Origin of the sequence: Aeromonas sanarellii (assembly GCF_000820085.1) — a bacterium.
In the GTDB taxonomy this organism is placed as follows: Bacteria; Pseudomonadota; Gammaproteobacteria; order Enterobacterales; family Aeromonadaceae; genus Aeromonas; species Aeromonas sanarellii.
Genome location: NZ_CDBN01000073.1, coordinates 1 through 56,364 on the forward strand (window position 1 = coordinate 1; position 56,364 = coordinate 56,364).

Genomic DNA, 56,364 nt, shown 5'->3' on the forward strand with positions numbered 1-56,364 from the left:
TTTGCCTGGCGGCAATAGCGCAGTGGAACCACCTGACCCCATGCCGAACTCAGAAGTGAAACGCTGTAGCGCCGATGGTAGTGTGGCATTCGCCATGCGAGAGTAGGACACTGCCAGGCTCCCAACACGAAGAACCCCGCTCATTTGAGCGGGGTTTTTTATTGTTTCAGAATCAGCCAGATTGGCTGGTCTTGGCCCTTCGCACTCCCCATCACTCTTGCTGCGTACCATCTGCGATCCAACAACCTACCTGGTTTTCTGTTCGATATTTATCCATCGGCGCCGTGTGCTGGATATAAAAAGCACAGAATGTGATACCCCTACCTTTCTTGCCGGTCCCGCTCTGCTTTAATTCGTCTGCCCACATTCGATTGGGCCAAGGAATCACAATAATTTGAGGAATGGACACATGTTCAAAAGAACAGTAACGATGATGCTGGCGGCGGGAACCCTGGTATTAGGCGGTTGCGCATCCAATGGTGGTGCAGAGCAGGCAGCGGCGGACAACAGCGACTTCGGCGGCAAGTCCATCTACCTTCGTGGTGAGATGAACGACTGGATGGCGACCGATGAGAGCAAGGTGGTCAAGGTGGCTGACAAGCTCTACATGGCCAAGGGCACACTCAAGAAAGAGTGGGCTCCTTACAAGTTCAAGTTTGCCGACTCCGGCTGGAGCTGCGGCACCAACTTCGGTTACAAGAGCCCGAGCGATGGCGTTGCCGTGCTCGGCGGGGAACCTGTACCGGTCAACCCGTGCTCCAAGTATGAGGACATGAAGTTCTCACCGGATGCGGATGGCGTCTACGAGTTCTATCTGAATATGGCTGGAGAGACACCGAGCGTATACGTCAAGAAACCCTGAGAAAGCCCTTCGCGTTAAATCTCTCGGGAATTGAACCGGTTGAATGCCCTGGCCCAGAAATCTGCTGGCCGGGGCATTTTTTTAGGATAGAATCTGCACCCTTATCACGACAGAATTACTATATATTGTGTTTGTGGTGTAAACATTCACTATTAGTAGTGTTTTTGACATCGAGATGCTGCTGCATTCATATGAGGTTGATTGAACATGGCCAAATCCATCCCTGTGCTGGAGGGTGTCACCGCCGCCCGCCAGATCCCCCTGCAGGAGACGTCCCTCGAGATCTGGGACAGCAAGTATCGCCTCAAGAGCAAAGACGGTACGCCCATCGACGGCTCCATCGACGAGACCTACCAGCGGGTCGCCCGTGCCTTGGCGGCGCAAGAGCGTGAACCTGACGCCTGGTATGAGCCCTTTCTCTGGGCCCTGCGCAACGGCGCCATCCCGGCGGGCCGCATCACCTCCAACGCCGGCGCCTTCGAGCACAAGCCGGCGACCTCCACCATCAACTGCACCGTGTCCGGCACCATTGAAGATTCGATGGACGATATCCTCGGCAAGGTGCACGAGGCGGGGCTGACCCTGAAGGCGGGTTGCGGCATCGGTTACGACTTCTCGACCCTGCGACCGCGCGGAGCCTTCGTCTCGGGAGCGGGGGCCTATACCTCGGGGCCGCTCTCCTTCATGGATATCTACGACAAGATGTGTTTCACCGTCTCCTCTGCCGGTGGTCGTCGTGGCGCCCAGATGGGCACCATGGATATCCGTCATCCCGACGTGGTCGAATTCATCCAGGCCAAGCGGGAGGATGGTCGCCTGCGCCAGTTCAACCTCTCCCTGCTCATCACCGAAGAGTTCGTGAACGCGGTGAAGGCTGATGCCCCCTGGCAACTGATCTTCCCCTACACCGCCAAGGAGGTGGAGCAGGACGGCATCGCGCTGGATGACCCCGCGAGGGTGATCTGGGCGGACTGGCCCAACAAGGAGGGGGTGGTCATCAACGAGCTGGGCCAGGTGGCCTGCAAGGTCTACAAGACCCTGCCTGCGCGCAAGCTCTGGAACGTCATCATGACCTCCACCTACGACTATGCGGAGCCCGGCTTCATCCTGATCGACAAGGTCAACGAGATGAACAACAACTGGTTCTGCGAGGAGATCCGCGCCACCAACCCCTGCGGCGAACAGCCCCTGCCGCCCTATGGCGCCTGCCTGCTCGGCTCGGTCAATCTGACCACCTTCGTGCGTGACCCCTTTACCGAACAGGCAGCCTTCGACTGGCCCGCGTTTCGCAAGGTGGTGGCCATCTTCACCCGCATGCTCGACAACGTGGTGGAGATCAACCAGCTGCCCTTGCCTCAGCAACGCGAGGAGATCCTCAGCAAGCGCCGCCATGGCATGGGCTTCCTCGGCCTGGGCTCGACCCTCACCATGCTGCGGCTCACATACGGCTCCGCGGCTTCCATCGCCTTCACCGAGCAGGTCTCCCAGGAGCTGGCCATGACCGGCTGGCAGGAGTCTCTGCGTCTGGCGAAGGAGAAGGGCCCGGCGCCCATCATGGAGCAGGAGTTCGAGGTGACCGGCAAGATGCTGCGCCTGCGCCCCGAGATGGCGGCGGACGGCATCAAGCTCGGCGACAAGGTGAAGGGCAAGGTGCTGCACGCCCGCTACAGCCGCTACATGCAGCAGGTGGCCGAGGTGGATCCCGCCCTGGTGGCCGAGCTGGCCGAGGTGGGCGGGCGTTTCACCCACCACAGCAGCATAGCGCCGACCGGAACCATTTCCCTGTCGCTGGCCAACAACGCCAGCAACGGCATAGAGCCGAGCTTCGCCCACCACTACAGCCGCAACGTCATCAAGCCGGGCAAGAAGAGCAAGGAGAGTGTGGACGTCTACTCCTTTGAGCTGCTCGCCTATCGCGAGCTGGTGAACCCGGGGGCCATGCCCTATGGGGAGGATGAGGGGAGCCGGTTGCCGGATTACTTCATCACCGCCGACGACATCAGCCCGACCGGGCACGTGGACATCCAGGCCGCCGCCCAGCGCTGGATTGACTCCTCCATCTCCAAGACCGCCAACGTGCCGACCGATTTCCCGTTCGAGCAGTTCAAGGATATCTATCTCTATGCCTCGGACTCCGGCCTCAAGGGCTGCACCACCTTCCGCTTCAACCCCGAGGCCTTCCAGGGGGTGCTGGTGAAGGAGCAGGATCTGGAGAACACTCAGTACGAGTTCACCCTGGAGGATGGCTCCGTCATCACGGCGAAAGGGAACGAAGAGATCGAATACGATGGCGAGCTACACACCGCCGCCAACCTCTACGACGCCTTGAAAGAAGGCTATTACGGCAAATTCTGAGAACAGATCATGGTCAAGAAGATCGACAGGAAAATCGTCGCCTACAAGGTGAAAACCCGGGATGAGCCGCAAGAAGCGCCGGCCCCCGAGGATGACGTGGTGCATATGCACGAAACGGTGCTGCGCCCTGAGCGGCTGATGGGCACCACCTACAAGCTGAAGACGCCGGAGCATGTCTCCGAGCACTCGCTGTTTATCACCATCAACGACATCATTCTCAACGAGGGCACTGTGCACGAGACGCGCCGCCCGTTCGAGATCTTCATCAACTCCAAGAGCCTGGAACACTACCAGTGGATAGTGGCGCTGACCCGCATCATCTCGGCTGTGTTTCGCAAAGGAGGGGATGTCACCTTCCTGGTGGAGGAGCTGAGGTCCGTGTTCGATCCCAAGGGGGGCTACTGGAACAAGGGCAAGTACGTGCCGTCGCTGATTGCCGAGATTGGCAACGTGATCGAAACCCACCTCACCGAGATCGGCATGCTCAAGGTGCCCGGGCTGGACGAGCACCAGCAGGCGTTTCTCGCCGAAAAACAGGCTGAGTTGAAAGCCCAGCAACAGGCCGACGAGCAGCAGGCGGGGAGCGGTTTTCCGCCCGGTGCGGCGCTCTGCTACAAGTGCCACACCAAGGCGCTGGTGCTGAAGGATGGTTGCATGACCTGCCTCAACTGCGGCGATTCCAAGTGCGGTTGAGCCGCTGACAGCGAGAGAAGGCCGGCGCAATGCCGGCCTTTTCATTGCCGCTTTTATGTTCGAACGACGCCTATGGCGGCAGCGATTTGTTGCGTGCTGGTAAATTCGGGCGTAGCGTTGGGGGTAATAAAACTGTCACGGCCGTGTGGTTTCAATGACATCTGAGATTCACACACGTGGCACCTTCAGTGCCAAGGAGGATGCTTATGGACAACACGGACCGAAAGCTGTTTATCCTGGATACCAACGTTCTGCTTCACGAACCCCTCGCCATCTACTCCTTCAAAGAGCACGACGTGCTCATCCCCATGACGGTGCTGGAAGAGCTCGACAACATCAAGGATCGCCACAAGGACGTCAGCCGCGATGCCCGCATCGCCATCCGCGCCCTGGAGGACGTATTCCGTGACGCGACCCCCGAGCAGATAGTGCAAGGGGTGGCGCTGGCCGGTGAGGCGAGCGGCCATATCTCCATCTTCAGCGATCACCATCTGCCCCAGGATGCCGAGGTGTTCACCGACAAGGAGGCGGACAACCGCATCATCAACGCCGCCCTCTACCTGCAAAAACACGAGATGAAGCGCCAGGTGGTGCTGGTCACCAAAGACATCAACATGCGCCTCAAGGCCAAGGGGGCTGGACTTGCCCACGTGGAGGATTATCGCAGCGACCAGCTGATCGATGACATCCGTCTGCTGGCCAAAGGCTTCCAGGTGGTGCCCGGCAGCTTCTGGGAGCGGGTCGGCGAGTGCGACAGCGAGACCCATGGTCGCGATACGGTCCACGTCATCGACGCCAATCTGCTGGAGGGCGTGCACGTCAACCAGTACCTGCTGGACGAGGAGAACTTCTTTGCAGCCAGGGTGCTGAGCCACGACGGCAACAAGATCCGCCTGAAAGATCTTGGTCGCGAGCGGTTGATGTCCCGCAAGGCCTGGGGGGTGCACCCCAAGAACGTCTATCAGGGCATGGCACTGGATGCCCTGCTGGATCCACACATTGACCTGGTGATCCTGACCGGCCCGGCGGGCTGTGGCAAGACCCTGCTCGCCATGGCGGCCGCGCTGGAGCTGGTGATCGAGAAGGGGATCTACGAGAAGGTGATCGTCACCCGAAATACCCCGGAGATCGCCGAGAGTATCGGCTTCCTGCCCGGCACCGAGGAGGAGAAGATGATGCCCTGGCTGGCGGCGGTGACCGACACCCTGGAAGTGCTGCACAAGCAGGACGAGAACATGAGCGGGTCCTTGAGTTACATCATGGAGAAGGCCAATATCCAGTTCAAATCCGTCAACTTCATGCGCGGGCGCAGCATCCAGAACACCTTCGTGCTGCTGGACGAGTGCCAGAACCTGACCGCCTCCCAGATCAAGACCATCATCACCCGCTGCGGCGAGGGGACCAAGATCGTCTGCTCCGGCAACCTGGCCCAGATCGACTCCAACTACCTGAGCCCGGTGACCTCGGGTCTCACCTACATAGTCGAGCGTTTCAAGGACTTCGACGGCAGTGCCAACATCTTCCTGAACGGGGTGGTGCGCAGCCGGCTCGCCTCCTTCGCCGAGGAAAATCTCTGATTTAACGTAATCTCTGCATGAGAAAGGGGAAGCCGTCCGGCTTCCCCTTTTTTGATCCCCTTGGCCTCGTTATCCCTGCGCGCGACCCAGGTAGCGCAGCAGCCCCGGGTGATCGCTGTTTTGCAGTATGTCTGGAGTCCCCTGCAAGGCGATGCGCCCCTCGTCCACGAACAGCACCTGATCGGCAATCAGCTGGGCATCCTCAGGGTTGTGGGACACCATCAGCACCGTGATGCCCTGCTCGCAGGCGAGACGGGCGACTTCCGCCAGCATCTCCCGGCGCAGAGCGGGATCTAGCGCCGAGAAGGGCTCGTCCAGCAGCAGCAGGGGCTTGCCCCGCACCAGGGCGCGGGCAAGCCCAACCCGCTGCTGCTGGCCGCCGGAGAGCTGCTCAGGCAGGCGGCTCAGCATCTCGCCAAGACCGACCCGTCCGGCCGCATCGATCACCTGTGCCCGCTGGGGGGCACTCAGCCGCAGGCCGGGGTGCAGGCCGATAGCGATATTGTCGAATACCGACAGGTGCAGGAAGAGGTTGTGATCCTGGAACAGGGTGGTGACCGGGCGCTCGGCGGGGCCGAGCGGCAGCAGATCCTGACCGTCGAAGGCGAGGGTGCCGGATTCCACCGGGACGAAGCCCGCTATCATGCCGAGCAGGGTGGACTTGCCGGCGCCGCTCGGACCGATGAGGGCAGTGATCTCTCCCCTGGGCAGGGTGGCGGTAAAGCTGACCCGCCAATCCGGGTAGCTGGTGATCAGCTCGTCAATGATCAGCATGCTTTCCTCCCGTCTTTCGTTCCACCAGCCAGAACGTAAGACATGGGAACAAGGGACTGGGTATCAATGATCGACATTTCTTCCTCCTAGCCCCCGCTCCACCAGCCAGAACAGGGAGAAGCAGAGGGTGAGCAGCAGCAGGGCGGTGGCGGCCGCCTCGGTCAGCCGGTAGCTGCCGAGCTGCTGGTAGAGCAGCCAGGGCAGGGTGGTGAGGGTCTGGCTGCCGAACATGGCGATGGCGCCTAGATCCCCGAGGGACAGTATCATCGAGAGGGCCATGGCGAGCGCCAGCGGACGGCGCAGCAGGGGCCACTCTACCAGACGCAGGCGATGCAGGCCGCGCACCCCCAGGCTGTCCGCCAGCCGATCGTACTGGCGCACCACCAGCTGCATGGGGGCGCTGAGGGTGCGCAGTACATAGGGCAGCGCCATCAGGGCGTTGACCAGCACCACCAGCCAGGGCCCCAGGGCGAAGACATCGGCGAACGGCATAAACAGGATAAAGAGGCCCGTGGAGAGCACCACCGCCGGGATCATCAGGATCATGGAGCCGCTGGCCTCCCACAGGGCGGCGGCCCGCCGCTTGCGATCCCGCACCCTCAGGTGACGGCTGGTGAGCAGCAGGCCGGCGCCGAGCAGGGTCGCCAGGGAGCCGGCGGCGAGGGCGATCACGAGCGACTGGCCCCCCGCCTGCCACAGCTGGTGTGACCCCAGCGCCGTCAGCAGGCCGGGATTGAACCCGGCGACGACGATGGCCAGCAGCGGCGGCAGGAAGATGGCGAGGCCGAGGCCGAGCGCGGCCAGATCCACCCAGAGGGTGCCCGCCTGGCGGCGATCCGGCCTCAGACAGGGGCGGCGACTCTCGATCCGGCTGGCCGGTGTGGTCTGCAACTTGTGCTGCAGCAGGAGCAGGACCAGGGTCAGCAGCAGCTGCACCAGGGCGAGTCCGCCGGCGGTGGCGAGGTCGAAGTCAAAGCGCAGGGCCTGGTAGACGGCCACCTCTAGGGTGGTGGACTTGGGGCCGCCGCCGAGGGCCAGCACTGTGGTGAAGCTGGTGAAACAGAGCATGAAGATGAGGCTGGCCAGCCCCGGCAGTATGGCGCGGATGAGCGGCCACTCCAGCAGGCGGAAGATATGTGAGGAGCGCATGCCGAGCTGGCTGGCGAGGCGCCAGGAGGACTCGGGGATGCTCTCTATGCTCTGGAGGATGAGACGTGCGGCCAGCGGCATGTTGAAGAAGACGTGGGCCAGCAGTATGCCGAACAGGCCGTACAGATAGTTGCCGGGGTCCAGGCCCAGGCCGTGCAGCAGTTGCGGCAGCCACCCCTGGCGGCCGTGTACCGCCACCATGCCGAAGATGGCGATGATGACGGGCAGTACCAGGGAGAGGCCGAACAATTTCAGCAGCAGGCGGCGGCCGCGAAAACGGCGCCGCGCCAGGGCTCGCGCCACCGGGATGGCGATAGCTAAGCTCAGCAGGGTGGAGAGCAGGGCCTGCCAGAGGCTGAAGCCCAGCACGTGGCGCAGGTAGGGATCGGCCATCAGGGTGCGGGGCGACAGGGTGCCGGCCTGCCACAACAGGGCCACGAGCGGCCCCAGGGACAACAGCAGGATCAGGCTGGTGGCCGCACTGCCGGGCAGCCACCAGAGCGGGCGAGCGTGAGGTCTCACTGGGTGACGGCTTGCAGCCATTCGCGGATCCACCCCTTGCGGTTGGCGGCCACCTCATCGGCAGTGAAGGCGAGCGGCCTGGTGACGGTGATCATCTGCTCGAAACCCTTGGGCAGCGCCACGTCTGTCACCGGATACATCCAGTTGCCGGAGGGGATCTCGTTCTGGAAGGCGGGGCTGACCATGAACTGCAGGAACTGGTCCGCCAGCTTGTCCTGTTTGGTGCCCTTGAGCTTGGCGGCTACCTCCACCTGGCGATAGTGCCCCTCCTCGAACGCGGCAGCCCGGTACTGGGGCTTGTTCTCGGCGATCAGGTGATAGGCGGGGGAGGTGGTGTAGGAGAGCACCATGTCCGCCTCGCCATCGAGGAACATGCCGTAGGCCTCGGACCACCCCTTGGTGACGGTGACTGTCTTCTTGGCCAGCTGCGCCCAGGCGGCGGGTGCCTGGGCGCCATAGACGGACTTCATCCACAGCATCAGCCCCTGACCCGGGGTGGAGGTGCGGGGATCCTGGTAGATCACCTTGAGATCGGGGCGCTCCACCAGCTCCTTCAGGCTCTTGGGAGGCTGCTTGAGCTTGCCGCCGTCGTAGACGAAGGCGAAGTAGCCGTAGTCATAGGGGACGAAGGTGTCGTCCTGCCAGCCACCGGGCACCTTGAGGGTGGCGAGTTCGGTCTTGTGGGGGGCAAACAGGCCGCTCTGCTTGGCTTCGCTGATGAGGGCATCGTCCAGCCCCAGCACCAGGTCGGCCTTGCTGTGCTGCCCTTCCAGCCGCAGCCGGTTGAGGATGGCGACGCCGTCTTCCAGCGCCACCAGGTTGAGGGTACAGCCGCACTCCTTCTCGAACGCTGGCTTGATCTTGGGACCCGGCCCCCATTCGGCGGCGAAGGAGCCGTAGGTGTAGACGGTGAGGGTGTCGGCGGCAAACGCCTGGGCAGAGAGCAGGCCGGTGGCGAGCAACAGCAGGGTCTTCATCAATGGCACTCCTGTGGGTCCTGAGGTGCCATGGGCAGCGGGCTGCTCATCGATGGCACGTCTCGTGTGGTGAGGGCCAGCGGATGAGGGCGCAAAAACGCGCGCCATGCCTCAAATTCCTCCGCCAGCATTATCTGGATCAGGTTCACGGGTATAATCTCAGCGGTAAACCGCACCCCGTTTGAGCAACGCTCCGCATTGTATTGGCGTTCCTGGGGGGAGGCCAGCACTATGTTTCACGGGCCGCATCGTGCGCGCCACCACCGAGGAGGAAGCCCCAAGTGATTACCAGCACCAAGGAAAGACGAGCCTTCCAGCGCATGGTCATCAATGCCCCCGTCACCCTGTTCCAGCATGAACAGGTGCTGGAGGGGATCTGCCGGGATCTCAGCGCCAACGGCATGGGCGTCGAGGTGAATGAACACGGGTTCGATCCGGAGCAGCCCATCCGGGTGAGCCTGGCCACCAGCAGCAACCTGCTGCCCCCCTTCGAGGCCCAGGCCCGCATCGTGCGGGTGCTGGAGGAGGAGGATGGCCTCCTGCTGGCCCTGGAGTTCCAATCCCTGGCCTGAGGCGCCTGCCTCATTCAGCCCCCGTCATCGGCCAACCCCGTGCTGGCCGGTTTCCCCTGTTAACGTCAATGCCCGCGGGCAGATGCCTCACTGGCTGGCCAGCACCGGCTGTACACTCAGCTGCCTGCTGTCGACCAGAACCCGGCTGGCGGGGGCGAGCTGGCCCATGGGGAGCTGGGCCGGGCCGGTCGGCTCCATCAGCAGATAGGTTTCACCCTCGTGGCTCAGGGTAGCATCCCCGGGCCCGGCCGGCAGGGCCACCCCCAGCAGGGCATGACCCGGCACGAACACCATGGCCTGCTTCAGTTCGGGGAAGAGCTGGGCCAGCAGGGCGGCCATCAGGGTCACCTTGCTGTCGCAATCCCCCCGGTTCTGCTCCAGCACCTGGCGCGGGCTTAAAAAGCCCTTGCCCGAGCGCCCCGACTGGCTGTCGAGCAGCTGATAGGGAATGGCCTGGATGAAGTCGAGGATGTACACCACCGTCTTCTGGCGCGCCTCGGTCTCCGTGGTGCCCTGCTGCTTGAGCTGCTCGGCGAGCGGCGCCAGCTCGGACCGGCTCTCCAGGGCGATGCGCACATGATCCTGCTTGATGGCGGGGGCGCCGTCGGGAGTGGTGAACGGCTGGAAATAGTGTTGCTTGAGCCACTCCTGCTCCAGCCTGGCCTGCTCCGGCTTGACCCATTGGGAGGCTTCCCTCGCCTTGTCGGCGTTGCGGCTCTTGAGGCTCAGGGTCATGCCGGGGCGGACGAGGGAGAACTGCACCTCGGGAAACTCGGTGGCGGCCTGTTGCAGCAGGCGCTGCAACACCTCCTCCTGCATGCGGGCCGGGCGATAGGCGATGAGGGGTGGCAGCTTGCCCGGCTCCAGCCGGTAACCGAGCTGCTGCGCCTGGCCCTCCCTGTCCTGCCAGTCGACGCTGAGCAGGCCCCCATTGTTGCCAAAATGGGTCTGTCCTGCACTGGCCGGCAGGGCAAGCAGCAGGCTGAGCAGCAGGGGGAGGGGGCGGGTCGTCTTCATCATCCTTTCCTGTCGGTGAGCCCACTGTGCCTGGGCGGGACTGAGAATAAAACAGGGAGCCTGGGCTCCCTGTGGATGCTACTCGTTGTGGCGACTTGCGCCTAGATCCAGCTCGGCTGCTTCGCCTCGAAGGCACTGATGGCAGTCTCGTGCTGCAGGGTCAGACCGATGGCATCCAACCCGTTGAGCAGGCAGTAGCGGCGGAACTCGTCGATTTCGAAGCCGAACGTGAGCGCACCGGCCCGCACCTGGTTGGCCTCCAGATCCACTTCGATCTCGATGCCCGGCTGGGCGGCGACCAGCTGGAACAGGGCGTCGATCTCCTCCTCCTTCAGACGAACCGGCACCATGCCGTTGTTGATGGCGTTGCCATAGAAGATGTCGGCAAAGCTCGGGGCGATCATGGTCTTGAAGCCGTAGTCCGCCAGCGCCCAGGGGGCGTGCTCGCGACTCGAGCCGCAGCCGAAGTTCTCGCGGGCCAGCAGGATGCTGGCACCGGCGAATTGCGGCTGGTTCAGCACGAACTCGGGGTTGGGCTGCTCCCCTGCATCGTCCAGGAAGCGCCAGTCGTGGAACAGGTGCTTGCCAAAGCCGATGCGGTTCACCTTCTGCAGGAACTGCTTGGGAATGATGGCGTCGGTGTCGACGTTGGCGCTGTCGAGGGGGACGACGATCCCTTTATGCTGTTTGAAACCTGTCATGTACGTTCCCTCTTACAGTGCACGAATGTCGGCGAAGATGATGTCGGTGACGGCGAAGGGCCGTCCGTGTTGTTTGAATGCTTTCATCCTCAACCCCTCTTACAGCGCGCGAATGTCGGCGAAACGGCCGGTGACGGCGGCGGCGGCAGCCATGGCCGGGCTCACCAGGTGGGTGCGGCCGGCGCGGCCCTGGCGCCCTTCGAAGTTGCGGTTGCTGGTGGAGGCGCAGCGCTCCCCCGGTTGCAGCCGGTCGTTGTTCATGGCCAGACACATGGAGCAGCCGGGCAAACGCCACTCAAAGCCTGCCTCGATGAAGATCTTGTCCAGCCCCTCGGCTTCGGCCTGGGCCTTTACCTGCTCGGAGCCCGGCACCACCAGGGCCTGTACCCCGGCGGCGACCTTGCGGCCACGGGCGATGGCGGCGGCAGCGCGCAGATCCTCGATGCGACTGTTGGTGCACGAACCGATGAACACCTTGTCGATGGCGACGTCGGAGAGCTTCTGGCCCGGTTGCAGGTCCATGTAGGCGAGGGCCTTGCGGGCGGACTGCTGCTCCACCGGGTCGGTGAAGGATTCCGGCGCCGGGATGGGCTCATTGACGGCGATGACCTGGCCCGGGTTGGTGCCCCAGGTGACCTGAGGGGCGATGTCGGCGGCGTCCAGCACCACTTCGGCATCGAACTTGGCATCGGCATCGCTCTTGAGGGTTTGCCAGTAGGCGATGGCCTGCTCAAGCGCCTCGCCCTTGGGAGCGAACTCCTTGCCGCGGATGTAGTCGATGGTGGTCTGGTCGGGGGCGATCATCCCGGCCTTGGCGCCGAGCTCGATGGCCATGTTGCACACCGTCATCCGCCCTTCCATGGTGAGCCCTTCGATGGCCTCACCGGCGAACTCCACCACATAGCCGGTGCCGCCGGCGTGGCCGACCCGGCCTATGATGGCCAGCACCACGTCCTTGGCGCTGATGCCCTCGCTCAGTTTGCCATTGACCGAGATCCGCATGGTCCTGGCGCGGCCCTGCTTAAGGGTCTGGGTGGCCATCACGTGCTCCACTTCGGAGGTGCCGATGCCGAACGCGAGCGACCCGAAGGCGCCGTGGGTGGCGGTGTGGGAGTCACCGCAGACGATGGTGGTGCCGGGCAATGTGATGCCGAGCTCGGGACCCATCACGTGGACTATGCCCTGGTACTTGTGGTTGAGATCGTAGAGGCGGACCCCGAACTCCTTGCAGTTGGCGGCCAAGGTCTCCATCTGGATGCGGGCCATCTCGCCGGAGGCGGCGATGTCCTTGGTGGTGGTGGAGACGTTGTGATCCATGGTGGCCCAGGTCAGATCCGGGCGACGCAACTGGCGGTTCATGGCCCGCAGGCCGTCGAACGCCTGGGGGCTGGTCACTTCATGCACCAGGTGGCGGTCGATGTAGATGAGGGGGGTTTCCCCTTCCACTTCCCGCACCACGTGGGCGTCGAACACTTTCTGATAGAGGGTCTTGGACATTGCTCTCTTCCTTGTTATCTGGTGGCGTCAGATGCGTGCGGCGATCTGGCTGCCCATGTCGGCGGTGCTCTGTACCGGGTGCTTGGCGCTGGCCTGGTGCAGGTCGGCGGTGAAGTAACCTTCTGCCAGCGTCTGGGCCACGGCCTGCTCGATGGCCTGGGCGGCGGCTTCCTGGCCGAGGCTGTAGCGCAGCATCAGGGCGGCGGAGAGGATCTGGGCGATGGGGTTTGCGATCCCCTTGCCGGCGATGTCCGGGGCGGAGCCGCCGGCCGGCTCGAACAGGCCGAAGCCGGATTCGTTCAGGCTGGCGGAGGGGAGCAGGCCCATGGAGCCGGTGATCATGGCGCACTCGTCGGAGAGGATGTCACCGAACAGGTTGGAGCAGAGCAGCACGTCGAACTGGGACGGATCCTTGATGAGCTGCATGGTGGCGTTGTCGATATACATATGGTTCAGTTCGACGTCGGGATAACCCTTGGCGACCTCGTTTACCACCTCGCGCCACAGGATGGAGGAGGCGAGCACGTTGGCCTTGTCGATGGAGGTGACCCTGGCCTTGCGCACCCGGGCCGACTCGAACGCTATCTTGGCGATGCGCTCGATCTCGAAGCGGTGGTACACCTCGGTGTCGAAGGCTTTCTCGGTGGCGCCTTCACCCTCGCGCCCCTTGGGCTGGCCGAAGTAGATGCCGCCGGTCAGCTCGCGCACGCAGGCGATGTCGAAGCCGCGATCCGAGATGTCGGCACGCAGGGGAGAGAACTGCTCCAGACCGGTGTAGATGCGGGCCGGACGCAGGTTGCAGAACAGTTTGAAGTGGGCGCGCAGGGGCAGCAGGGCGCCGCGCTCCGGCTGATCGTTGGGCGGCAGGTGTTCCCACTTGGGGCCACCGACCGAGCCGAACAGCACCGCATCGGCCGCTTCGCAGCCTTTGATCGTGCTCTGGGGCAGCGGTGTGCCGTGATTGTCGATGGCGATGCCACCCACGTCGTGACGGTCATAGTCGAGATTGAAGCCGAACTTGGCCTGCACCTTTTCCAGCACCTTGATGGCCTCGGCCATCACTTCCGGGCCAATGCCGTCACCCGGCAATACCGCGATCCGATAACTGCTCATACTCTCTCCGTCTTGATAGTGTTATTCCGTTTTATCCGGGAGGTAGGTCCGTGCCTTCGCCCTGACCCTTGCCCCCGATGTTGTGCTGTCATCTCGTCCGGCGGCGGGCTCAGACGGTTTCCGATCTGATGGTGTGGTTGCGTTCCATCTGCTCGGCCACCTGATCCGCGCGCCAGATGCTGTTGATCACGTGGACCAAGGCCTGGGCCGAGGATTCGATGATGTCGGTGGCCAGCCCCATGCCGTGGAACTTGCGCCCCTTGTATTCGGCGACTATGTCCACCTGGCCGAGGGCGTTCTTGCCCTCGCCCTTGCCCTTGAGTTCGTATTTGTCGATGCGGATCTCGTAGCCGGTGATGCGATTGATGCACTGGTAGACCGCATCCACCGGGCCGTTGCCGGTGGCGGCTTCGCACACCAGATCCTGGCCTACCTTCAGCTTCACCGAGGCGGTGGCGAGCACTGAACTGCCGCTCTGCACGCCGAGGTACTCCAGCTTGAAGTGCTCCGGCTCCTCGTGGATCTGGCTGAAGAAGGCGAGGGCCTCCAGGTCGTAGTCGAATACCTGCCCCTTCTTGTCCGCCAGGACCAGGAACTTGGCGTAGAGATCGTCGAGGTCGTAGCTGCTCTCGGCGTAGCCCATGGACTCCATGCGGTGCTTGATCACGTGGCGACCGGAGCGGGAGGTCATGTTGAGGTTGTTCTGGGTGAGGCCGATGCTCTCGGGGGTGATGATTTCGTAGGTGTTCTTTGCCTTGAGCACCCCATCCTGATGGATGCCGGAGCTGTGGGAGAAGGCGTTGGCCCCGACGATCGCCTTGTTGGGCTGCACCGGCATGTTGCAGAGCTGGCTGACGAGGGTGCTGGTGCGGTGGATCTCGTGGTGGCGGATGTTGGTGTGCACCCCGAGCAGGTCGGCGCGGGTTTTCAGGATCATCGCCACCTCTTCCAGGGAGCAGTTGCCCGCCCGCTCGCCGATGCCGTTGATGGTGCACTCGATCTGGCGGGCCCCCATCTGCACGGCGCCGATGGAGTTCGCCACCGAGAGGCCCAGATCGTCGTGGCAGTGCACCGAGATGATGGCCTTGTCGATGTTCGGCACCCGGTTGAACAGGGTGTGGATGATGCCGGAAAATTCGGTCGGCACCGTGTAGCCCACGGTGTCCGGAATGTTGATGGTGCGGGCGCCGGCCTTGATGGCGGCCTCCACCATGCGGCAGAGGTTGTCAATCGGTGTACGACCCGCATCCTCGCAGGAGAACTCCACGTCGTCGGTGTAGCGCAGGGCGTGCTTGATGGCGCCGACCCCCATCTCCAGCACGTCTTCGAAGCTCTTCTTCAGCTTGCTCTCCACATGAATCGATGAGGTGGAGATAAAGGTGTGGATGCGAAACGCCTCGGCCACTTTCAAGGCCTCGCCGGCGGCGTCGATGTCTTTTTGCAGGGCGCGAGCCAGGGCACAGACCCGGCTGTTCTTGATGTGGCGGGCTATGGTCTGCACCGATTGAAAATCGCCGGGGGAGGAGACGGGGAAACCCACTTCCATGATGTCGACACCGAGCCGTTCCAGCGCCTGGGCAATCTGCAGCTTCTCCTTGACCGTCAAGCTGGCCGACAGCGCCTGCTCGCCATCACGCAAGGTGGTATCGAATATGATGACTCGATCTGACATGTGACTTCCCTCTTCCTAAGTTCGGTGCGTGCATCCTGCATGGCATAAAAAAACCCGTGCGGGGTGCACGGGTTTCTGTAAATTCCGGCTATGCCTTAGCCCGGCTACAAGGATCCCGCGCGAGGAGTCGCGATTAGGGAGAGCAGTAGTAGCGGGGCGGCAATACGCATGATGATTCAATCCTTCCAGTCGATAACGCTACTACCAATATCGAGATTTTTATGCTGTGTCAACCTGAACGGACAGGTTCAATTCACTGGGTTATTTAATCGGATTGTAAAGGAGTGCAAATTCTCTTGTCCCATATTCGGTTCATGCCTGATTATCTGGTCATTCCTGCTGTACTCGATCACCCGCACAATCAGATCGACTTATCAGCCCTTGCTGAATTATCTGAGGTATTCCATGGAAAAACGCAGACCTGGCCGTCCGGTCGGACGTTCCGACATTCGTGACAAGCTGCTTGCCGCCGCACGCGAACGTTTTCTCAACACCCCCTACAGCAAGGTGACGACCCGCGAGATTGCCGAGTTGGCCGGTTCCAATCTGGCGATGATCCACTACTACTTCGGCAGCAAGGAAGGTCTCTACAAGGCGGTGCTGGGGGATGTGGCCGAGCCGCTGGATCAGGCCTGGCACGACGAGAGCAGCAATCGCAGCCTGACCGATCTGCTCAACACCTATTACCAGGTGATGGCGCCGAACAGCGAGCTGACCTCCGCCATCTCCAGCGCATTGTCGACCGAGAAGAGCCCGGGGCGGGATTTTGTGCTGAACCGTCTACTGGAACGCCAGCTTCCCCAGTTCGATGCCCTGCTCGATACCATGCGTTCCAACGGCCAGCTGGCGGACAACCTGGATCCCGAGATGCTGAAAATCTCCTTCCTCAGCATGATGTGGCAGCCGTTCGTGATGAAGGATCTCTACGAGCAGGTGTTCGGTCTGACAGTGGACGAGAGCTTCATGAGCCGCTTGGCGGCCCACAACTGCCAGTTGATGGAGAACGGTCTGCGCGGTTCCCTGAACTGAGGTGTGCCGGAAATCGATGAAAACAGGGCCGCAGGGCCCTTTTTTCATCGATCTGTTATTTGAACGTCAACGAAGTGTCACGCCGCTCCCCTAGTCTGCATCCAAGACTCAAGGGAAGGGGGCGTGATGAACAAGATCCAGCAATGGGACCTGCGGGTGTGCCGTGTCTGCCTGCTCCATCCCTACAACCGGCCGCAGGCCAGTATCAGCCGGTTCGTCTCCCGTACCGGCGACGGTCCCCTCTATGGGGTACTGGCGGCCCTGCTCTGGTGGCAGGGAGAGAGCGGGCGAGCCGTGGTGCAGACGGCGCTGTGGGCCTTTGCCCTCGAGCTGCCGCTCTACCTGCTGCTCAAGAATGCCCTGAGGCGCCAGCGCCCGGCGGGCCTGCCTGTCTTCATCACTCCCTCCGATCGCTACAGCCTGCCATCCGGTCACACGGCGGCGGCCTTCCTGATGGCGACCGTGCTGGCCGCGGGCTTCCCAGGCTGGGCTCCATGGCTGTTCGTCTGGGCGACGCTGGTGGGCGCCTCCCGCCTGCTGCTCGGGGTGCATTATCTCAGCGATCTGGTGGCCGGCGCCCTGCTCGGCGGCGGTTGCGCCCTCTGGGCGCTCGGCTGGAGCCAGGGATGAGAATACTGTTCGGGGTGCAGGGGACCGGCAACGGCCACATCAGTCGCAGCCGTACGCTGGCCAGGGCGCTGAAAGCCAGGGGGATCGAGGTCGACTACCTGTTCAGCGGCCGTGCCGCCGACGGCTACTTCGAGATGGGGGAATTCGGGGACTATCGCACCTTTCCCGGTATTACCTTCGCCAGCCATCAGGGGCGCATCTCGGGCTGGCGTACCCTCAAGGGTCTCTCGCCCCTGCGTTTCTGGCAGGATCTGCACGCCCTCGACTGCCGCGACTACGATCTCGTCATCAGCGACTTCGAGCCGATCACGGCCCATGCCGCCCGGCGTTGGGGCAAGCCCAGCCTCACCATCAGCCATCAGGCCAGCTTCGACTGGCCCATTCCGCGTTGGGGAGAGAGCCGCTTCAATCACCAGCTGATGCGTCATTTCGCACCGGTGAGCCGGTCACTTGGCCTGCACTGGTTTCACTTCGGCCAGCCCCTGCTGCCGCCCATCATAGATCCTCTGGCGCCGACCCCAGACAACCAGCAGATCCTGGTCTATCTGCCGTTCGAGCAGACCGAGGCCATCGCGGCCCTGCTGTCGCGTTTCAGCCAGCAGCGCTTCGTCTGCTTTCATCCGGCCATTCGCAGTGCCAGCCAGTGGCGCAACATCCGCTTCGAGCCCCAGGCGAGGGAGGGGTTCAAACAGGCGCTGGCGGGTTGCCGCGGCGTCATCAGCAATGCGGGGTTCGAGCTGGCGTCCGAAGCCTTGTCGCTGGGCAAGAAACTGCTGGTCAAACCCCTGGTCGGCCAGTTCGAGCAGTTGACCAACGGCAGGACCCTGGAACTGATGGGGCTGGCCCAGCTGATGGAGGCGCTGGATGCCAATGGGGTGAGAGCCTGGCTGGATGCGCCAGCCCCCGGCAGGGTGTGCTACCCCGATGTGGCGGGTGAGCTGGCGGACTGGCTGGCCGCAGGGGCGGTGGAAGAAACCGAGTCACTTTCCCGCCGGTTGTGGGCCCGCACTCTCTTCCCGGAGGAGGTGTGCGATCGGCTCAGCGAATTGGCGGGCAACCCCCTGGCGCGACCCTGGTTATCCCAACTCAGCGCCTTTGACTAAACTGAGTTGATCCCATCACGGAGAGGACGGACAACATGCGCTTTACCAATGAAAACGGCGACACCATGACCCTGGCGGACAATCTGACGCTGCACGAGCTGATCGACATGGGGGTCAGCATCTCGGTCTGCGAAGAGACGGACCCGGATCAGCAGATCTGGCTGGCGGAGCCCGAAGACGAGCAGTGAAACTGGCCTGTCTTTGACGGCCCACCCCCTGGGGGTGGGCCGTTTATTTTGGTCTCTTCGCAGATTGGTAGCATGATCCTCTGGTTTGTTCCCCATACACCCCTCTTTGTTGCAGGTCGTCTGACCAAGTCACTGAATGTTAATGGCTGTTTGAAATTTCTGACTGTTCTCGCCAGACAAAGCCGTGGACAAGCGTTCACGGGCGGGTTAAGTTGGTTTTTCACCCGCTTTTTGGGTGAATGATGGAAAACCCCTACTTTTCTACTATCGACGGCTCCGAACTCGCCAGATCTGCCTGCAGACAACAACAAGACTCGGATCGGCGCTGCCGGGAAGCAGCGGACTGTCGATAGCTTTCGCTTAACGGAGCAAAGCCTGGAGGGCTTTATCATGGAGATGTTATCAGGCGCCCAGATGGTGGTTAGAGCGCTGGAAGATCAGGGAGTTGAGCACGTATTCGGCTACCCTGGTGGCTCAGTGCTCGACATCTATGACGCTCTCTTCGAAAACGGCAAGATGGAGCACGTCCTGGTGCGGCACGAGCAGGCCGCGGTACACATGGCGGACGGTTACGCCCGCTCCACCGGCAAGGTGGGCACTGTGCTGGTGACCTCGGGTCCCGGCGCCACCAACTGCATCACGGGCATCGCGACCGCCTACATGGACTCCATTCCCCTGGTGATCCTGTCCGGCCAGGTGCCGACCAGCATGATCGGGGAGGATGCGTTCCAGGAGACCGACATGATCGGGATCTCCCGCCCGGTGGTGAAGCACAGCTTCCTGTGCAAGAAAGCCAGCGACATTCCCGAGGCCATCAAGAAGGCCTACTACATCGCCGCCAGTGGCCGCCCGGGGCCCGTGGTGGTGGATCTGCCCAAAGACGTGCAGAATCCGAAAGAGAAGTTCCCCTATCAGTATCCCGAGTCCGTTTCCCTGCGCTCCTACAACCCGACCAAGGCCGGACACAAGGGCCAGATCAAGCGTGCCGCCAAGCTGCTGACCGAGGCGAGCCGTCCGGTGATGTACGTGGGCGGCGGCGCCATCAACGCCAATGCGGATCACCTGGTGACCAAGCTGGCGGAGCAGCTGAACCTGCCGGTGACCACCACCCTGATGGGGCTTGGCGCCTTCCCCGGCACCCACCCGCAGTTCATCGGCATGCTCGGCATGCACGGCACCTTCGAAGCGAACAAGAGCATGCACAACGCAGACCTCATCTTCGCCGTGGGAGCCCGCTTCGACGACCGCGTTACCAACAACGTGGCCAAGTTCTGCCCCAATGCCACCGTGGTGCACATCGACATCGATCCCACCTCCATCTCCAAGACGGTGCAGGCCCACGTGCCCATCGTCGGCTCGGTGGATACCGTGCTGGAGCAGATGCTGGAAGTGATCCGCGAGTGCGGCTTCGACAACGACAAGCAGGTGCTGGCGGACTGGTGGAGCCAGATCGATCAGTGGCGTTCCCGCCATTGCCTGGCCTACGAGACCCATCCCACCCTGATCAAGCCGCAGCAGGTCATCGAGGCGCTCTACAAGGTGACCAAGGGGGAGGCCTTCGTCGCCTCCGACGTGGGGCAGCACCAGATGTTCGCCGCCCTCTACTACCCGTTTGCCAAGCCGCGCCAGTGGATCAACTCAGGCGGTCTCGGCACCATGGGCTTCGGCATCCCGGCCGCCATGGGCGCCCAGTTTGCCAATCCGGATGCGGTGGTCTGCTGCGTTACCGGCGACGGCTCGGTGCAGATGAACATCCAGGAGCTCTCCACCTGCATGCAGTACGGGGTGCCCATCAAGATCATCTCCATCAACAACCGTGCGCTGGGCATGGTCAAGCAGTGGCAGAAGATGTTCTACGGCGGCCGTCACAGCCACTCCTACATGGAATCCCTGCCGGACTTCGTCAAGCTGGCGGAAGCCTATGGTCACGTCGGCATGGCGGTGAGCGATCCCGCCGAGCTGGAGAGCGCCATGGAGAAGGCCTTCGCCATGAAGGACAGGCTGGTGTTCATGGATATCTCGGTTGACCCGGACGAGCACGTCTATCCAATGCAGATAAAGTTCGGCGCCATGGACGAGATGTGGCTGAGCAAGACGGAGAGAACCTGATGAGACACATCATTTCAGTACTGCTGGAGAACGAATCCGGCGCCCTGAGCCGCGTGGTGGGCCTCTTCTCCCAGCGCGGCTACAACATCGAGACCCTGACGGTGGCCCCCACCGAGGATCCCACCCTGTCTCGCATGACCATCGTCACCATGGGGGACGAGCGGGTGCTGGAGCAGATCCAGAAGCAGTTGCACAAGCTGGTGGACGTGCTCAAGGTGTGCGATTTGAGCGAAGGGGAGCACATCGAGCGGGAGATCGCCCTGGTGAAAGCCCGCGCCGCCGGCGGGGCCCGTGATGAGCTGAAACGGCTGGCGGATATCTTCCGCGGCCAGATCGTGGACGTCACCCCCGAGCTCTACACGGTGCAGCTCGTCGGAACCAGCGAGAAGCTGGACGCCTTCATCAAGACCGCCGCCCAGACCAACGAGATCATCGAAGTGGTGCGTTCCGGCGTCTGCGGCATCTCCCGGGCGGACAAGTCACTGCGCCCCTGATCGGGAATCCGGTCCGATAGTATTCCAAAGGGCTCCTCGGAGCCCTTTGTCATGTCTGCCCCGGGCGTATCCTTCGGCCTGGCGAGTCCTCCCTGTTGCCCGAGAGGGGCATGCCTCGGCGTCATGCCCAAGAGGGGGCTGAGCGAATCTGTCATTTTCTTTCAAATGATCGGTAAACTATCCACAAAAGCTGTGGAAAACTCTGTAGATTAGCGGTGTTTCTGGCGTTAGTAGCTTGATCTTAAAGAGGTATTTCAAGTTGATCCCGGCTGGATCGCATTTGCGCAATCCTCTGGCGAGGGTGTGAGTGTTTGCTTATCGTCCGCGCCTTGCGGCAGGGGCTATGGGGATCCGCCCTTGGATCCCGGCGGGATCCTGTCCTGATCTTGCCGATCAACAGATCTTCCACCAGACATAAAAAAACCCGCCTCTCGGCGGGTTTTTCACGGGACAGGCAGAAAAGGCGATTACTCGGCCTGGGCTGCCTGGATACCGGTCAGGGCGATGGTGTAGACGATGTCGTCCACCAGGGCGCCGCGGGAGAGGTCGTTGACCGGCTTGCGCATGCCTTGCAGCATGGGGCCGATGGAGACCAGCTCGGCGGAGCGCTGTACCGCCTTGTAGGTGGTGTTGCCGGTGTTCAGGTCCGGGAACACGAACACGGTGGCCTTGCCGGCAACCGGGGAGTTCGGGGCCTTGGACTTGGCCACGTTCTCCATGATGGCCGCATCGTACTGCAGCGGACCGTCGATGATGAGGTCGGGACGCTTGGCCTTGGCCAGCTCGGTCGCTTCACGCACCTTTTCCACGTCCGCGCCGGCGCCGGAGGTGCCGGTGGAGTAGGAGATCATGGCCACGCGCGGCTCGATGCCGAAGGCGGCAGCGGAGTCGGCGGACTGGATGGCGATCTCGGCCAGCTGCTCGGCAGTGGGATCCGGGTTGATGGCGCAGTCACCGTAGACCAGCACCTGATCCGGCAGCAGCATGAAGAAGATCGAGGAGATCAGGGAAGAACCCGGAGCGGTCTTGATGATCTGCATCGGCGGACGGATGGTGTTGGCGGTGGTGTGTACCGCGCCGGAGACCAGGCCGTCGACCTCGTTGCGCTCCAGCATCATGGTGCCCAGCACCACGTTGTCTTCCAGCTGCTCGCGGGCAACCACTTCGGTCATGCCCTTGTTCTTGCGCAGCTCGACCAGGCGGGCCACATAGCGTTCGCGCACGGCCACCGGATCGATGATCTCGACGCGGTCGGTCAGCACCACGCCCTGCTGTTCGGCGACGCGACGGATCTCTTCCGGGTTGCCCAGCAGCACCGGACGGGCGATGCCGCGCTCGGCACAGATGGCGGCGGCCTTGATGGTGCGCGGCTCTTCCCCTTCCGGCAGCACGACGCGCTTGTTGGCCTGGCGGGCCAGTTCGGTCAGCTGGTAACGGAAGGCCGGCGGGCTCAGGCGACGGGAGCGGGTGGACTTGGCAGTCAGGGACTCGATCCAGTGCTTGTCGATGTGGCCGGCCACGTAGTCCTGCACCAGCTCGATACGCTCGCGGTCATCTTCCGGGATATCGACGTTGAAGTTCTGCAGGCTGACGGCGGTCTGCCAGGTGTTGGTGCCGGTGATCATGATCGGCAGGCCGGTGGCCATGGCCTGCTGGCACAGGGCCATCACCTGGGGTTCCGGATGATAGTTGCCGGTCAGCAGCAGGGCTCCCAGCTTGACGCCGTTCATGGCGGACAGGCAGGCGGAGACGATGACGTCGGAACGGTCGCCGGAGGTGACCAGCAGGCTGCCCGGACGGAAGTGCTCGATCATGTTGTGGATGGAGCGGGCGCAGAAGGTCACGGTCTGCAGGCGGCGGCTGTCCAGCTCGCCCTTGTTGATGATCTTGGCGGCCAGGTGCTTGGCGAGATCCTTGGCGCGGGGGGCGATCAGCTGGGTGTTCCAGGGGATGCAGCCCAGGATGCGCAGCGGGCTCTTGCCGAACACCTGCAACACTTCCAGGTTGTGGCCGGTGTCGGCGCCGTGGTGGTGCGCCTCGAACATCTCGGTCAGATCGGGACGGGTCACGCCGTGCTCGTCAACCGGGGCACCCACCTTGTTGATGACGCAGCCCACGATGCGCGGGTTGCTGACGCCACCGAAGTTGGAGCAGGCCAGCTCGATGCGCTCTTTGAGCTTCTGGCTGGAGTCGTTGCCCGGATGAGTCACGAACACCATGTCGGCGTCCAGCGCCTTGGCGACGTCGTAGTTCAGCTTGTTGGCAAAGGGCTGCTTGTCGGTCGGCACCAGGCCCTCGATCACCACCACTTCGGCACCGCTGCTCTTCACGTGCTCTTCGAAGCGGGCCACGATCTCTTCCAGCAGGATGTCGGTGTTGCTGGAGGTGATCATGTTCTCGGCGTAGGAGAGGGCGAACGGCTCGGGCGGGTTGATGTTGGCGGCGGCGCGGATCACGGCGGTGGAGCGCTCGGTACCGGTTTCACCCGGACGCGGCTGGGCGACCGGTTTGAAGAAGCTGACATTGACACCGTGACGTTCCATGGCGCGAACGACGCCAAGACTCACGGAAGTTACGCCGACACCAGTGCCGACCGGGATGAGCATAATAGTGCGTGCCACTTATTACCCCTTGTTCATTTTTTGGGATCAGGAAAAGGCCGCCCTGGGGCGGCCTTGCTCTACAGCTAATTTATGCGCCGACCAGTTCCAGCGCGTCGTGGGCGATGACCCACTCTTCGTTGGTCGGGATAACCAGGGCCTTGGTGGAACCAGCCTTGGTGATCTCGCCGCCCTTGCCGAAGCGTGCCTTCAGGTTGGCGTCGTGGTCGACGTCAAAGCCCAGCAGGCCCAGCTTGCCCAGGGTGATCTCGCGGATCGGGGCGGAGTTCTCGCCGATGCCACCGGTGAAGACCACGGCATCCAGACGACCGTCCATGGCGGCGGCGTAGGCACCGATGTACTTGGCCAGACGGTAGCAGTACACGTCCATGGCGCGCTTGGCTTCTTCCTTGCTGTCGTAGTTGTCTTCAACGAAACGGCAGTCTGAGGTGACTTCGGTCAGACCCTGCAGGCCGGATTCCTTGGTCAGCATGGTGTTGATCTCGGCGACGCTCATGCCCAGTTTGTCGTGCAGGAAGAAGATGATGGCCGGATCGATGTCACCGGAACGGGTCCCCATCACCAGGCCTTCCAGCGGGGTCAGGCCCATGGAGGTGTCGACGGACTGGCCATTCTTGATGGCGCAGACAGAGCCGCCGTTGCCCAGGTGGCAGTTGATGATGTTCAGCTCGGAAACCGGCTTGTTCAGCTGCTTGGCCGCTTCCAGGCTGATGTAGTAGTGGCTGGTGCCGTGGGCGCCGTAGCGACGGATGCCGTTCTCCTTGTAGAGCTTGTACGGCAGGGCGTACAGGAAGGCTTCTTCCGGCATGGTCTGGTGGAAGGCGGTGTCGAACACGGCCACGTTCTTCTCGGCCAGCTCCGGGAAGACCTTCAGGGCGGCACGGATGCCGATCAGGTGAGCCGGGTTGTGCAGCGGTGCGTAGGGGATGGCGGCTTCAATGCCGGCTATCACGTCGTCGCAGATCCGCACGGAGGAGGTGAAGCGCTCGCCGCCGTGTACCACGCGGTGACCGATGGCGATCAGGTTCTTGGACAATTCAGGGTTGAGCGGCAGGATCTTGTGGACGATGAAGTCCAGCGCTTCCTGGTGAGCGGCACCGGCACCCAGATCGGCGTTGCCTTTCTCACCGTTCAGCTTCCACTTGATGCGGGCATCGTCGAGGTTGAAGCATTCGGCCAGGCCGGACAGCAGATCATCACCGGTGGTTGCGTCAATGACAGCAAACTTCAGGGACGAGCTGCCACAGTTAAGAACAAGAACCAGCTTACTCATGAATAAATCCTATCGCAGATTGGGTTGGGTTGGAGGATGCGCCGGACGCGGTGCGTCCAAAAACAATCAACTTATCCTTATGAGGGTTGGCAATCTGTTGCTTGCCCCTTGTATAGTGATACAAGACCCGAAACTCAGACGTCCCTGACTGGCCGGCGGCGATGCGCCAGCGTAAAAATGGGCGTACAAAGGATAACCTGATTGTTGAAAAATAACAAAGTCATCCTCAACCTTTGTTATTGCTTCTCAAATATTGTCGAGGTTTTGCCGTTAATGCGTTCGAAAAGAGCTCGGAGGTAGCATGAGCATGAACATTTTTGGAACTAAATTACAGCAAGGCCGTCATTATATGACTCTTTGGCCGCGCCGTCCCGAGCTTAATTCCATGTTCCCGGAAAACCGGGTGATCAGGGCGACCGAGTTCGCCCTCAAGGTGATCCCGGCCCTGGCCGTGCTCAGCGTCATGGTGCAGTTCCAGTTCGGCGAACTGCATTACTGGCCCTCCGTCATGGCGTCCGTCCTCTTCCTGCTCAGCCTGCCGCTGCAGGGCTATTACTGGCTCGGCCAGCGCGCCGACACCCGGTTGCCCCCTTCCCTCGCAAACTGGTACCGGGAGATCAACGGCAAGATGAACGAGCAGGGTGGCCAGCGTCAGCTGGTGGCTCGTCCCCGTTACGAGGAGCTGGCCGATACCCTCAACGCCGCCTTCAAGCAGCTGGACAAATCCTTCCTCTACGAGTGACCCTGGTTGCTCATTCGACAAAGGCGCCCCGGGGCGCCTTTTTCATGGTCAGGCCGCCAGCACCTTGCTGATCTCCTGGATGGAGAGCTTGTACTGACGGGGGCACTGGCGCCAGATCGCCAGCATGCGCTGGTACTTGTCGCGCATGGCGATGTCGCTGGAGAGCTCGTCGCAGGGGCAGGGCAGTTCGGGGAAACGCTTGTCCACCTCCAGCAGGAAGCAGACATAGTCCGCTAGCTCCCGCTCCTGACTGCGGCTGTAGCCGTTGAAGGCCAGACGGCTTTCATTCACCTCGGCCCGGGCGCCGGCGTCCAGATTGCCCCAGGAGATGGCCAGCGCGTGGTGCATCTCCAGGGTGTCTATCACCTCCTGGCAGGTGGCGAGATCCAGGTGGCCGAAGCTCTTCTCCAGCTCGAGGATCTGCAGGCAGTAGCCGCGCTCGACTATGGTGCTGGCCCGCTGGTAAAACGCCGCCTTTTCCGGATTGAGTTTGGCCAGGATCTCGTACTGGTTGCTCAGGATCAGGCGTTCGGTGTGGCTCATGTTCATGGGCTTTCTCACTGGAAAATGAAACTGGGGTCACGTTAACCCATATCCAGGATGAATTTTTTGATCTGGCAGGGGAGGTTGGCGAGAAAATGGAGGGGAGACATGCTGGCAAGCCGTCCTGGATGGCCACCCGATGCCGCGCCGAGACGGGCAGGGCCCGCGATGGCGGGCCCTGCTGCAGCGTCGAGGTGACGGCGTTACCCCTTGACGAGGTCGAGCACCACCTGATGGTGATCGCTGGTCTTGAACTTGTCGAAGCGATGGGCCACCTTGCCCTCCTCGTCGATAAGGAAGCTCAGGCGGTGGATGCCGTCATACTCCTTGCCCATGAACTTCTTCGGGCCCCAGACGCCGAACGCATCGGCCACCGCGTGATCCTCATCGGCCAGCAGGCGGAAGTTGAGGCTGTCGCGCTCCTCGAACTTTTTCAGGCGCTTGGCGCTGTCCGGGCTGATGCCGAGCACCACAACGTTCAGAGCCGCCAGTTCGGCGTTGACATCGCGCAGGCCGCAGGCCTGGGTGGTGCAGCCCGGGGTCATCGCCTTGGGGTAGAAGTAGACTAGCACCTTCTTGCCGCGCAAATCGGCGAGGCGCACCTGGTTGCCATCCTGGTCGGAGAGGGAAAAATCTGGGGCCTGGGTACCAGCTTCTAGTGGTGACATGGGGTCTCCAAACGCCATCAGGCGTACTTGTGATTGACGATGAATTCGAAGGACTCTGCGCCCAGCTCGCGACAGAAGCCGGCGAAGGCGGCCTTGGAGCCACTCTCTTCTCCCTGCTTGGAAAGATTCAACTGGAAGTTTGCCTTGAGCAGGTTGAACGGCTGTTGTTCCAGGGTCATGGTCTGCATGGCCTGGATGTCCCAGCCGTGATCGCTGAAGAACTGGGTACACTGGCTTACGATGCCGGGCTGATCCCGGATCAGCACCTCTGCGCTGGCGCTGATGTCATATTGCAGCGACTGGTGGCGCTCGGTGCGCTTCATCATGGTGATGAGATCCCACTCCTGACTGCGCAGGGGGAGGCTGATTTCAAGCTGCATCAGGCTGTTCCAGTCACCGGACAGCAGCATGATGAAGGTGAATTCGTTGCCGAAAATGCCAAGACGGCTGTCGACAATGTTGCAACCGCAGCCACTGACGTGACGGGTCACCTCATTGACGATGCCAGGCCTGTCCGTGCCGATGGCCGTTACGACCAGGTAGTGAGTCATAAATCGTCTCTCGTCCATTATTGCGAATGCGGTGACAGCGGGCGCCGCTGACGGGCATGGCGCCCTGCTTCGGGCCCTGTCCTGCCCTGGTGCATCCATACGTTTTGTGGCGGATGGTAACACGGCTTGTCCCTTGCCTCCCTTGTTTTTCAAAAGGGGCAGCTTTACCATTACGCCCCTGAAAATCGGGAGAATTATCCATGTTACGCGGTAGTATTGTTGCGCTCGTTACCCCCATGCTGGCCTCGGGTGACATCGATTGGAGCAGTCTGGCTGAGCTGGTCGAGTATCATGTGGATGCCGGCACCAGCGCCATCGTCGCGGTGGGCACCACGGGGGAGTCGGTCACCCTGAGCGAGCAGGAACATATCGCCGTCGTCGAAAAAACGGTGGAATATGCCGCAGGGCGCATCCCGGTCATCGCGGGGTGCGGCTCCAACAACACGGCGCATGCCATCGCCCTCTCCAGGCGTCTCGCCAGCACCGGCGTGGTGGCGGGTCTCTCGGTCACCCCCTATTACAACAAACCCACCCAGGAAGGCCTCTATCGTCACTATTGTGCGATCGCCGAGGCTAGTGGTCTGCCTCAAATTCTCTATAATGTGCCCGGTCGCACCTGCTGTGACCTCAAACCGGAGACGGTGGCCCGTCTGGCCAAGGTGCCCGGCATTATCGGTTTGAAAGAGGCAACCGGCGATCTCGGCCGCACCCCGCTGCTGCGCGAGCTGTGCGGGCCGGATTTTGCGCTTTATAGTGGCGATGACGCCAGCGGATGTGATTTCATGCTGCAAGGGGGTGATGGTGTCATTTCGGTCACCACCAATATTGCGGCGCCCCAGATGGCCGACATGTGTCGTGCTGCGCTGGCCGGAGATGCCGGACGGGCGCATGACATCAACAATCGATTGATGCCGTTGCATCAGACTCTGTTCTGTGAACCGAGTCCCATCCCGGTGAAGTGGGCCTGTGCCCGGCTGGGACTGATGGCGACGGCGACCTTGCGCCTGCCCCTGACCGACCTCACCCCAGAGGGAGAGCAGGCGATGGCGCGAGCACTGACGACTGCGGAGTTGATGGCGAGTGTTTAAAGCAAATGGAAAGGGAAATGCAGGGCGCCTGGTGCTGAGTGTCGCGACGGTTGCCGTGCTGGCAGCCTGCAGCTCACCCCAGGACCGCAAGATGGCCAACCGTGGCTTCGAGTATGAAGAGAGCCGCCTCGAAGGCCGTGCCTTCCTTGTGCCCGCCGGGTTGAGTACCCCCGCCTTTAACAACGGTTTCGACATTCCGGCCCTGCCAGAGAGCAGCCGTGAGGGCGCCATCGGCGCCAAGGTGGATGTGCGTCCGCCCGCCCAGCTGCTGACCGTGGTCCCGGGCAGCCAGGTGGTGGCCAACGCCGAGGAGCCGACCATCGCCTTCTATGCCCTGAGCACCAGCCAGAGCGTGGAGCGCGACACCTGGGCCTTCCTGATGAACTTCCTGGCCGAGCACAAGGTGACCACAGAGAAGCTGGATCAGCAGGCCGGGGTATTGCAGACCGGCTGGTTTGACAACACCGCAGTGCTCGATGGCTGGGCGGAAGAAGACGATGACTTCAAGATCCGTCAGCGTTACCAGTTCGTCTTGAAGAATGATGTGCAGCGCCACGCCACCATGATGTCGGTCCGGGTGCTGGAGCACGAAGAGACCATCGACGGCGAGACCAGCACGGCGCTGACGCCGGCCGATGCCCAGCGCTACGCGACCCGTGCCCTGAACCAGTTCTCCCTCTATTACGACAAGCAGCTCAAGGCCCGCGAGCAGCACAAGTCCAGCGATGGCATGGGGCTGGAACTGGGGCTGGACAACAACGAGCTGAGCGCCTGGATTGCCGAGGGGTCGTTTGACCAGGTCTGGCGCCGCCTCAACCAGGTGCTGCCGGCCTATGGCTTCACCATCAAGGACACCCAGCAGTCCCTGGGCTGGATCGACGTGGAGTACGACGAGCCGGATGCCGAATTCTGGAAGGCCAAGGGGGCCGAGCCGTTCAAGCTGGAGGAAGAGCAGTACCGCTTCCAGCTCGGCGAGATGGCGGGAGGCAAGACCTCCATCACCCTGTTTGACAAGGACAAAAAGCCTGTCTCATCCGGCGTCATCTCCCAGATGTACATCAGTCTGTCCGAGGCATTCGCCAAGGGTCTGGCTGACCAAGCTGCAAAAACAGAATAGAAACAGGGGCCTCGTGCCCCTGTTTTGTTATGCCCGACCTGCTGCTGCCCCTGTCGGCCCGGCAGCACGGGTGTCTGGCGAGCTGAATCCCCACAGACAGGGGCCTGTGCGCCTGTCCAACTAGTCCACAACAGGAAGTGTTATTAGCCATGAGTCTTGCAGATCAAGTATTGGCGGTGAACGACGATTTGCCGATCCGTACCGATAAACCTGTCCATTCCGGCAAAGTGCGCAGCGTCTACTGGTTGACCCCGGCAGACAGTGCCCGGCTCATCAGAGAGAAAGGCTATGATGTGCCGGCCGACACGCCGCTCGCCCTCATGGTGATCAGTGATCGCATCTCGGCCTTCGACTGCATCTGGCAAGGGGTGGACGGCCTGAACGGCGTCCCCGGCAAGGGGGCGGCGCTCAACGCCATCTCCAGCCACTGGTTCAAGTTGTTCAAGGAGAAGGGGCTGGCGGACAGCCACATCCTGGACATCCCGCACCCCTTCGTCTGGATAGTGCAAAAAGCCCGTCCCGTGATGATCGAGGCCATCGCCCGTCAATACATCACCGGCTCCATGTGGCGTGCCTACAAGGACGGCGAGCGCGAGTTCTGCGGCATCACCTTGCCGGAAGGGCTGAAGAAGGATCAGAAGCTGCCCGAGATCCTCATCACCCCGTCCACCAAGGGGATCCTCAAGGGGCTGGACGGCGTGCCGGAGGCGGATGACGTCAATGTCTCCCGCGCCGACATCGCGCGCCACCATCAGGCCTTCGGCTTCCGCTCCGCGGCGGACATCGACCGCTACGAGACGCTGCTCAAGGAAGGCTTCAACGTCATCAGCGAGGCGCTGGCCGCGCTGGATCAGGTCTTCGTCGACACCAAGTTCGAGTTCGGTTACGTGACCGATGCCGCCGGCCGCGAGAAGCTCATCTACATGGATGAGGTCGGCACCCCCGACAGCTCCCGCATCTGGGACGGTGCCGCCCTGCGCCGTGGCGAGATCGTCGAGAAGTCCAAAGAGGGCTTCCGCCAGTGGCTGCTGAACCACTTCCCGGATCCGGACATCCTGCTCAACAAGAACCGCATGCCGGAACGTTTCGCCCTGGCCCGGGACAACAAGCTGCCCACCGAGGTGATGATGGACATCTCCCACACCTATGTGGGGATCGCCGAGAAGATCATCGGCCAGCCGCTGGTACGCAGCGCCAACCCGAAGCAGGAGATCATCGAGGTGCTGCGCGAGCAGTACGGCCTGATCGACTGAGGCTGACCGCCTTTTTTTGCCGCCCAGGAACAAACGTTTGCCGGCGGTGAAAACCGCAGACCGACAAAGACGCGGGCCCCATGACGGGGCCCGCTTTTTATTGCTCTGTCTGCCGGGCTCAGCCGTTGACCCTGAATACCTGGCCGGTCTGCACCCCCAGCACCGACTTCCTGTAGGCCTGCGCCACCCGGGCGGCGGGTACCGGCACGAAGCCCGGGAAGAAGTCGGCGTACTTGTCCATGGACTCTGTCAGCACGGTGGGGCTCACCACGTTGATGCGAAGTCCTCTGGGCAGCTCGCAGGCGGCCGCCTTCACGAAGTGCTCGATGGCGCCGTTGATGGTGCTGGCGCTCACTCCCCAGTTGATGGGCTCCTCGCTCAGGATGCCGCTGATGAGGGTGATGGAACCCCGATCGCTCAGGTGGGGGATGGCGGCCCGGGTCAGGTTGATCTGGCCCATCAGCTTGCTCTGGAGCCCCAGCTGCCACTGCTCGTCGCTCATCTCGGTCAGGGCGTTGAAGGCGACGCTGCCGCTGGCGACCACCAGGGCGTCGAAGGGCCCGATCTGGGCGAACAGCGCCTCGATGGAGGCCTTGTCCCGCATGTCGACCCTGGCGTCCCCCCGGCTATGGCCGACCCGGATCACCTGGTGGTCCTGGGCGAGCAGGTCGCTGACGGCGGAACCTATGGTGCCGGAGGCACCCACGATCACGATTTTCATCTTGGTCACTCCTGTTTGGGATATTGATGATTCTAGTCGTCTCCGAGAGGAGAAAAAGCGCTTATGATGAACCCATTGTTTCCGTTTTGGAGCTAATGAATGGACATCGCCCATCTGGCCAGTTTCTACGAGGTGGTGCTGCGGGGCAGTTTCTCCGCCGCCGCCGATGCCCTGGGGGTGAGCAAGGGGATGCTGAGCCGCCACGTCGGCGCCCTGGAGTCGTCCCTCAACGCCCAGCTGCTGCAGCGCACGACCCGCCGCCTCAGCTTGACCGAGGCGGGCAAGACCCTCTATCAGCAGGCGGGGGAGATCTTCGCCCTGGCCCGTCAGGCGGAGCAGGACATCCAGGCCCTGACCGAGGAGGACAGCGGCCGGCTGAGGTTCACCTGCCCGGTCAGCACGGGGGACCGCATGGTGAGCGAGCTGATCGCCCGCTTTGCCGAGCTCTGTCCCGGTGTCCAGGTGGAGCTCAACTTCACCAATGCCACGATCGACATGAGCCAGGGGGAGCACGACATCGCCCTGCGGGCCATGAGCCAGATCCCCGACAACCTGGTGGCGCTGCCCCTCGGGCGATTGAAGGACGTGGTGGTGGCCAGCCCAACCCTGCTGGCCCGGGAGGGGAGCCCCGCCACCCCCTATGAGCTGGGGGGGCGCCCCTGCCTGCTGCAGGGCCACAACCCGGCCTGGGAACAGTGGCACTTTCGCAGGGGAGAGGAGGAGGCGCACATCCTGGTGCAGGGCAGGGTGCGGGCCAATCACTACAGCACAGTGCTGCAGCTGGCCCGGGCTGGCATGGGCTTTGCCAAGTGCCCGCTGATGCTGGTGGAGGCCAGCCTGGCCAGGGGAGAGCTGGTGGCCGTGCTGGACGAGTGGCAAACGGGGCTGCATCCGCTGCACGTGCTGCACGCCCAGCAGCGGCGGGTGCCGCGCAAGATCCGGCTGTTCAAGCAGGTGCTGGCCCAGTGGTTCGCCGAGCGGCCCCATTATCTGCTGCGGTGAGTCAGAGTCCCGTTATTTTTCTGTCATCTGGGGCTGCTACCCTGCCCCATCATCGCGAACGCAAGAGAGGCAGGGAATGAAGGGTCATCAGGGTTGGGTCGGAGTCATGTCGTTGTGTGCCGGCTTGTTGTGTGCCGGCTCGGTGCAGGCCGAGGTCAGGGTCGAGGTGCCCCGGGATTTCCAGATCCTGGCGGTGAGCGCCGGCAAGGTGCAGGACGAGCAGCACGCCCTGCTGGCGGACGGGGAGCAGCAACTGCTGGTGCGTTATGAGGGGGTGATCCCGAGCCGCAGCAGCAGCGACAACGATCGCCTGGTTCGCTCCGAGCCCCAGGTGATCCGCTATGAGGCTCGCGGGCAGTCGATCCGGCTGCAGGCCGCCGTACCCACCGATGAGGCAGGCATGGAGCGTTATGCCAAGGCGCCCACCCTGAGCCTGCTGGCGGGAGGGCAGCCCCTCGAGGTGCGGCAGGAGCCGCTGGTGGTGCAGGGGATGCAGATCGGCATGGACTGGCATGCCAGGCTGGCGGAATACAACCGTGGCGCCGGACAGGCGGTGCTGGCGGCCGGTGCGGTGGCGGCCACGGCTGCGGCGACGCCGGCTCAGGCCCTTCCCGCCAGCGAGCTGGAGGGGCAGTTGCAGCAACTCTTCCTGAAGGCGGACCCCGAACTTCGCAAGCGCTTCATCGGCTGGGCCGTGCCCCGTCTTTAAGTTTGTCCCTGGTTGCAGTAACGTGGGCACTCTCATCCCCCGAGTGCCCAAGTTGACCAGCGAGGCCCCCATGTTCGAATTGCATCCCCGCCTGCAGGCGGATACCCGGATTCTCGGGGATCTGCCCCTGTGCCGCGTCCTGCTTGCCAAAGACAGCCAGTATCCCTGGCTCATCCTGGTGCCCAGGGTCGCCAACCTGCGGGAGATCCACCACCTGCTCCCCGAACAGCAGCAACAGCTGATGCAGGAGTCCTGCGCCGTCGCCACCCTGATGGAGCAGGTGCTGCGCCCGGACAAGATCAACGTGGCCGCGCTCGGCAACCTGGTGCCCCAGCTGCATCTGCATCACGTGGCCCGTTTCAGCTCCGATGCCGCCTGGCCCGGCCCCATCTGGGGAGCCTGCCCCGCCATTCCCCATGAGGCGCAAGCATTGCAAGCGGCGGCCGATAACTGGCGTGCCCGCTTGGCCACCCTGGATGGATTCCAGCCCTGGCTGACTGATAATCCAGTCAAGTGAGAGGTGGCTCGCGCTTTGCGCACAGGGATAGCGCAATCTGTTAGCGTCTCGCGCCCGTGCGTGATGACATGGGCGCTGAGACAGACCCGTCTATTTTTTCGATCAGCAGGAAGGTTCCATGATAGTGACAAGATCCGAGGATGATGCCGTATTGACCACAGAGGATGTGCTGCTGAGCCTGTGCAATTCGGTGACGAGCGTATTGAGTGCGGCGACCCAGACCCAGGTGCGCTTCTCCGGCATGGTGCAACGGATCAGCAAGACCTGCCTCAAGCCGGACATCGGCTGCTTCGTGCTGTTTGACGGCGGCTTCTCCGGGCTGGTGGTGATCAACTTCTCCGCCGCCGCGGCCATGGAGCTCTACGAGCGCTACATGCTGAGCATGGGGCTCTCCAAGGAGGATCTCGCCATCTCCCACACCTCGGACGAGGTGAGCAACGTCATGGGCGAGCTGATGAACCAGATCGTCGGCAGCTTCACCACCAAGGTGGGGCGCGAGTTGCAGACCCACATCACCCAGAACCAGCCCAAGATGCTGGCCCTGAACAAGCAGGTGATGCTGAGCGTCGATACCAACCTGGACAACCCCGAGACCCGCAGGGTCACCTTCTTCACCGCCAGCAACAACATCTTCTATCTGGAGCTGGCCATGGACAAGACGGAGTTCATCCGGATTCATGATGGCGGCGTGCAGGAGGAGGTGGATCCGGACGAGCTGATCGCCCAGGCCAAGCTGGCAGCCAAGCCGGCCCAGGCCATCGCCCCGGCGAGCAACGAGCACGACGATCTGCTGGACTCCCTCGGCATCTGATGGCGACGGGCACCACGAATGAAGAGGCCACCCCCGGGGTGGCCTCCTTGTTTGCGGGGAACCGCGTTAGAAGTTGTAGAGCAGGCCGGTGCTGAAGCGGCTGGCCTGGCTGTCGTAGAAGTCGATGTCGGAGTCGGCGCTGGAATAGGCCAGGGTGAAGGTGGCGGAGAGCGGCTTGACCCCGAACAGGTTGTGCCAGAAGAAGGTGCCGTTGAGGGCGAACTCGCTGGCGTCGGCATGCCGGCCGAACAGGGGGTTCGCCTCGTCATACTTGCGCTTGCCGGCATAGAGGTTGCTCACGATGGACCACTGGGACGCGCGCCTGGCGTAGGTCAGTTGCAGGCCGGTGTTCTTGAAACTCTCGGCGCTGCCATCGAGGTCGGCCTGCCGGTAGAGGAGCGCGGGCTCCAGCAGCTGGTTGTCGGCGAAATGGAACTGATAGGAGAGCTCCATGGCGTGGACCTTGCCGTTGCGATCCAGCATGGGGGCATACTGGGTGCCGTGGGTCTGGTCGTATTGCTGGCCGCTGCGTTCCTGGTCGAGCTCCACTTCCCGGCTGGTGAGGCTGCCGTAGAAGTTGCTGCCCCAGATCCTGTCCCAGGCGAATCGCACTCCTTTCGACTCGAGATCGGTGGAGCTGCGATCCACCCCGGTGGCGAAGGGATCGCTCCACAGCTCCACCGGCATGACGTTGAACACCAGGGAAGTGGCGACTATGCCCTTGTCGCCCATCTCCTGGCGCAGGCCGAGCTGCTGGGTGAAGTCGAAGCGCACCGCGTCCTGGATCAGGTTGCCGAGGAACACCTGGGTGCGGGTGTCGGCGAAGGTGTAGCGGATGTCGGCGTTGATGAGCGGGCTCAAGCCGCTTTCGCTGTCGGGGGAGCCGAGATCCTGGATGCGGCTGTCGCTGTCATCGCCGGCGTAGAAGTTGGACTTGTGGCTGCCGACATTGACCCCGCCCAGCAGGAAACCGGACCAGCCGGATTGGCGGGGGATCTCCCCCAGATCGGCGTGGGCGACGTTGGCGACCAGCAGGCCAAGACTCAACAGAACATGATTGCGCATCGGGAGTGCTCCTGACATAACGGATGACATGGGTGGCAGCGGGGTCCGGCCTGGTTGGCTGAACCGGAGCTGACTGACTCATGGCAGGCATGCTACCCCAGCCGGAGTGTGACGTTAATCAATAATTTAAGATGCGGCGGGCAAGAGTTCAGGGCGCCGTACTGGTATTCTGTTTGCGCAATCGAGAGGGGAAAGCAACGAGATGAAGCAGATCAAATCCTGGGCGCAATATTACGTCGACCTGATGACCAAGCTGGGACTGGTGCGCTTCAGCATGTTCCTGGCGACCGCCATCATAGTGCTGGCGGTCTCCATCCAGATGGGGGTGACCCTGTTTCTGCGCGGCACGGTGGACGTTGTCGACCTGGTGCGTTCGGTCTTCTTCGGTCTGCTGGTAACCCCCTGGGCCGTCTACTTCCTCTCCATCGTGGTGGATCAGCTGGAGGACTCCCGTCAGCGGCTGACCCGCATGGTGCGCAAGCTGCAGGACATGCGCGAGCGGGACCTCGAGCTCAACAGCCAGCTGCAGGAGAACATCAGCCGTCTCAACGCCCAGATCGCCGAGACCAACCGGGCCGAGACCCTGCGTCAGCAGGCCATCGAGGATCTGGAGAACGAGGTGTTCCAGCGGGAGAAGGCCCAGCTGCACCTGGGGGAGCGCACCGCCCTGCTGCGCTCATTCATCGACTGCTCGCCGGATCTGGTCTACTACCGCAACGAGGACGAGCAGTTCTCCGGCTGCAACCGGGCCATGGAGGAGCTGACCGGCAAGGTGGAGGCGGAGCTCATCGGGCTGACGCCGTTCGACGTCTACAAGCACGACATCGCCAGCAAGGTGGTGGAGACCGACAAGCAGGTCTTCGCCAGCAACGAGCCGCTCACCTATGAGCAGTGGCTGGAGTACCCGGATGGCCGCAAGGCCTACTTCGAGCTGCGCAAGGTGCCCTTCTTCGATCGCTTCGGCAAGCGCCTCGGCCTGCTCGGCTTTGGCCGCGACATCACAGAGCGCAAGCAGTACCAGGACAAGCTGGAGAAGGCGAGCCGGGACAAGACCACCTTCATCTCCACCATCAGCCACGAGCTGCGTACCCCCCTCAACGGCATAGTGGGCTTGAGCCGGATGCTGATGGACACGCCCCTCGATGCCAAGCAGCAGCAGCAGCTCAAGACCATCCACCTGAGCGCGGTGACGCTCGGCAACATCTTCAACGACATCATCGATCTCGACAAGCTCGACCGGCGCCGGCTGGAAATCGCGCCGGCCCCCCTGGATCTGCCCGCCTTCCTCGACGAGCTGGAGACGCTGTCGCGCATCCAGGCGGAGCAGAAGGGGCTCTATCTGCACTTCGACCGGGATGGCGACATGCCGCAATTCGTGATGGCGGACGGCACCCGGTTGCGCCAGGTGCTGTGGAACCTGGTGGGCAACGCGGTCAAGTTCACCGACGAGGGGGGGGTGACCATACGCTGCCTCGCCCACGCCGCCGAGGTGCCGGGCAAGCTGGCGCTGCACTTCGAGGTGGAGGACACCGGGGTGGGCATTCCCCGAGCCCAGCAGGAGAAGATCTTCGCCATGTACTACCAGGTGCAGGGCAAGAAGCACGCCACCGGCACCGGCATCGGCCTCGCGGTCTCCCGCCAGCTGGTGCAGGCCATGGGGGGGCAGCTCTATGTGGACAGCGATCCGGGCGAAGGCGCCTGCTTCACCGCCGAGCTGGAGGTGGAGTGCGTCGAGCCCCAGGCCGCGGCCGCGGAGCCGGAGATGCCCTCCCTCGACATCCTGCTGGTGGAGGATGTGGAGCTCAACGTGACCGTGGCCTGCGCCCTGCTGAACAAGCTCGGCCATCAGGTCAAGGTGGCGCGGGACGGCGCCCAGGCGCTGGCCATGGCCAATCCCGATGACTTCGACCTCATCCTGCTCGACATCCAGCTGCCGGATATGACCGGATTCGACGTGGCGGAGCAGCTGCTGGCGCGCTACGGCGACAGCCTGCCCCCCATGGTGGCACTCACCGCCAACGCCACCGGGGATCGTCAGTACTACCGGGATCACGGCATGCAGGACGTGATCAACAAGCCGCTCGGCTCCAGGGCAGTGCGGGAGGTGATAGGCCACCTGTTTGCGGATCTCGCCGACGACGAGGCGGACGAGCAGGACGATGCCCACCACCAGGATGCCCTGCTGGACCTGCCCTTCCTCACCGATTACGCCAGCACGGTCGGCAAACCGGTGCTGATCTCCAGCGTGGATCTGTTCGAGAAGATGATGCCGGACTACATGGCTGTGCTCGACTCCAACATGATTGCCCGGGATCAGGCCGGCGTGGTGGAGGAGGCGCACAAGATAAAAGGGGCGGCGGGCTCCATCGGCCTGCGCCGGCTGCAGCAGACGGCCCAGCTGATCCAGAGCCCGGATCACCCGGCCTGGTGGGAGAACGTGGAAGACTGGATTGAGACGCTGCGCCGGGAATACCCGGGCGACATCGCCCGCCTGCGGCGCTGGTTGCTGTCGTGAGGCGGGCAAAAAAACCGGGCAAGGAGCCACAAGATGTATAGCCGTTTGATTACCCCGGAGCGGATCCACCCCTGGGGCGATGACGACCTGCTGGAGGCGACCGAGCAGGATCGCGCCCGCATCGTGCAGGCGGCACCGGTGCGCCGGCTGCAGCAGAAGACCCAGGTCTTCCCCCTCGACGTGAAGGCCTCGGTGCGCAGCCGCCTCACCCACTCCCTGGAGGTGCAGGAGACCGGCCGCCAGATCAGCCGGCGCATCCTGGCGGCCCTGCCCCCGGGGTCGGTTTGCGAGGGGGCCTTTATCAATCTGGTGGAGATGTCCTGCCTGCTGCACGACGTCGGCAACCCGCCGTTTGGCCACTTCGGGGAGCAGGTGATGAGCCAGTGGCTGGCGCAGGAGCTGGACAGTCTCTTTGCCCGTGCCCACGACCAGTTGCCGAGTGCCCAGTGGGCAACGCTTCGCCAGGATCTGCTGGTGTTTGACGGCAACGCCCAGAGCCTGCGGCTGGTGCACAGCCTGCACGAGCTGAACCTCACCCTGGGCCAGCTGGCGGCCCTGTGCAAATACCCGCAGCAACCCCAACCCGGGCTGCACAGCCCCCAGGGCTATGGCCAGCATCACGGCTGGGCCAGCAAACGCGGCATCTTCTTCAGCGAGCAGCCCCTCTACCGGGCCCTGGGCGAGAGTCTGGGGCTGGCGCCGGGATGCCGCCATCCGCTGGTCTACATCATGGAGGCGGCGGACGACATCTCCTACTGCATCGCCGATCTGGAGGATGCGGTGGACAGGCGCATCCTCACCCAGGGCGAGCTGCTGGCGGCGCTGAGGGCAGCGGATGAGAGCGACTACATGACCACCCTGCTCGATGAGGCCCTCGCCTCTGGCCGCGGCTTCTTCCCCCATTTCCGCCATCGGCTGACCCGGGATCTGGTGGCGCTGGCGGCCCACACCTATGTGAGCGAGCACGACGAGATCCTGAGCGGTGCCTACCCCAGGGCGCTGCTGCACGGCCAGGCCCCGGCGGCCAGGGTGCTGGATGTGCTCAAACAAGTCGCGAAGGCGCAGGTGTTCATGCGCCCCGAGGTGGAGGCGCTGGAGCTGGAGGGCTATGCCGCCCTGCGCGGCGTGCTCTCCACCTATGCCTGCCTGCTGGCCCTGCCCGCCAGCCAGTTCGAGCGGCTGCTGGCCGGCGACGGCGGGAGCGAGCTCTTCTTCGCCCGCCGCCTGTATCACAGGCTCTCCGCCCGCCACCTCAAGGCGTACCGGCTGGCGGTGGCGAGCCGGGATCCGCGCTTTCACGAGGGGGCCGAGCAGGAGTGGTACTACCGGGTGCGGCTGCTGCTCGACTATGTGAGCGGCATGACGGATACCTATGCGCTGGAGGAGTTCCGGCTGCTGTCCGGGATATGAGGGGGCCTCGCCCGGACGGCCTCCCACCCATATGGGTGGGGGAGAGATTGCGTAAAATTCGGTGTTTTTTTACACTGTGGCAACTTGTTCAACTTTCACACGGTAAGGAGACGAATATGCAACATTCCATGTTCAACGTTGCGTTCGATCGCTGCTCTGGCAGCGCGAAGACTCGTGCTCTTTATTCGCCGCGTGGAGGGAACAGGTAACACCTGCTTTTCCATCACCCGCGGTTGTCCCGCAGGGTGATCACCTCTCTCCGGGGGAACCGCACGTTCAACTGGAGAATATCATGTCTATCGAACTCACCCTGCTGCGCCACGTCGAGACCCTGGTTCAAAAACGGATCACCCGGCTGGAGCGTCGCGTCAGCTATCTGCATCTCTCCCCGGCCCTGCTCAAAGACATCGGGCTGGAGGGGCAAAACGTGCAGATCGCCCACATCCGTGAGCGGGAGTTTCAAACCGGTTTCCGGCTCGGGAATCGAATAACCTGAGGGGAGGGGGCTCAGCCCCCGACCTCGCGGATGGCAGGCCTGGGCCTGCCATTTTTCTTTTCTGCCGTGAATGGCCTCAAATTATGTGTCGCACACAGGGCCAAACACTCTATGATCCCCCTCCAGTCTGTAAGGGAGCTGATTATGTTCTGCCGCTGCTGTCGCCTCATCCTGTTGTGCTGGTTGACCTGCTGGAGCCTGGTGGCGACGGCCCATTCGTCGCAGCTGGACGCAAGCGCCTTCACGCCGGCGGAGCAGGCCTGGCTCGCAACCCACCACGAGCTGGTGATCGGCATGCCGGCGACGGCCTGGCCCCCTTATGTCTATACCGATGGCCGTGGCAACTTCACCGGCCCCCTGAATGAGTTCGCCTCCCAGATTGCAGGCAGGCTGGGGCTGGGGGTGCGCTACCGGGCCTATGCCAACAATGCGGGGCTCCAGCAGGCCTTGATGGACGGCGAGGTCGACATGCTGATCGGCGTGGCGCCTAGCCCGACCCGCACACTGCGGATGCGGTTCACCTCCGAGCTGATGGCGCTGCCTCGCGCCATCCTGCTGACGGGAGGGCGGGAGAGCCTCTCCCTGGAGGAGGCCTACGGCGTGCGCTGGGTCTGCGTCTTCGGCGTCAGCGCCTGCGACGAGTTGCAGCGCCTCGGCATCTCGAATCTGGTCACGGTCGACAGCCGGGACGAGGCGGTCTTCCTGCTCAAGGAGGGAAAGGCGGACGCCTATCTGGCCGAGTTGCCCATGCTGAGCCGTCTGCAGGTCATGGCGGGCATGACGCTGGTCACGGTGGACTGGATGAGGGATACCTCCCTCGCCATGGCGGTCGCGCCGGAGGGAGACGTCCTGCAGGGATTGCTGGAGCGGGCCCTCGACGACATCTCTGCACTGGAGCGGCGCAGCATCCTGGAGGCGGGGGGCATCCTGGATTACGCCCTGGTCAAAGGAAACAGGGAGATCGTCTTCAGCCCGCAGGAGCAGGCGTGGTTGCAGGCGCACCCGGTGATCCGGTACGGTGTCGCCCCCAACTGGCCCGGCATGAGCGAGATCGACGAGCGGGGGCGTCTCAAGGGGTTCATTGCCGAGCTGCTGGCGATGATGAGTCAGCGTGCCGGGCTCCAGTTTACCCTGGTGCCGACCGAAAGCTGGACCCAGAGCCTGGCGCTGTTCCAGGCCCGCAAGCTGGATCTCATCCCGGCCATGACGCCGACCGCTGAGCGTCAGCAGTTTGCCCGCTTCACCCCCAATTATGCCTCCCTCAACTGGGTGGTTGTGGCCAGGAAGGGGATGGAAGAGTTGACCAGCCCCAAGGACTTGAAAGGGCACTCCGTGGGCATGGTGGGGGGCTCGGTGGAAAAAATGCTGCTGACCGAGGTGGGGGCCGTCTCCGTCCCGGTGGCCAGCGATCCCGAGCTGCTGCCGCTGCTGGATCGGCAACAGGTCGACTATGTGCTGATGGGGATGACCACCCTGGAGCAGTCGTTGAAGAAGGGATTCAGCGATCGCTATCAGGTGGTGTATTCCGGCAACGATCTGCGGGTGCCCGTCGCCATGGCGACCCAGCGGCAGGATCCCATGCTGCAGCAGATCCTGACCAAGGTGTTGCTTGCCATCCCTCCGGAGGAGCTGACCGCCCTGGAGAAGAAGTGGCTCTCCCTGACCATACAGACGGGGCTGGATCCGCAGAAGGTGCTGCTCTGGTCTTCCCTCGGTGGCGGACTCTTCCTGCTCAGCCTCCTGCTGTTCCTGGGGTGGAACCGGACGCTGCGCCGTCAGGTCAGCCAGCGACGGGAGGTGGAGCGGCGGCTCGAGGAGCAGCTTGCGTTCGTCCAGATGATGCTCGACGCCCTGCCAAACCTGGTGGTGCTGACCAACGAGCACTACGAGGTCGCGATGACGAACCGGGCATACCGGCAGATGTTCCTGGGCGGGGAAAACCTGATGGGCTCCTATGAGCGGCTGCTCAAGGATCGGCTGCCGGAGGCGATCCGGGCCAGAGTCGTGGAGGAAGATGCCAGGGTGTGGGAGAGCGGGGAGGAGTTTCATGGCCGTGGTGAGCTCCTGCGCGATGACGGCAGCCTGCACCAGATGATCTACACCAAGCGGCTGTTCGTGGGGCCGGACGGCAAGCGGCTCGGGATCCTGACCGTGCTGACCGATGTGACCGAGCTGGAGCAGGCGCGGTTCGCGGCCCAGGAGGCGCAGACCCGGCTCACCCAGATCACCGACAGCATGCCGGGGCTGGTCTACCAATACCACTGGCTGGGACCGGGCAACGGGCGCTTCCTCTACACCTCGCAGGGGCTGAAGGAGATGGTGGGTTATGACATGGATCCCGTCGGGGAGAAGGTGACCGGGGCCGCCATCCTGGGGTTGACGGGGCAGGCCCATCAGGAGTTCGTGGCCACAGTGGAGCGCCATGCCAGGGCCATGGAGCCGCTGGATCTCGAGGTGGAGATCCAGCGCCAGGGACAATCGGGCTATCTGCAGATCCGGGGGCACTTCGTGCACCAGGAGGGGCTCGAAGGGGTGGTGCTGAACGGGGTGGTGCAGGACATCACCAAGTTGAAGCGCCAGGAGCTGGAGCTGCGCCAGGCCAGGCGGGTGGCGGAGGAGGCGACCCAGGCGCGCAGCCGCTTCCTCGCCACCATGAGCCATGAGCTGCGAACCCCCATCTCCGGCATGCACGGCATGCTGGAGCTGCTGCAGATGAGCGCCCTCGACGACGACCAGCGCTACATGCTGCGCAACATCTCGACCTCCACCAACCACCTGCTCTACCTGGTCAACGATATCCTGGACTTCTCCAAGATGGAGGCGGGGCAGTTGCAACTGCATCCCCATCGCTGCCGGCTGACCTCGGTGATCTGCGACGTCATCCGGGGGCATGCCGCCCATGCCTATGGCAAAGGGCTCAATGTGACGCTGGCATGGGGGCGGGAGGTGCCGGATCAGGCCAGCATCGATGGGGTGCGGGTGGGGCAGGTTGTCTCCAACCTGCTGAGCAATGCGGTGAAGTTCACCGAGGCGGGAGGGGTGGCCATCCAGGTGGCCTACCAGGATCACAGGCTGACCCTGAGGGTGCGGGACACGGGGATCGGCATCGCGGGGGAGAAGCAGGACAACCTCTTCATCCCGTTCAGGCAGGTGGAGTCAGACATCAACCGGCGCTTCGGCGGGACCGGGCTCGGACTCGCCATCTGTCATCAGCTGACCCAGAGGATGGGGGGCAGCCTGACCCTGGAGAGCGAGCCCGGGGTGGGGACCACGGTGACCTTTGCCATTCCGCTGGTCGACTGCCAGTGGGACGCGCCGCCGCTGGCCGAGCAGGCGTGGTGGTGGTTCGGTGAGGACGAGGCGCTGCCGGCCATGATGGCGCGCTTCGGTGCCCGGCTGCACCGGCTGACGGCCAGCCAGTGGCAGCAGCCCATCGAGGGCTACCTGCTGGCCCAGGAACGCACTCTGGAGCAGGCCCTGGGCAGCGACTGGCTGGCGCATTTGCAGCGCTCTTCGCTCAAGGGCATAGTACTCTCGCACCATGAGGCGCTGCGCGGACGCATGGGGAGCGACGCCTGGTGGCGACTCGGTCAGTCTCCCCTCTATCCCGACCTGCTGCTGGAGACCTGCCATCAGCTGTCGAGCCAACGGTCCAGCGAGGCGGCCAGGGTTCAGGGGGAGGCGCTCAGGGGGCGGGTGCTGGTGGCGGACGATCACCCCGTCAACCGGGCGCTGCTGACCCGCCAGCTCGCCATCCTGGGGCTCGAGTCCGAGGTGGTGGAGGATGGGGAGCAGGCGCTGCTCGCCTGGCAGGGGCAGGGGTTTGCCCTGCTGCTGACGGACTGCCACATGCCGGTAATGGATGGCTATGCATTGGCACGCTCCTTGCGAGAGGCTGGTGACCAGACGCCCATCATAGGCGTCACCGCCGATACGTCGGAGGAGGCCAGCCAGCAGATGCGGGAGGCGGGCATGAACGATATGCTGTTCAAGCCCTACAGCCTGGATGCGTTGCGCCAGATCCTGGTGCGCTGGCTGCCGGCCCGGGAGCCCCGGCCAATGGCCTCCCGGCAAGCCAGGGTTCAGGTGCCGGGCATAAGCTGGTTGACCCTGTTCGGGGACGAGGAGGTGGCCCGCAGCATGGCTGCCGAATACCTGGAAGCCAATGAGCAGGACAGCGAGGACATGAGGCAGGCCCTGGCCAGGCAGGATAGCCAGGCGCTGGTGGAGACGGCCCATCGCATCAAGGGCGCCGCCCGCATGGTGGGGCAGCAGGCATTGGCAGAGGAGGCCGCCCGGCTGGAGGCGGCGGCCAGGTTGAAGCAGTGGGACAGACTCGACGAGCTGGCCCTGGCAGTACAGGCATTGATGAACGGGATCAGAGGTGAAACGGGGTTATGGCTAGATGAATAGTGCACGGCATGAGTGGGTGATCATGGTGGTGGAAGATCACAACTTCCAGCGCAAGGCCCTGATGCACCAGATCCGCGGGCTTGGCTACCCCCACCTGCTGGAGGCCCAGGACGGGGAGGAGGCGCTGGCCCAGTGCCAGCATCACCAGGTGGACATCCTGTTCTGCGATCTGCGCATGCCCGGCATGGATGGCATGGCCCTGCTGCGTCGCCTCTCCCTCGGCGGGTTTCGCGGCGGCATAGTGCTGTGCAGCGCCCTGGAGGATGACGTGGTGGATGCGGTGCTGCGCATGAGCCGGGCCTATGGCCTGCAGGTGCTGGGGCGCATCGACAAGCCCGCCTCCGATCAGCAGATAGCGCAGATGATCGGCGCCTGGCGCCCCCAGCAGGTGCGCAGTCAGGAGGAGGACGGCTTCCAGCTCACCCTGGACGATCTGTGCCGCGCCCTGGAGCAGGATCAGCTGCTGCCCTGGTATCAGCCCAAGGTGAGCTTCGACAACGGGCGCTGGACCGGCATGGAGGCGCTCGCCCGCTGGCAGCACCCCCTCTACGGCCTCATCTCCCCGGCCCGTTTCATTCCGCTGGCGGAACACAACGGGCTCATCGACCCGCTCACCGAGGTGATCATCGGCAAGGCGCTGCGCGATGGTCACCTCTGGGAGCAGACCGGACTCTCGCTGAACCTGTCGATGAACCTCTCCACCACCTCGCTGATCGAGGGGGATCTGTGCAACACCCTGCTCAGCCACTGCCAGCGCTGGAGCATCAACCCCGAGCTCATCACCCTGGAGGTGACCGAGAGCGCCTTCGTCAAGGATCTCGGCAAGTCGCTGGAGGTGCTGACGCGCCTGCGCATGCACGGCTTTGGCCTCTCCATCGACGACTTCGGCACAGGCTACTCCTCCATGCAGCAGCTCGCCCTGCTGCCCTTCACCGAGTTGAAGCTGGACAGATCCTTCGTCGATCGCTGCTACGAGGATCCCTCCCGCCTTGCCATCATCGAATCCAGCATCGAGCTGGCGCGCAAGCTGGGGTTGAAATCGGTGGCCGAAGGGGTCGAGGACGAGGCCACCTGGCAACTGCTGGCGAGGCTCGGATGCGATCAGTGCCAGGGGTTCTTCTCCGCCCGTCCCATGCCCCGCGAGGAGCTGAGCGTCTGGTATGAGAGCTGGCTGGCACGGCTACCCACGCTGATCAGGCGCTAATTCAGGGCAGGATGCCCGCAGTCACACAAGGATGGCCATGAAACTATCAAGCAAGCTGTTGTTGAGCTTCTGTTTTATCAATCTGCTCATCATTCTCTCGTCGACCCTCGTCTACCATCAGCTCGGCCGGATTGAGGGCTCGCAGGATGCCTTGCTGGCCCAGGCCCTGCCCGCCCTGCAGCGGGACGAGGCGAGCCAGAAGGCGCTGATCGCCACCGTCTCCTCCCTGCGTGGCTACCTCATCCTCGGCAAGGACCCAGCCCAGTCGGCGCGCCTGAAACAGGAGTGGGAAGGGGCCTGGCGGCTCATCGAGCGGCAGTCGTTCACCCCGGATTTGACCCGCTCCCTGAGGGGCTTCAAGGAGGCGCAGGAGAAGGTCTGGGCCCTGGCCCATACCGAGGATAACCTGCCTGCCCACACCCTGATGCTGCTGGAGGCGGGCCCCCTGGCGGAGGCCGCCCTGGACCAGCTGCAATCCATTGCCAACGAAGAGGTGGCGACCCCGCAGGATCAGCTGCCAGGGGATCGCCGCCTGCTGCTCAAGCAGGTGGGGGATGCCTACAACGGCCTGGCCAATGCCCTCTCCGCCCTGCGGGATTTTCTCATCTCGGGGGAGAAGGCGTATCGCGAAAAGTACCAGGACTACTACCAGTTCCATCTGCAGCGGGTGGCCGAGATCAAGCAGCAACAGGCCAGCTTTACCGAGGCGCAGAAGGGGCTGTGGACGCTGTTCGAGGAGATGTCCGCCCCCTTCGCCGAGCTGGTCGGCCAGGTGATCGAGAAGCGCCAGGCGCCGGACTGGGACAGGGCCAACCACCTGATGGCCACCGAGATAGAGCCCGCCCTGACCCGGCTCGCCGACCAGCTGGCGGCCCAGGTGACCCATACCCGGGGGGATGTGGACAAGATGGCCGGCGAGATGACCGCGGCCGGCCAGACCATTCATCGCACCCTGCTGCTGGCGACCACCAGCGTCATCCTGCTTGGTACCCTGGTGGCCCTGCTGTTCAGCCGGCGTCTGACCCGGGAGATTGCCAGCCTGGTGAACCGGGCCGGTCAGGTGGCCGATGGCCGCCTGCCGCTCGCCCCCCTGCCGGTGCTGCGCCAGGATGAACTGGGCGGCCTGACGGGCTCCATCAATCGGATGTCGGCCCAGTTGCGCGAGCTGGTGGGGGAGATCCAGGGGGCGGTCGGTCAGGTGGAGGGGGCCGGCCGCGAGGTCGGCCAGACCACCAACGCCATCGTGGACGACCTGGCGAGCCAGAGCCAGAGGCTGGATTCGGTGGCCGCCGCCATCGAGCAGATGTCGGTCAGCACCCGGGATGTGGCCGGCAACATTGCCGACGCCGCCGGGGCGGCCCGCCAGACCGAACAGCAGGCCAGGCAGGGTGAGCAGGTGCTGGGACGCATGGGGGACACCATGGCGCAGATCGCCGCCATGATCACCCAGGCGGATCAGGCGATGGCGAAGCTCAGCAGCCAGAGCGAACAGGTGGGGCGCGTCACCGAGGTGATCGCCACCATCGCAGAGCAGACCAACCTGCTGGCCCTCAACGCTGCCATCGAGGCGGCACGGGCCGGTGAACAGGGGCGCGGCTTTGCGGTGGTGGCCGATGAGGTGAGGCAGCTGGCGAGTCGTACCAGCGCATCGACCATGGAGATCAACCAGACCATCGCCAGCATCCAGCAGCAGACCCGGGAGACCGCCGATACCGTGGGCGACGGCACCCGGCTGGTGGCGCAGGGACGGGGGGCCCTGGCCTCGGTGACCGAGACCCTGGAGGCGATGACGGCGCTGGTGCAGGACCTCAGCGGCCGGCTCGCGGCCATCGCGGCGGCGACCGAGCAGCAGTCCAGGGTGGCACAGTCGGTCGCCGGCACGGTGGAAGAGATCGCCGGGCTCAGCCATCAGTCCAGCGAACACAGTCAGCAGGGGGAGCAGATCGCCGCCAGGTTGACGCGGGAGACGGGCAGGCTGACCTCGGCCATCAGCCGCTTCGCGCTGGATGCCTGACGCCGACCGGGCGGCAACAAAACGGGGCAGACCGGCGGGTCTGTCCCGTTTTTTTCAGCCCCAAGGCCGGCATGTCAGGTGGTCGATGCCGCCAGTGTTCTCCTGATTGAGCAGGGTGACCCGCGGGGAAGTTGATCACCGTGGGACGCGGTCACTCCAGACGGCGGAAGGTCTGGTTCTCGAAGCTGCTGCAGGTCTCCTGATTGAGCAGGGTGACCAGCAGGCGAAGGGGGCGCTTCTCGCCGCGAATCAGACGCTGCGCAGTCACTCCAGACGGCGGAAGGTCTGATTCTCGAAGCTGCTGCAAGTCTCCTGATTGAGCAGGGTGACCAGAAGGATGGCCCGTTTCTCCCCATCCGGCTCCAGATAGATGGCCTCGAAGCCGGCGAGGGGGCCGGATTCGATAAGCACAGTGTCTCCCTGGGTCGGCAAACGGGCATAGCTGGCGCGGGCCTCGTCGCTGTCGTCCCGGCTCATCAACTGATAGATCAGCTGGCTGCTAACGGGGGTCCACTCCTTGCCGAAGTGGATGATGCGGCTGATGCCGCGGGTCGACTTCAGGGTGACCGGGGTCACCTCCTCCAGATCCACATAGATGAAGAGGTAGTTGGGAAACATGGGCTCCCGCACCGGCACCCGTTTGCCCCGTTTCAGTTTCTCGATCTCGACCATGGGGTAATAGGATTCGACGCCCTGGGCTGCCAGATGGGCTCGGGCGCGGGCCTCTTCCTTGGGTTTGCAGTAGGCCAGATACCATTTCTTCATTGTTGTTCTGTTTTTCGTGTTGCCGTGCTTCCGACTATGATAACGGGGGCAAAAAAAAAGGCCACGCTTGGCGTGGCCTTTTTTACAGAGTGAGTGATTACCAACCTTTCACCAGACCGCCCTTGAACAGCTCGGTCCCCTTCTTGTAGACCTCGTCGGTCTGGAAGGACTGGACGAACTCCTTGACCTTCTCGTCGTCCTTGTTGTTCTCGCGGGCGACGATCAGGTTGACGTAGGGGGACTCCTTGTCTTCGACAAACAGGCCGTTCTCGGTCGGGGTCAGCCCGATCTGACCGGCGAAGGTGTTGTTGATGATGGCCAGATCCACGTCTTCTAGGGAGCGCGGCAGCTGGGCGGCTTCCAGCTCGACGATCTTGAAGTTGCGCGGGTTGTCGACGATGTCCAGCACGGTGGCTTCCAAACCGGCGCCTTCCTTCAGCTTCAGCAGGCCCTGCTTCTCCAGCAGGATCAGGGAGCGACCCAGGTTGGTCGGATCGTTCGGCACCGCGATCTGGGCGCCGTCCTTGATCTCGGACAGCGCCTTGATCTTCTTGGAATAACCGGCGATCGGGTAGACGAAGGTGTTGCCGACCGGCACCAGCTTGAAGCCGCGATCACGGATCTGGGCGTCCAGGTAAGGCTTGTGCTGGAAGGCGTTGACGTCGACGCTGCCGTCGTTCAGGGCCACGTTCGGGGTGACGTAGTCGGAGAAGGTGACCACTTCGACGGTCAGACCGTATTTCTCCTTGGCCACCTTGGCCGCGGTCTCCACCAGCTCGGTCTCGGGGCCGGCGATGGCGCCCACCTTCAGGGTCTTGTTCTCTTCCTTCTGGCCGCAGCCGACCAGTACCAGGGTTGCCAGCAGCGCGGCTGCCGCGGATTTAATACCCAATTTCATAAAAACCTCCTGTCAGAAATCGACGATTAACGATGATCACATTGTTTGACCAGGCGCTCACCCGCGCTCTGGATGAGTTGAACCAGCACCACCAGAATGACCACGGTGACCAGCATGACGGTGGGATCGAAACGCTGATAGCCGTAGCGAATGCCCACATCCCCCAGGCCTCCCCCCCCGATGGCGCCGGCCATGGCGGAGTAGTTCACCAGGGTGACGAGGGTGATGATGATGCTGTTGAGGATCCCCGGCAGGGCCTCGGGCAGCAGCACCTTGGCGATGATTTGCAGGGGCTTGGCCCCCATGGCCTTGGCCGCCTCCAGCAGGCCGTCCGGCACCTCCATCAGGGCCCCTTCCACCAGACGGGCGATGAAGGGGATGCAGCCGACGGTCAGCGGCACTATGGCGGCTATGGTGCCGATACTGGTGCCGACGATGAATCGGGTCAGCGGTATGATGGCCACCAGCAGGATGATGAAGGGCACGGAGCGTCCTACGTTGACGATGACGCCCAGGACCTTGTTGAGCAGCGGATTGGCCAGGATCTGGCCCGCCTTGGTCACGTGCAGCGCCACGCCGAGCGGCAGGCCGAGCAGGCAGCCGAACAGGGCGGAGGCAAACACCATGATCAGGGTGTCGCCGAGGGCCGAGACCAGCAGATTAATCATTGCTTCGGACATGAGTCATTACCTCCAGCTGGATAGGATGGCTGAGTCGCCGAGGATGGGGCGCAGCAGATTAGTCATTGCTTCGGACATAGCCCATTACCTCCAGCTGAATGTGGTTGTCGATGAAGAACTGCTGGGACGCCTCGCACTGAGCCTCGTCCCCGAACAGCTCGGCCAGCAGGAAGCCGAACTTGACGCCGCCAGCGTATTCGATGTCCGCACTCAGTATGCTGATGTCGATGTTGAAACGGCGGCTCACCTCGGAAATCAGCGGCGAATCGACGGTGGCACCGGTGAAACCCAGCTTGACCAATGGGTAGCTGCCGGGCACACGCTCCGCACTCATCCGCTCCTGATACTCCTGGGGTACTTCCAGGTGGATGGTTGAGTGGATGAAATCCCGAGCCAGCTGGGTCTTGGCGTTGCTGAAGAACCAGGCGACCTCGCCCTGCTCGATCAGGCGGCCGTCGCTGATGATGGCCACTTCGTCACAGATCCCCTTCACCACGTCCATCTCGTGGGTGATGAGCAGTATGGTGAGCCCCAGCTTGACGTTGATCTCCTTGAGCAGGCTCAGGATGGAGCGGGTGGTCTGCGGGTCCAGGGCCGAAGTGGCCTCGTCGCACAACAGCACCTTGGGCGCCGGCGCCAGGGCGCGGGCGATGGCGACGCGCTGCTTCTGGCCGCCGGAGAGCTCGGACGGATAGGCATGGGCGCGGGCTTCCAGCCCGACCAGGGCCAGCAGTTCGCTGACCCGGCTCTGGATCTGCGCCTTGCTCCAGCCCGCGAGCTCCAGGGGGAAGGCGATGTTGGCGGAGACGGTGCGGGAGGCCAGCAGGTTGAAGTGCTGGAAGATCATGCCGATCTGGCGGCGGGCCTGGGTCAGATCCCGCTCGCTCAGGGCGACCAGATCCTGGCCATCGACGATGACCTGGCCCTCGGTGGGGCGCTCCAGCAGGTTGACGCAACGAATGAGGGTGCTCTTGCCGGCACCGGAGGCACCGATCACCCCGAAGATCTTGCCTTGCGGCACATGCAGGCTCACGTCACGCAGGGCGTGCACGGCATCACTGCCTTTACCGTAGACTTTGTTGAGACCGATCAACTTAATCATGGATTCTTCCGTGCTAACAGCCTTAAAGCACAGGGCGCTACAGGCGGGTAAATTGGGCAGAGGTTTCACTGGGTAGCTCTGTCATCATGGAGGATGATGCTAAGATGTCCGGATGGCTGTGTCAACGTATGTTTTTACGTCTAGACGTCTAAAAAATGGATAAGGATTTCCGTCCACCGACTATGGCGGCGAGGGGGGATCGGGAGTCTCAAGATCAGATTCTGACTTGATGATTCATGACCGAATATAACCTGGAAAATTAACCACAACTTGTCTATTCGATGCTTCTCTCGGAGCCCGCCTGTGGTAGACCGACTCCTCGCCCCCCCGGCGCCGCCTCTCGCCCACCGCGCATCCCGCGGCTTTTTTTCTTCACCATCCCCTTGATGCAGAACAATAAATAACCATTTTTCGGTCGGGACCAGGCGCCACCTCCTTATACTGGCAGAAGGTGGATGCCAGGAGGAGGGAGAGATGCGATTTCAACAGATCAAGGACCTGATGCTCTATCTCGAGCAGCTTCATCATCAGCAGGGGCTCAGCTACGGGCGCCAGATCCCCAGGGTGGACGGGGAGCGCAGCCGGATGCTGCTGGCCTATCTGCAGGGACGGGAAGACGCGGCGGCGGCCCATCTGCACGACTATCGCGAGCAGATGGGGAAGGCGGTCAAGGAGACCTGGCTGGATCAGGGATTCGGCGAGGATCTGCTGGCGGAGTGCGAGCGCCTGGCGCTGGCGGCCGGCACTCAGCCGGAGGAGATAGTGGCCCTGGTGTCGCAGCAGGAGGAGAGGCTCATCGCCGAGCTGGAGCGCCTTGCCCGGGAGTGCCCCACGCCTGACACGGGGGCACTGCTGAAGGCCCTGGCCTCGATGGCGCGATCCCGGTTGACCCGGCTGGTGCACGGGGCTCATCGGCTCGACGACATCTGAACCAAGGGACCCGACAGGGGCCGGATCTGTCGGGGGCATGACGGGGAGGGATCAGCCCTTCTGCCGGGCCGCGCCGTAGAGGGCGGCTCCTATGATGCCGGCCTGGTTGAGGTTTGCCGCCGCCACCAGGGGGGCCCGGGTCTCGATTCGGTCGATGAACTTGTCGAGCTTGGCGGCGCTGCCGCCTCCCAGGATGAAGAGGTCGGGGGAGAAGAGGAATTCCAGGCGGGCCAGGTACTTGTTGAAGCGCTTGCCCCAGCGGTTCCAGGAGAGATCCTCGCGCTTGCGCACGGCGTCGGAGCAGTAGTGCTCGGCCACCATGCCTTCCAGGATGAGGTGGCCCAGCTCGGTGTTGGGCAGCAGTTGGCCGTTGACGAAGACCGCGGTGCCGATGCCGGTGCCCACAGTGATGAGGATGATCACCCCCTGACGATCCCGCCCGGTGCCAAAGCGCATCTCGGCGAGGCCCGCCGCATCGGCGTCGTTCAGGACATAGCAAGGCAGGCCGGTCACGTCGGCGAACAGGTGGGCGGCATCGGTCTCGATCCAGCTCTTGTCGATGTTGGAGGCGTTCTTGGCGATGCCGTTGTGGATGGTGGCGGGAAAGCCGCATCCCACCGGGCCCTTCCACTGGAAATGCTCGACCAGCGCCTTGAGGGTGTGCGCCACGGCGGCCGGGGTGGCCGGTTGCGGCGTGGCGATGCGGTGGCGCTCGCCAATCAGCTCCCCGGTCTCGGTGTCGACCAGGCAGCCCTTGATCCCGGATCCGCCAATATCTACTCCCAACATCTGCATCCGAATCTTCCTTTTATTGTGCCGATGGTCAATGGTCGGCAGAGCATGAAAAAATGCCTGCGATCCGGCAAGGGCCAGATCGCCTATGCGTGATCCGGCAGACCTTTTTCGATGCAGCGGATCAGCAGGCGGGTCTTCTTGTGGTCTTCCTGCTGGCGGTTGGCCAGGGTCGCCAGCGCCCACTCGATATGTTCGGCCACCATGGGCTCGGCCTCGCCGAGCGCCTGCTGCAGGGCTTCGATGACCTGCGGGCTGGCGGGACCGTTGCCAAGAGCCACCGCCAGGTTGCGGCGCCAGCGCCGGTAGCCGATGCGGCGGATCGGGCTGCCCTCGGTGTGCTTGAGAAAATCGCTCTCGCTCCAGCCCCACAGATCAAGCAGGGGCGGGCGGTGCAGAGTGGGGCGCGGGCTGAAGTCGGGCTCTGGGCTCGCATCCGCATAGCGGTTCCAGGGGCAGATGAGCTGGCAGTCGTCGCAGCCATAGATGCGGTTGCCCATCAGCGGCCTGAACTCCTCGGGGATGGGGCCGTCGTTCTCGATGGTGAGATAGGAGATGCAGCGACGGCCGTCCACCACATAGGGGGCGATGATGGCACCGGTCGGGCAGATGTTGATGCAGGCCACGCACTTGCCGCACTGCTCCTTCTCCACCGGGGCGTCCAGGGGCAGCGGCAGGCCGACCAGCAGCTCCCCCAGGAAGAAGAAGGAACCGGCCGACTCGTTGAGCAGCAGCGAGTGCTTGCCCACCCAGCCGAGCCCCGCCTTGGCCGCCAGCGGGCGCTCCAGGATGGGAGCGGAATCGACGAAGGGGCGCCACTCGCCCAGGGTCTCCTGTGAACCTTGCAACAGCGCCTCGCAGCGCCGCTCGATGCGCTCCCCCAGCTGCTTGAGCCGGTTGCGCAGCACCTTGTGGTAGTCGCGGCCGAGGGCGTAGCGGCTGATATAGCCGAGCGTGGGGTCGCGCAGGGTGGCGGCGAAGCCCGCCTCGAACGGGAGGTAATTCATCCGCACCGACAGCACCCGCAGGGTGCCCGGCAGCAGCTCGTGGGGGCGGGCCCGCATCATGCCGTGGCGCGCCATGTAGTCCATGGTGCCGTGGTGGCCGGCGTCCAGCCAGGCCTGCAGTCTGGGCTCCTCCAGGGCGAGATCCGTGTCTGTGATGCCGACCTGGTCAAATCCTAGCTCCCGTGCCCAGAGCTTGATATCGTGGGCCAGCTGTACGAGTTCGGCGGCCGTCATGCTGCGTTGCCCCTCTGCCGACAGGGCTGTGGCAGGCGCAGGGTGGCAATATGGCGTGCCAGTTGCCGGGTCATGGGATGATGAAGCTTGGGGGCCGTCATGGTACAGGTGTTCGAGGACGCTATCCGCAGGAAAGAGGGCGACAGTCTAGCACAACCCCTGTGGCGGGCCGAACAGATCCGCCGCCTGGAGCGGCGCTGGGCCGAGCGCGAGGGGCTGCCCCTCTATGTTCTGATGGAGCGGGCGGGGGCCGCCCTGTGCAACTATGCCCGTCATCATTGGCCCGAGAGCAGCCGCTGGTGGATCTTCGTCGGCCCGGGCAACAACGGCGGGGATGGCTATGTGCTGGCCCGCCTCGCCAGGCGCCTCGGCCTCGAGCCCCTGGTAATCGCCGCCCGGGCCCCCGGCCTGCTCAAGGGGGACGCCAGGCGGGCCGCCGAGGAGTGGCTGGCCTCGGGAGGCAGCGTGATGATGGCCGATGAGCTGGCACACTCGGCACTGCCGTTGCCGGAGTTGGTGATAGACGCGCTGCTCGGCACCGGTGTCCAGCTCCCCCTCTCCCCTTCCATGACAAAGGCTGTCGCAACCATCAACGGCCTGGGGGTTCCCGTGTTGGCGGTGGATCTGCCCTCCGGGCTCAATGCCGATACAGGTCGCGCCATGGGCGCCCTGGTGTACGCCACCCGCACCCTCACCTTCATCGGCATCAAGCAGGGCATGCTCACCGCGGAGGGGGTGGACGGGGTCGGCCACCTCGACTGGGATCCCCTGGGGGTGGGGCCCGAGGATGGTGTCATCCCCGCCGCCGAGCGGATCGATTATCCCCGCCTCAAGGGACTCTTGGTTCCGCGTGCGCGCTCGGCCCACAAGGGACGCTGCGGCCGGGTGCTGCTGACGGGCGGCAACCTGGGGATGCAGGGAGCCATCTTGCTGGCGGGTCAGGCCTGCCTGCGGGCGGGGGCGGGCCTGGTGCGCCTGTGCCAGCATCCGGACGCCCCCCCTGCCAGCCTGGTACAGCCCGAGCTGATGGGGTGCCCGGCCGGCATGGACGAGGCCTGGGCCTCGGTGCATGTGCTGGGGCCCGGACTCGGTCAGGATGAGTGGGCCCGGGCCCGGTTCGAGCACCGCCTCGCGGCCCCGGAGCCACTGGTATTGGACGCCGATGGATTGAATTGGCTGGCGCAGGCCCCCCGTCATCGGGATAATTGGGTGCTTACCCCCCACCCCGGGGAGGCCGCCCGCCTGCTGGGCTGCACCATCGACGAGGTCGAGGCGGATCGTTTCGCCGCCGTTTCGCGGCTGCAGCGGCGCTACGGTGGCGTGGTGCTGCTCAAGGGGGCCGGGTCGCTCATCTGCGATGGCCCGACCATCGCCCTCTGCGACGAGGGCAATCCGGGCATGGCCAGCGGCGGCATGGGCGACCTCTTGTCTGGTATAATCGCCGCCCTCCTGGCCCAGGGCTGGCCTGCGGGGATGGCCGCCCGACTCGGGGCCGTGATCCACGGCGAGGCGGCCGACCTGGCTGCGGCCGAGGGGGAGAGGGGCATGCTGGCATCGGATCTGCTGCCCTGGATCCGCCGTCTGGTCAATCCGACACAGTAACAAGTTAAAAGAAGAACATGGCAAAAACGTTGATGATGACACTGCCGGACGAGGCAGCAACAGTGGCCCTGGGCGGCCGGCTGGCGCAGGCGTGCCAGCAGGCGACCACGGTCTTTCTGCACGGCGCCCTCGGGGCCGGCAAAACCACCCTGACCCGAGGCTGGGTGCAGGGGCTCGGCCATCAAGGCAAGGTCAAGAGTCCGACCTATACCCTGGTGGAGCCCTATGAACTGGCCAGGTGGCAGGTCTATCACTTCGATCTCTATCGACTGGCCGACCCGGAAGAGCTGGAGTTCATGGGTATTCGCGACTACTTCGGCGCCGATACCCTCTGCCTGGTGGAGTGGCCGGAGAAAGGGGAGGGCTGGCTGCCCGCCCCGGATCTCGAGATCACCCTGACCTATGTTAACGAGCAGCGCGAGGCCCAGATCGCGGCCCGCACTGCTATCGGCGAAGCCATTCTGGAACGGTTGTCATCTCAGTGCGCTTGATCCTTGTCTTTGTTCTCTCCTTGATGGCCTTACCCACCTGGGCGAATCAGCTCAAGAGTGTGCGGGTATGGCCGTCGCCGGACAACACCCGGGTGG

Annotated in this window: 50 protein-coding genes, 1 rRNA gene and 1 riboswitch (1 of these 52 only partly in view); of the genes, 30 read left to right on the forward strand and 21 right to left on the reverse strand. The window is 63.5% G+C overall.

Annotated elements, in window-relative coordinates:
• Positions 1-4 precede the first annotated feature (4 nt).
• From rrf to BN1132_RS13755, 5 genes are all read left to right on the forward strand, one after another.
• Positions 5-119, forward strand: a 5S ribosomal RNA gene (gene rrf, locus BN1132_RS13735).
• Between the two features lie 290 nt (positions 120-409).
• On the forward strand, positions 410-862 hold the full coding sequence (locus BN1132_RS13740; protein ID WP_042078267.1) for an early set domain-containing protein: 453 nt from the start codon (positions 410-412) through the stop codon (positions 860-862).
• A gap of 207 nt (positions 863-1,069) precedes the next feature.
• Positions 1,070-3,217: an adenosylcobalamin-dependent ribonucleoside-diphosphate reductase gene (locus tag BN1132_RS13745; protein WP_042078339.1), complete on the forward strand. Its 2,148-nt coding sequence runs from the start codon at positions 1,070-1,072 to the stop codon at positions 3,215-3,217.
• Between the two features lie 9 nt (positions 3,218-3,226).
• Positions 3,227-3,910 (forward strand): TSCPD domain-containing protein, encoded by a 684-nt coding sequence (locus BN1132_RS13750; protein WP_042078268.1) that lies wholly within the window; start codon positions 3,227-3,229, stop codon positions 3,908-3,910.
• Between the two features lie 206 nt (positions 3,911-4,116).
• Positions 4,117-5,487 (forward strand): PhoH family protein, encoded by a 1,371-nt coding sequence (locus BN1132_RS13755; RefSeq protein ID WP_042078269.1) that lies wholly within the window; start codon positions 4,117-4,119, stop codon positions 5,485-5,487.
• 69 nt (positions 5,488-5,556) lie between these two features.
• On the opposite strand, the gene thiQ is transcribed toward BN1132_RS13755, so the two are convergent.
• The 3 genes from thiQ to thiB all read right to left on the reverse strand — a co-directional run bounded on the left by thiQ (position 5,557) and on the right by thiB (position 8,909).
• Positions 5,557-6,261 carry a thiamine ABC transporter ATP-binding protein gene (thiQ, locus tag BN1132_RS13760; RefSeq protein WP_042078270.1) on the reverse strand — a complete coding sequence of 235 codons (705 nt, stop codon included), beginning with the start codon at positions 6,259-6,261 and terminating at the stop codon, positions 5,557-5,559.
• A gap of 63 nt (positions 6,262-6,324) precedes the next feature.
• Positions 6,325-7,953: a thiamine/thiamine pyrophosphate ABC transporter permease gene (gene thiP / locus BN1132_RS13765; protein ID WP_042078271.1), complete on the reverse strand. Its 1,629-nt coding sequence runs from the start codon at positions 7,951-7,953 to the stop codon at positions 6,325-6,327.
• The gene (gene thiB / locus BN1132_RS13770) at positions 7,929-8,909 is read right to left on the reverse strand and encodes a thiamine ABC transporter substrate binding subunit (RefSeq protein ID WP_042078272.1); all 981 of its coding nucleotides are present in this window, start codon (positions 8,907-8,909) and stop codon (positions 7,929-7,931) included. Before thiB ends, thiP begins: the two co-directional genes overlap by 25 nt.
• A gap of 99 nt (positions 8,910-9,008) precedes the next feature.
• A riboswitch (TPP riboswitch) is annotated at positions 9,009-9,099 on the reverse strand.
• A 91-nt stretch (positions 9,100-9,190) separates the two neighbouring features.
• On the opposite strand from thiB, the gene BN1132_RS13775 reads away from it, so the two are divergent.
• Positions 9,191-9,481 (forward strand): PilZ domain-containing protein, encoded by a 291-nt coding sequence (locus BN1132_RS13775; protein ID WP_042078273.1) that lies wholly within the window; start codon positions 9,191-9,193, stop codon positions 9,479-9,481.
• An 87-nt stretch (positions 9,482-9,568) separates the two neighbouring features.
• Here the strand turns inward: BN1132_RS13775 and BN1132_RS13780 are convergent, their stop codons facing one another.
• From BN1132_RS13780 to leuA, 5 genes are all read right to left on the reverse strand, one after another.
• Positions 9,569-10,498 (reverse strand): transglutaminase-like domain-containing protein, encoded by a 930-nt coding sequence (locus BN1132_RS13780; protein ID WP_042078274.1) that lies wholly within the window; start codon positions 10,496-10,498, stop codon positions 9,569-9,571.
• 101 nt (positions 10,499-10,599) lie between these two features.
• Entirely contained in the window at positions 10,600-11,199 is a 600-nt protein-coding gene (gene leuD, locus BN1132_RS13785; protein ID WP_042078275.1) for a 3-isopropylmalate dehydratase small subunit, read from the reverse strand.
• A 99-nt stretch (positions 11,200-11,298) separates the two neighbouring features.
• The gene (gene leuC, locus BN1132_RS13790) at positions 11,299-12,696 is read right to left on the reverse strand and encodes a 3-isopropylmalate dehydratase large subunit (protein WP_042078276.1); all 1,398 of its coding nucleotides are present in this window, start codon (positions 12,694-12,696) and stop codon (positions 11,299-11,301) included.
• A 27-nt stretch (positions 12,697-12,723) separates the two neighbouring features.
• On the reverse strand, positions 12,724-13,809 hold the full coding sequence (leuB, locus tag BN1132_RS13795) for a 3-isopropylmalate dehydrogenase (RefSeq protein WP_042078277.1): 1,086 nt from the start codon (positions 13,807-13,809) through the stop codon (positions 12,724-12,726).
• Positions 13,810-13,918: 109 nt separating this feature from the next.
• On the reverse strand, positions 13,919-15,481 hold the full coding sequence (gene leuA / locus BN1132_RS13800; protein ID WP_042078278.1) for a 2-isopropylmalate synthase: 1,563 nt from the start codon (positions 15,479-15,481) through the stop codon (positions 13,919-13,921).
• Positions 15,482-15,886: 405 nt separating this feature from the next.
• Here leuA and BN1132_RS13805 point away from each other — a divergent pair, with 405 nt between their 5' ends.
• From BN1132_RS13805 to ilvN, 6 genes are all read left to right on the forward strand, one after another.
• Positions 15,887-16,510 carry a TetR/AcrR family transcriptional regulator gene (locus BN1132_RS13805; protein ID WP_042078279.1) on the forward strand — a complete coding sequence of 208 codons (624 nt, stop codon included), beginning with the start codon at positions 15,887-15,889 and terminating at the stop codon, positions 16,508-16,510.
• 126 nt (positions 16,511-16,636) lie between these two features.
• Complete coding sequence (locus tag BN1132_RS13810; protein WP_042078280.1) at positions 16,637-17,140, forward strand: phosphatase PAP2 family protein; 504 nt, start codon at positions 16,637-16,639, stop codon at positions 17,138-17,140.
• Complete coding sequence (locus BN1132_RS13815) at positions 17,137-18,243, forward strand: MJ1255/VC2487 family glycosyltransferase (protein ID WP_042078281.1); 1,107 nt, start codon at positions 17,137-17,139, stop codon at positions 18,241-18,243. The genes BN1132_RS13810 and BN1132_RS13815 overlap by 4 nt, the downstream gene beginning before the upstream one ends.
• A 35-nt stretch (positions 18,244-18,278) precedes the next feature.
• Positions 18,279-18,431, forward strand: a complete 153-nt coding sequence (locus tag BN1132_RS19700; RefSeq protein WP_084202933.1) for a hypothetical protein — start codon at positions 18,279-18,281, stop codon at positions 18,429-18,431.
• 390 nt (positions 18,432-18,821) lie between these two features.
• Positions 18,822-20,540 carry an acetolactate synthase 3 large subunit gene (locus BN1132_RS13820; RefSeq protein WP_042078282.1) on the forward strand — a complete coding sequence of 573 codons (1,719 nt, stop codon included), beginning with the start codon at positions 18,822-18,824 and terminating at the stop codon, positions 20,538-20,540.
• Positions 20,540-21,034: an acetolactate synthase small subunit gene (gene ilvN / locus BN1132_RS13825; RefSeq protein ID WP_010673160.1), complete on the forward strand. Its 495-nt coding sequence runs from the start codon at positions 20,540-20,542 to the stop codon at positions 21,032-21,034. Before BN1132_RS13820 ends, ilvN begins: the two co-directional genes overlap by 1 nt.
• Positions 21,035-21,501: 467 nt before the next feature.
• Here the strand turns inward: ilvN and pta are convergent, their stop codons facing one another.
• A complete protein-coding gene (gene pta, locus BN1132_RS13830) occupies positions 21,502-23,655 on the reverse strand; it encodes a phosphate acetyltransferase (protein ID WP_042078283.1) in 2,154 nt (717 codons plus the stop codon).
• 70 nt (positions 23,656-23,725) lie between these two features.
• Positions 23,726-24,928: an acetate kinase gene (locus BN1132_RS13835; protein ID WP_042078285.1), complete on the reverse strand. Its 1,203-nt coding sequence runs from the start codon at positions 24,926-24,928 to the stop codon at positions 23,726-23,728.
• 301 nt (positions 24,929-25,229) lie between these two features.
• Between BN1132_RS13835 and yfbV the strand changes: the two genes are divergently transcribed.
• Complete coding sequence (gene yfbV / locus BN1132_RS13840; protein ID WP_042078286.1) at positions 25,230-25,670, forward strand: terminus macrodomain insulation protein YfbV; 441 nt, start codon at positions 25,230-25,232, stop codon at positions 25,668-25,670.
• Positions 25,671-25,718: 48 nt separating this feature from the next.
• On the opposite strand, the gene BN1132_RS13845 is transcribed toward yfbV, so the two are convergent.
• The 3 genes from BN1132_RS13845 to BN1132_RS13855 all read right to left on the reverse strand — a co-directional run bounded on the left by BN1132_RS13845 (position 25,719) and on the right by BN1132_RS13855 (position 27,432).
• The gene (locus tag BN1132_RS13845) at positions 25,719-26,219 is read right to left on the reverse strand and encodes a YfbU family protein (protein ID WP_042078288.1); all 501 of its coding nucleotides are present in this window, start codon (positions 26,217-26,219) and stop codon (positions 25,719-25,721) included.
• 197 nt (positions 26,220-26,416) lie between these two features.
• Positions 26,417-26,881, reverse strand: a complete 465-nt coding sequence (gene bcp, locus BN1132_RS13850; protein WP_042078289.1) for a thioredoxin-dependent thiol peroxidase — start codon at positions 26,879-26,881, stop codon at positions 26,417-26,419.
• Between the two features lie 17 nt (positions 26,882-26,898).
• Positions 26,899-27,432, reverse strand: a complete 534-nt coding sequence (locus BN1132_RS13855) for a glycine cleavage system transcriptional repressor (protein WP_042078290.1) — start codon at positions 27,430-27,432, stop codon at positions 26,899-26,901.
• 200 nt (positions 27,433-27,632) lie between these two features.
• Between BN1132_RS13855 and dapA the strand changes: the two genes are divergently transcribed.
• The 3 genes from dapA to BN1132_RS13870 all read left to right on the forward strand — a co-directional run bounded on the left by dapA (position 27,633) and on the right by BN1132_RS13870 (position 30,890).
• Positions 27,633-28,520 (forward strand): 4-hydroxy-tetrahydrodipicolinate synthase, encoded by an 888-nt coding sequence (gene dapA, locus BN1132_RS13860; RefSeq protein WP_042078292.1) that lies wholly within the window; start codon positions 27,633-27,635, stop codon positions 28,518-28,520.
• Positions 28,513-29,637, forward strand: coding sequence for an outer membrane protein assembly factor BamC (gene bamC, locus BN1132_RS13865; protein WP_042078293.1), 1,125 nt, complete (start codon positions 28,513-28,515; stop codon positions 29,635-29,637). Before dapA ends, bamC begins: the two co-directional genes overlap by 8 nt.
• Positions 29,638-29,786: 149 nt before the next feature.
• On the forward strand, positions 29,787-30,890 hold the full coding sequence (locus BN1132_RS13870) for a phosphoribosylaminoimidazolesuccinocarboxamide synthase (protein WP_042078295.1): 1,104 nt from the start codon (positions 29,787-29,789) through the stop codon (positions 30,888-30,890).
• Positions 30,891-31,008: 118 nt separating this feature from the next.
• Here BN1132_RS13870 and BN1132_RS13875 read toward each other — a convergent pair whose 3' ends face one another.
• Positions 31,009-31,611, reverse strand: a complete 603-nt coding sequence (locus BN1132_RS13875) for a short chain dehydrogenase (RefSeq protein ID WP_042078297.1) — start codon at positions 31,609-31,611, stop codon at positions 31,009-31,011.
• A gap of 99 nt (positions 31,612-31,710) precedes the next feature.
• Here BN1132_RS13875 and BN1132_RS13880 point away from each other — a divergent pair, with 99 nt between their 5' ends.
• From BN1132_RS13880 to BN1132_RS13895, 4 genes are all read left to right on the forward strand, one after another.
• A complete protein-coding gene (locus BN1132_RS13880) occupies positions 31,711-32,613 on the forward strand; it encodes a LysR family transcriptional regulator (RefSeq protein ID WP_042078298.1) in 903 nt (300 codons plus the stop codon).
• A 76-nt stretch (positions 32,614-32,689) separates the two neighbouring features.
• A complete protein-coding gene (locus tag BN1132_RS13885) occupies positions 32,690-33,322 on the forward strand; it encodes a DUF2057 domain-containing protein (RefSeq protein ID WP_042078299.1) in 633 nt (210 codons plus the stop codon).
• Between the two features lie 70 nt (positions 33,323-33,392).
• The gene (locus tag BN1132_RS13890) at positions 33,393-33,839 is read left to right on the forward strand and encodes an HIT domain-containing protein (RefSeq protein ID WP_042078340.1); all 447 of its coding nucleotides are present in this window, start codon (positions 33,393-33,395) and stop codon (positions 33,837-33,839) included.
• Between the two features lie 118 nt (positions 33,840-33,957).
• On the forward strand, positions 33,958-34,650 hold the full coding sequence (locus BN1132_RS13895) for a DUF3334 family protein (protein WP_042078301.1): 693 nt from the start codon (positions 33,958-33,960) through the stop codon (positions 34,648-34,650).
• Positions 34,651-34,716: 66 nt separating this feature from the next.
• On the opposite strand, the gene BN1132_RS13900 is transcribed toward BN1132_RS13895, so the two are convergent.
• A complete protein-coding gene (locus BN1132_RS13900) occupies positions 34,717-35,715 on the reverse strand; it encodes a DUF2860 family protein (protein ID WP_042078302.1) in 999 nt (332 codons plus the stop codon).
• Between the two features lie 202 nt (positions 35,716-35,917).
• Here BN1132_RS13900 and arcB point away from each other — a divergent pair, with 202 nt between their 5' ends.
• The 6 genes from arcB (at position 35,918) to BN1132_RS13930 (ending at position 47,767) form a co-directional block, all read left to right on the forward strand.
• Entirely contained in the window at positions 35,918-38,230 is a 2,313-nt protein-coding gene (arcB, locus tag BN1132_RS13905; RefSeq protein WP_042078304.1) for an aerobic respiration two-component sensor histidine kinase ArcB, read from the forward strand.
• A 33-nt stretch (positions 38,231-38,263) separates the two neighbouring features.
• Positions 38,264-39,640, forward strand: coding sequence for a dGTPase (gene dgt, locus BN1132_RS13910; protein WP_042078306.1), 1,377 nt, complete (start codon positions 38,264-38,266; stop codon positions 39,638-39,640).
• A 292-nt stretch (positions 39,641-39,932) separates the two neighbouring features.
• Complete coding sequence (locus BN1132_RS13915) at positions 39,933-40,136, forward strand: hypothetical protein (protein ID WP_042078308.1); 204 nt, start codon at positions 39,933-39,935, stop codon at positions 40,134-40,136.
• Between the two features lie 144 nt (positions 40,137-40,280).
• Complete coding sequence (locus tag BN1132_RS13920) at positions 40,281-44,549, forward strand: transporter substrate-binding domain-containing protein (protein ID WP_042078309.1); 4,269 nt, start codon at positions 40,281-40,283, stop codon at positions 44,547-44,549.
• Positions 44,542-45,753, forward strand: a complete 1,212-nt coding sequence (locus BN1132_RS13925; RefSeq protein ID WP_042078310.1) for an EAL domain-containing response regulator — start codon at positions 44,542-44,544, stop codon at positions 45,751-45,753. Before BN1132_RS13920 ends, BN1132_RS13925 begins: the two co-directional genes overlap by 8 nt.
• A 37-nt stretch (positions 45,754-45,790) precedes the next feature.
• Entirely contained in the window at positions 45,791-47,767 is a 1,977-nt protein-coding gene (locus BN1132_RS13930; RefSeq protein WP_042078311.1) for a methyl-accepting chemotaxis protein, read from the forward strand.
• 264 nt (positions 47,768-48,031) lie between these two features.
• On the opposite strand, the gene rfaH is transcribed toward BN1132_RS13930, so the two are convergent.
• From rfaH to metN, 4 genes are all read right to left on the reverse strand, one after another.
• On the reverse strand, positions 48,032-48,532 hold the full coding sequence (gene rfaH, locus BN1132_RS13935) for a transcription/translation regulatory transformer protein RfaH (protein ID WP_042078313.1): 501 nt from the start codon (positions 48,530-48,532) through the stop codon (positions 48,032-48,034).
• Between the two features lie 97 nt (positions 48,533-48,629).
• Positions 48,630-49,430 carry a methionine ABC transporter substrate-binding lipoprotein MetQ gene (gene metQ / locus BN1132_RS13940; protein ID WP_042078315.1) on the reverse strand — a complete coding sequence of 267 codons (801 nt, stop codon included), beginning with the start codon at positions 49,428-49,430 and terminating at the stop codon, positions 48,630-48,632.
• A gap of 26 nt (positions 49,431-49,456) precedes the next feature.
• A complete protein-coding gene (locus tag BN1132_RS13945; RefSeq protein WP_042078317.1) occupies positions 49,457-50,110 on the reverse strand; it encodes a methionine ABC transporter permease in 654 nt (217 codons plus the stop codon).
• A 58-nt stretch (positions 50,111-50,168) separates the two neighbouring features.
• A complete protein-coding gene (metN, locus tag BN1132_RS13950) occupies positions 50,169-51,212 on the reverse strand; it encodes a methionine ABC transporter ATP-binding protein MetN (protein ID WP_042078318.1) in 1,044 nt (347 codons plus the stop codon).
• A gap of 474 nt (positions 51,213-51,686) precedes the next feature.
• Between metN and BN1132_RS13955 the strand changes: the two genes are divergently transcribed.
• On the forward strand, positions 51,687-52,142 hold the full coding sequence (locus BN1132_RS13955; RefSeq protein WP_042078319.1) for a hypothetical protein: 456 nt from the start codon (positions 51,687-51,689) through the stop codon (positions 52,140-52,142).
• Positions 52,143-52,193: 51 nt separating this feature from the next.
• Here BN1132_RS13955 and ppgK read toward each other — a convergent pair whose 3' ends face one another.
• Together ppgK and queG are read right to left on the reverse strand one after the other, a co-directional pair.
• Positions 52,194-52,937, reverse strand: a complete 744-nt coding sequence (gene ppgK / locus BN1132_RS13960; protein ID WP_042078321.1) for a polyphosphate--glucose phosphotransferase — start codon at positions 52,935-52,937, stop codon at positions 52,194-52,196.
• Between the two features lie 83 nt (positions 52,938-53,020).
• Complete coding sequence (queG, locus tag BN1132_RS13965; RefSeq protein WP_042078322.1) at positions 53,021-54,175, reverse strand: tRNA epoxyqueuosine(34) reductase QueG; 1,155 nt, start codon at positions 54,173-54,175, stop codon at positions 53,021-53,023.
• 99 nt (positions 54,176-54,274) lie between these two features.
• Here queG and BN1132_RS13970 point away from each other — a divergent pair, with 99 nt between their 5' ends.
• The 3 genes in view from BN1132_RS13970 to BN1132_RS13980 are tightly spaced (at most 23 nt apart) and all read left to right on the forward strand, a layout consistent with a single transcriptional unit that may run on beyond the window.
• Complete coding sequence (locus tag BN1132_RS13970; protein WP_042078341.1) at positions 54,275-55,777, forward strand: bifunctional ADP-dependent NAD(P)H-hydrate dehydratase/NAD(P)H-hydrate epimerase; 1,503 nt, start codon at positions 54,275-54,277, stop codon at positions 55,775-55,777.
• A gap of 17 nt (positions 55,778-55,794) precedes the next feature.
• Positions 55,795-56,268, forward strand: coding sequence for a tRNA (adenosine(37)-N6)-threonylcarbamoyltransferase complex ATPase subunit type 1 TsaE (gene tsaE / locus BN1132_RS13975; protein WP_042078323.1), 474 nt, complete (start codon positions 55,795-55,797; stop codon positions 56,266-56,268).
• Positions 56,269-56,291: 23 nt separating this feature from the next.
• A protein-coding gene (locus BN1132_RS13980) for an N-acetylmuramoyl-L-alanine amidase (RefSeq protein WP_244462947.1) crosses the window boundary here: on the forward strand, positions 56,292-56,364 show its beginning. Its footprint extends 1,457 nt past the window's final position; only the first 73 of its 1,530 coding nucleotides appear in the window; the start codon lies at positions 56,292-56,294; its stop codon lies beyond the right edge, outside the window.

Coding starts and splice junctions, on each gene's coding strand:
- BN1132_RS13740 (WP_042078267.1), top strand. CDS start 410: ATGTTCAAAAGAACAGTAACGATGATGCTGGCGGCGGGAACCCTGGTA.
- BN1132_RS13745 (WP_042078339.1), top strand. CDS start 1,070: ATGGCCAAATCCATCCCTGTGCTGGAGGGTGTCACCGCCGCCCGCCAG.
- BN1132_RS13750 (WP_042078268.1), top strand. CDS start 3,227: ATGGTCAAGAAGATCGACAGGAAAATCGTCGCCTACAAGGTGAAAACC.
- BN1132_RS13755 (WP_042078269.1), top strand. CDS start 4,117: ATGGACAACACGGACCGAAAGCTGTTTATCCTGGATACCAACGTTCTG.
- thiQ (WP_042078270.1), bottom strand. CDS start 6,261: ATGCTGATCATTGACGAGCTGATCACCAGCTACCCGGATTGGCGGGTC.
- thiP (WP_042078271.1), bottom strand. CDS start 7,953: ATGGCTGCAAGCCGTCACCCAGTGAGACCTCACGCTCGCCCGCTCTGG.
- thiB (WP_042078272.1), bottom strand. CDS start 8,909: ATGAAGACCCTGCTGTTGCTCGCCACCGGCCTGCTCTCTGCCCAGGCG.
- BN1132_RS13780 (WP_042078274.1), bottom strand. CDS start 10,498: ATGAAGACGACCCGCCCCCTCCCCCTGCTGCTCAGCCTGCTGCTTGCC.
- leuD (WP_042078275.1), bottom strand. CDS start 11,199: ATGACAGGTTTCAAACAGCATAAAGGGATCGTCGTCCCCCTCGACAGC.
- leuC (WP_042078276.1), bottom strand. CDS start 12,696: ATGTCCAAGACCCTCTATCAGAAAGTGTTCGACGCCCACGTGGTGCGG.
- leuB (WP_042078277.1), bottom strand. CDS start 13,809: ATGAGCAGTTATCGGATCGCGGTATTGCCGGGTGACGGCATTGGCCCG.
- leuA (WP_042078278.1), bottom strand. CDS start 15,481: ATGTCAGATCGAGTCATCATATTCGATACCACCTTGCGTGATGGCGAG.
- BN1132_RS13805 (WP_042078279.1), top strand. CDS start 15,887: ATGGAAAAACGCAGACCTGGCCGTCCGGTCGGACGTTCCGACATTCGT.
- BN1132_RS13810 (WP_042078280.1), top strand. CDS start 16,637: ATGAACAAGATCCAGCAATGGGACCTGCGGGTGTGCCGTGTCTGCCTG.
- BN1132_RS13815 (WP_042078281.1), top strand. CDS start 17,137: ATGAGAATACTGTTCGGGGTGCAGGGGACCGGCAACGGCCACATCAGT.
- BN1132_RS19700 (WP_084202933.1), top strand. CDS start 18,279: ATGCGCTTTACCAATGAAAACGGCGACACCATGACCCTGGCGGACAAT.
- BN1132_RS13820 (WP_042078282.1), top strand. CDS start 18,822: ATGGAGATGTTATCAGGCGCCCAGATGGTGGTTAGAGCGCTGGAAGAT.
- ilvN (WP_010673160.1), top strand. CDS start 20,540: ATGAGACACATCATTTCAGTACTGCTGGAGAACGAATCCGGCGCCCTG.
- BN1132_RS13835 (WP_042078285.1), bottom strand. CDS start 24,928: ATGAGTAAGCTGGTTCTTGTTCTTAACTGTGGCAGCTCGTCCCTGAAG.
- yfbV (WP_042078286.1), top strand. CDS start 25,230: ATGAGCATGAACATTTTTGGAACTAAATTACAGCAAGGCCGTCATTAT.
- BN1132_RS13845 (WP_042078288.1), bottom strand. CDS start 26,219: ATGAACATGAGCCACACCGAACGCCTGATCCTGAGCAACCAGTACGAG.
- bcp (WP_042078289.1), bottom strand. CDS start 26,881: ATGTCACCACTAGAAGCTGGTACCCAGGCCCCAGATTTTTCCCTCTCC.
- BN1132_RS13855 (WP_042078290.1), bottom strand. CDS start 27,432: ATGACTCACTACCTGGTCGTAACGGCCATCGGCACGGACAGGCCTGGC.
- dapA (WP_042078292.1), top strand. CDS start 27,633: ATGTTACGCGGTAGTATTGTTGCGCTCGTTACCCCCATGCTGGCCTCG.
- BN1132_RS13870 (WP_042078295.1), top strand. CDS start 29,787: ATGAGTCTTGCAGATCAAGTATTGGCGGTGAACGACGATTTGCCGATC.
- BN1132_RS13875 (WP_042078297.1), bottom strand. CDS start 31,611: ATGAAAATCGTGATCGTGGGTGCCTCCGGCACCATAGGTTCCGCCGTC.
- BN1132_RS13880 (WP_042078298.1), top strand. CDS start 31,711: ATGGACATCGCCCATCTGGCCAGTTTCTACGAGGTGGTGCTGCGGGGC.
- BN1132_RS13885 (WP_042078299.1), top strand. CDS start 32,690: ATGAAGGGTCATCAGGGTTGGGTCGGAGTCATGTCGTTGTGTGCCGGC.
- BN1132_RS13890 (WP_042078340.1), top strand. CDS start 33,393: ATGTTCGAATTGCATCCCCGCCTGCAGGCGGATACCCGGATTCTCGGG.
- BN1132_RS13895 (WP_042078301.1), top strand. CDS start 33,958: ATGATAGTGACAAGATCCGAGGATGATGCCGTATTGACCACAGAGGAT.
- BN1132_RS13900 (WP_042078302.1), bottom strand. CDS start 35,715: ATGCGCAATCATGTTCTGTTGAGTCTTGGCCTGCTGGTCGCCAACGTC.
- arcB (WP_042078304.1), top strand. CDS start 35,918: ATGAAGCAGATCAAATCCTGGGCGCAATATTACGTCGACCTGATGACC.
- dgt (WP_042078306.1), top strand. CDS start 38,264: ATGTATAGCCGTTTGATTACCCCGGAGCGGATCCACCCCTGGGGCGAT.
- BN1132_RS13915 (WP_042078308.1), top strand. CDS start 39,933: ATGTCTATCGAACTCACCCTGCTGCGCCACGTCGAGACCCTGGTTCAA.
- BN1132_RS13920 (WP_042078309.1), top strand. CDS start 40,281: ATGTTCTGCCGCTGCTGTCGCCTCATCCTGTTGTGCTGGTTGACCTGC.
- BN1132_RS13925 (WP_042078310.1), top strand. CDS start 44,542: ATGAATAGTGCACGGCATGAGTGGGTGATCATGGTGGTGGAAGATCAC.
- BN1132_RS13930 (WP_042078311.1), top strand. CDS start 45,791: ATGAAACTATCAAGCAAGCTGTTGTTGAGCTTCTGTTTTATCAATCTG.
- rfaH (WP_042078313.1), bottom strand. CDS start 48,532: ATGAAGAAATGGTATCTGGCCTACTGCAAACCCAAGGAAGAGGCCCGC.
- metQ (WP_042078315.1), bottom strand. CDS start 49,430: ATGAAATTGGGTATTAAATCCGCGGCAGCCGCGCTGCTGGCAACCCTG.
- BN1132_RS13945 (WP_042078317.1), bottom strand. CDS start 50,110: ATGTCCGAAGCAATGATTAATCTGCTGGTCTCGGCCCTCGGCGACACC.
- metN (WP_042078318.1), bottom strand. CDS start 51,212: ATGATTAAGTTGATCGGTCTCAACAAAGTCTACGGTAAAGGCAGTGAT.
- BN1132_RS13955 (WP_042078319.1), top strand. CDS start 51,687: ATGCGATTTCAACAGATCAAGGACCTGATGCTCTATCTCGAGCAGCTT.
- ppgK (WP_042078321.1), bottom strand. CDS start 52,937: ATGCAGATGTTGGGAGTAGATATTGGCGGATCCGGGATCAAGGGCTGC.
- queG (WP_042078322.1), bottom strand. CDS start 54,175: ATGACGGCCGCCGAACTCGTACAGCTGGCCCACGATATCAAGCTCTGG.
- BN1132_RS13970 (WP_042078341.1), top strand. CDS start 54,275: ATGGTACAGGTGTTCGAGGACGCTATCCGCAGGAAAGAGGGCGACAGT.
- tsaE (WP_042078323.1), top strand. CDS start 55,795: ATGGCAAAAACGTTGATGATGACACTGCCGGACGAGGCAGCAACAGTG.